Annotated in this window: 37 protein-coding genes (1 of these 37 running past the window's edge); 16 read left to right on the top strand and 21 right to left on the bottom strand. The window is 47.3% G+C overall.

Going from position 1 to position 53,005, the window contains the following annotated elements:
• Positions 1-1,100: 1,100 nt before the first annotated feature.
• From NC796_RS13515 to NC796_RS13450, 14 genes are all read right to left on the bottom strand, one after another.
• Positions 1,101-1,811: a DNA-binding domain-containing protein gene (locus tag NC796_RS13515; RefSeq protein ID WP_310685112.1), complete on the bottom strand. Its 711-nt coding sequence runs from the start codon at positions 1,809-1,811 to the stop codon at positions 1,101-1,103.
• Positions 1,812-2,603: 792 nt separating this feature from the next.
• Positions 2,604-3,869: an amidohydrolase/deacetylase family metallohydrolase gene (locus tag NC796_RS13510; protein ID WP_310685111.1), complete on the bottom strand. Its 1,266-nt coding sequence runs from the start codon at positions 3,867-3,869 to the stop codon at positions 2,604-2,606.
• A 99-nt stretch (positions 3,870-3,968) separates the two neighbouring features.
• Positions 3,969-5,297: an amidohydrolase/deacetylase family metallohydrolase gene (locus tag NC796_RS13505; protein ID WP_310685110.1), complete on the bottom strand. Its 1,329-nt coding sequence runs from the start codon at positions 5,295-5,297 to the stop codon at positions 3,969-3,971.
• A gap of 64 nt (positions 5,298-5,361) precedes the next feature.
• Positions 5,362-6,996 (bottom strand): DegT/DnrJ/EryC1/StrS family aminotransferase, encoded by a 1,635-nt coding sequence (locus tag NC796_RS13500; RefSeq protein WP_310685108.1) that lies wholly within the window; start codon positions 6,994-6,996, stop codon positions 5,362-5,364.
• A 150-nt stretch (positions 6,997-7,146) separates the two neighbouring features.
• Complete coding sequence (locus NC796_RS13495) at positions 7,147-7,641, bottom strand: RidA family protein (protein WP_310685107.1); 495 nt, start codon at positions 7,639-7,641, stop codon at positions 7,147-7,149.
• Between the two features lie 92 nt (positions 7,642-7,733).
• A complete protein-coding gene (locus NC796_RS13490) occupies positions 7,734-8,702 on the bottom strand; it encodes an SMP-30/gluconolactonase/LRE family protein (RefSeq protein ID WP_310685106.1) in 969 nt (322 codons plus the stop codon).
• A gap of 91 nt (positions 8,703-8,793) precedes the next feature.
• A complete protein-coding gene (locus NC796_RS13485; protein WP_310685105.1) occupies positions 8,794-10,029 on the bottom strand; it encodes an aminotransferase class V-fold PLP-dependent enzyme in 1,236 nt (411 codons plus the stop codon).
• Positions 10,030-10,058: 29 nt separating this feature from the next.
• Positions 10,059-11,795: a c-type cytochrome gene (locus NC796_RS13480; protein WP_310685104.1), complete on the bottom strand. Its 1,737-nt coding sequence runs from the start codon at positions 11,793-11,795 to the stop codon at positions 10,059-10,061.
• A gap of 116 nt (positions 11,796-11,911) precedes the next feature.
• Positions 11,912-12,466, bottom strand: coding sequence for a RidA family protein (locus NC796_RS13475; protein ID WP_310685103.1), 555 nt, complete (start codon positions 12,464-12,466; stop codon positions 11,912-11,914).
• A 155-nt stretch (positions 12,467-12,621) separates the two neighbouring features.
• Positions 12,622-14,169, bottom strand: a complete 1,548-nt coding sequence (locus NC796_RS13470) for a SusD/RagB family nutrient-binding outer membrane lipoprotein (protein ID WP_310685102.1) — start codon at positions 14,167-14,169, stop codon at positions 12,622-12,624.
• A gap of 69 nt (positions 14,170-14,238) precedes the next feature.
• Positions 14,239-17,331: a SusC/RagA family TonB-linked outer membrane protein gene (locus tag NC796_RS13465; protein ID WP_310685100.1), complete on the bottom strand. Its 3,093-nt coding sequence runs from the start codon at positions 17,329-17,331 to the stop codon at positions 14,239-14,241.
• Between the two features lie 656 nt (positions 17,332-17,987).
• A complete protein-coding gene (locus NC796_RS13460) occupies positions 17,988-19,811 on the bottom strand; it encodes a sodium:solute symporter family protein (protein ID WP_310685098.1) in 1,824 nt (607 codons plus the stop codon).
• Between the two features lie 123 nt (positions 19,812-19,934).
• Positions 19,935-20,939: an amidohydrolase family protein gene (locus NC796_RS13455; RefSeq protein WP_310685096.1), complete on the bottom strand. Its 1,005-nt coding sequence runs from the start codon at positions 20,937-20,939 to the stop codon at positions 19,935-19,937.
• Between the two features lie 50 nt (positions 20,940-20,989).
• Positions 20,990-22,150, bottom strand: a complete 1,161-nt coding sequence (locus NC796_RS13450; protein ID WP_310685094.1) for an SIS domain-containing protein — start codon at positions 22,148-22,150, stop codon at positions 20,990-20,992.
• Between the two features lie 227 nt (positions 22,151-22,377).
• Here NC796_RS13450 and NC796_RS13445 point away from each other — a divergent pair, with 227 nt between their 5' ends.
• The 8 genes from NC796_RS13445 to NC796_RS13410 all read left to right on the top strand — a co-directional run bounded on the left by NC796_RS13445 (position 22,378) and on the right by NC796_RS13410 (position 35,879).
• Positions 22,378-23,724: a Gfo/Idh/MocA family oxidoreductase gene (locus tag NC796_RS13445; protein ID WP_310685092.1), complete on the top strand. Its 1,347-nt coding sequence runs from the start codon at positions 22,378-22,380 to the stop codon at positions 23,722-23,724.
• A gap of 103 nt (positions 23,725-23,827) precedes the next feature.
• Positions 23,828-24,826 (top strand): amidohydrolase family protein, encoded by a 999-nt coding sequence (locus NC796_RS13440; protein WP_310685090.1) that lies wholly within the window; start codon positions 23,828-23,830, stop codon positions 24,824-24,826.
• Positions 24,827-25,095: 269 nt separating this feature from the next.
• On the top strand, positions 25,096-26,364 hold the full coding sequence (locus NC796_RS13435) for a Gfo/Idh/MocA family oxidoreductase (protein ID WP_310685089.1): 1,269 nt from the start codon (positions 25,096-25,098) through the stop codon (positions 26,362-26,364).
• Positions 26,365-26,422: 58 nt separating this feature from the next.
• Positions 26,423-30,412 (top strand): family 16 glycoside hydrolase, encoded by a 3,990-nt coding sequence (locus NC796_RS13430; protein ID WP_310685087.1) that lies wholly within the window; start codon positions 26,423-26,425, stop codon positions 30,410-30,412.
• Positions 30,413-30,549: 137 nt separating this feature from the next.
• Positions 30,550-31,500, top strand: coding sequence for a DUF1080 domain-containing protein (locus NC796_RS13425; RefSeq protein ID WP_310685085.1), 951 nt, complete (start codon positions 30,550-30,552; stop codon positions 31,498-31,500).
• Positions 31,501-31,664: 164 nt separating this feature from the next.
• A complete protein-coding gene (locus NC796_RS13420) occupies positions 31,665-33,086 on the top strand; it encodes an alpha-L-fucosidase (protein ID WP_310685083.1) in 1,422 nt (473 codons plus the stop codon).
• A gap of 115 nt (positions 33,087-33,201) precedes the next feature.
• On the top strand, positions 33,202-34,872 hold the full coding sequence (locus tag NC796_RS13415) for a beta-N-acetylhexosaminidase (protein ID WP_310685081.1): 1,671 nt from the start codon (positions 33,202-33,204) through the stop codon (positions 34,870-34,872).
• A 146-nt stretch (positions 34,873-35,018) separates the two neighbouring features.
• A complete protein-coding gene (locus NC796_RS13410; protein ID WP_310685080.1) occupies positions 35,019-35,879 on the top strand; it encodes a lytic murein transglycosylase in 861 nt (286 codons plus the stop codon).
• A 545-nt stretch (positions 35,880-36,424) separates the two neighbouring features.
• On the opposite strand, the gene groL is transcribed toward NC796_RS13410, so the two are convergent.
• The 3 genes from groL to rsmA form a co-directional block, all read right to left on the bottom strand.
• Positions 36,425-38,101: a chaperonin GroEL gene (gene groL, locus NC796_RS13405; RefSeq protein ID WP_310685078.1), complete on the bottom strand. Its 1,677-nt coding sequence runs from the start codon at positions 38,099-38,101 to the stop codon at positions 36,425-36,427.
• A gap of 63 nt (positions 38,102-38,164) precedes the next feature.
• Positions 38,165-38,458 (bottom strand): co-chaperone GroES, encoded by a 294-nt coding sequence (gene groES, locus NC796_RS13400; protein ID WP_310685076.1) that lies wholly within the window; start codon positions 38,456-38,458, stop codon positions 38,165-38,167.
• A 244-nt stretch (positions 38,459-38,702) separates the two neighbouring features.
• A complete protein-coding gene (gene rsmA / locus NC796_RS13395; RefSeq protein WP_310685074.1) occupies positions 38,703-39,479 on the bottom strand; it encodes a 16S rRNA (adenine(1518)-N(6)/adenine(1519)-N(6))-dimethyltransferase RsmA in 777 nt (258 codons plus the stop codon).
• Between the two features lie 216 nt (positions 39,480-39,695).
• Between rsmA and NC796_RS13390 the strand changes: the two genes are divergently transcribed.
• Together NC796_RS13390 and NC796_RS13385 are read left to right on the top strand one after the other, a co-directional pair.
• The gene (locus NC796_RS13390; RefSeq protein ID WP_310685073.1) at positions 39,696-40,910 is read left to right on the top strand and encodes an alanine dehydrogenase; all 1,215 of its coding nucleotides are present in this window, start codon (positions 39,696-39,698) and stop codon (positions 40,908-40,910) included.
• A gap of 74 nt (positions 40,911-40,984) precedes the next feature.
• Positions 40,985-41,353, top strand: coding sequence for a hypothetical protein (locus NC796_RS13385; protein ID WP_310685072.1), 369 nt, complete (start codon positions 40,985-40,987; stop codon positions 41,351-41,353).
• Between the two features lie 225 nt (positions 41,354-41,578).
• Here NC796_RS13385 and acs read toward each other — a convergent pair whose 3' ends face one another.
• From acs to NC796_RS13370, 3 genes are all read right to left on the bottom strand, one after another.
• Positions 41,579-43,477: an acetate--CoA ligase gene (acs, locus tag NC796_RS13380; RefSeq protein ID WP_310685071.1), complete on the bottom strand. Its 1,899-nt coding sequence runs from the start codon at positions 43,475-43,477 to the stop codon at positions 41,579-41,581.
• Positions 43,478-43,700: 223 nt separating this feature from the next.
• A complete protein-coding gene (locus NC796_RS13375) occupies positions 43,701-45,407 on the bottom strand; it encodes a sodium:solute symporter family protein (protein WP_310685070.1) in 1,707 nt (568 codons plus the stop codon).
• Between the two features lie 59 nt (positions 45,408-45,466).
• The gene (locus NC796_RS13370; RefSeq protein ID WP_310685069.1) at positions 45,467-45,727 is read right to left on the bottom strand and encodes a DUF4212 domain-containing protein; all 261 of its coding nucleotides are present in this window, start codon (positions 45,725-45,727) and stop codon (positions 45,467-45,469) included.
• A 214-nt stretch (positions 45,728-45,941) separates the two neighbouring features.
• Here NC796_RS13370 and NC796_RS13365 point away from each other — a divergent pair, with 214 nt between their 5' ends.
• Positions 45,942-48,413, top strand: a complete 2,472-nt coding sequence (locus NC796_RS13365; protein WP_310685068.1) for a ligase-associated DNA damage response DEXH box helicase — start codon at positions 45,942-45,944, stop codon at positions 48,411-48,413.
• Positions 48,410-49,087 (top strand): ligase-associated DNA damage response endonuclease PdeM, encoded by a 678-nt coding sequence (gene pdeM / locus NC796_RS13360; protein WP_310685067.1) that lies wholly within the window; start codon positions 48,410-48,412, stop codon positions 49,085-49,087. Before NC796_RS13365 ends, pdeM begins: the two co-directional genes overlap by 4 nt.
• A 31-nt stretch (positions 49,088-49,118) precedes the next feature.
• Here the strand turns inward: pdeM and NC796_RS13355 are convergent, their stop codons facing one another.
• Entirely contained in the window at positions 49,119-49,685 is a 567-nt protein-coding gene (locus NC796_RS13355; protein WP_310685066.1) for a sigma-70 family RNA polymerase sigma factor, read from the bottom strand.
• Positions 49,686-50,167: 482 nt separating this feature from the next.
• Between NC796_RS13355 and NC796_RS13350 the strand changes: the two genes are divergently transcribed.
• The 4 genes from NC796_RS13350 to NC796_RS13335 form a co-directional block, all read left to right on the top strand.
• Complete coding sequence (locus NC796_RS13350; protein ID WP_310685065.1) at positions 50,168-50,371, top strand: hypothetical protein; 204 nt, start codon at positions 50,168-50,170, stop codon at positions 50,369-50,371.
• 56 nt (positions 50,372-50,427) lie between these two features.
• A complete protein-coding gene (locus tag NC796_RS13345) occupies positions 50,428-50,631 on the top strand; it encodes a hypothetical protein (protein WP_310685064.1) in 204 nt (67 codons plus the stop codon).
• A 56-nt stretch (positions 50,632-50,687) separates the two neighbouring features.
• Positions 50,688-50,891: a hypothetical protein gene (locus NC796_RS13340; RefSeq protein WP_310685064.1), complete on the top strand. Its 204-nt coding sequence runs from the start codon at positions 50,688-50,690 to the stop codon at positions 50,889-50,891.
• Positions 50,892-51,046: 155 nt separating this feature from the next.
• Positions 51,047-53,005 carry the 5' portion of a CHAT domain-containing protein gene (locus tag NC796_RS13335; RefSeq protein ID WP_310685063.1) on the top strand. The gene runs 1,284 nt beyond the window's last position, so 1,959 of the gene's 3,243 nt are visible here — the first part of the coding sequence; the start codon lies at positions 51,047-51,049; its stop codon lies off the right edge, out of view.

Here is a 53,005-nt window from a genome sequence, read left to right as displayed (position 1 = left end):
AATCAAGTTTCGTAGATTGCAGGCGAGACATGAGGACCTCCTCTGATTTGTTAAACAGGATTACAGGAAAGAATGTAAGACGAATCCAGGGGATGGTCCCCTTTTTTTAACATAAAGCCTGAACTTGATTCAGTATCTCTTTCAGGATCTCGTAGAGCCTGTATCTTTGATATCAGCTCTCAACAGATCAGCGTTTAGTCCCACCATGAGATCTCCTGAGCTGTCAGAGTTCGTATTCATTTTTTGAACGATCAAAATCCGCCGGTGGGCGGACTAGCGAACTGTTCACGAAAAAAAATCGCCGGCAGATGTAATTTTTGTTGCTTCCCTTCCCGACAGCCGTCGGGATAAAACCATTTAAACTCGATCCGCTGGCATGCACGGATCTCAAACAAAAATGGTTTCTACACGCACAGACTACGGTTACTCGATCAACTAAAATTACGAAGGGCGGAGAGGAGATGGATTCAAACACTGACTTTTTGAGTAAGCCCTATTTATGTAACGTCAGTTCGATATAAGAATTCTTATTTATAACCCCACGCTTGGTCCCTATGCTCTGCGTTGGGACCTGTTGGGACGCTCCGCGTCCAGTAGCGTCAGAGGGGCTTCCGCCGCAGAGCGGACGGAAGCGAGCAATGGGTGGAATACTAGTAGTCGGGCTACCCGGAATGCTACTACATGCCGGTCATCGACCGGTTTTTGGGCAGCCGGAAGGGTAGTGATTCAAAAGCAAATCGTAACGACCGTTTATACTCACGTTAATGTAACGTCAGTTCGAGATAAATAACTGTCATTATGAGGAATTCCACGACAATCGGGATCCCGACAGTTGTCTGGAGGCAATCTCCCGATGGCTGAACAAAAAACGGACAGGGAGATCGCCACGTCAGAAAAGCCTACTTGTGATAACGGCGATGTTTTTAAATAGTTCTTGTATCAAAACAGACACTGTATCCCACCATCGGATACACTGGATCCGACGACAGGATACACTGGATCCTGCACAAGGATACGTTGGATCCCGGAGCGGGATATATATACTAAATCCCCTCTCCCAGGTTGGGAAAGGGGATGAGTGTTATAAGGAAGACCACCAGTTATCCAGACCCAGTCACGGTCAACTCCCCAGGTAAGAAACCGGAACGTACTTCGCTGGTATGCTTCGGTGCAGCACGTATTTCGAGCCTGTATGTACCCGGATCGAGCCGTGGATTGGTAAAGATCAGTTCGCTCGGCTTGTTTTTCAACATATGGGCCTCTACGCGGGTGGCACTGTTAGTAGCCGTATTAATGAAGAAAATGCCCTGATCCGGGTCCTCCTTGTTAAACTTTAGCAACGATCCTGTAATACGAGCCCCACTTCTCGATGTGACCAGCTCATCCTGGGTCCCCGACGAGCTGTCAAAGTAGTGAAGCGGGGCTGGCCGACGTTTGCGAGTGGATATCTTTTCGATGTCAACGTCTTTGGCTGTTGCATGGAGTCGCTTCCCTGCGGTCACGTTTATGCTGACCCGGTGGCGGTCGGGGTCAAACTGGTCGTCTTCCCCGTCAAAAACACCATTGATGCCTGGACTGATATTTACAAGTGGAGTATTTACGGCATGGCCCTGCTGCACAAGGTTAATAATTCCCTGTGTCACCTCTTCGAAACCGGCCAGCGCTTCGGCTTTGGTAATAGTGGAGCCTTCGCGTGTCATATGATCGAAAACATCCTCAATGGAATAGCTTTCCGGGTTAATACTGACGGCCATATAGTCATCGGGGGTAGATGTAATATTGTTGGGAATAAGATAGTATTGTAGTGACATAATAAATTAAGTTTGTTGATTTTGATGAATGACAACGGTCGTTTCGGCTGTGATGAAAAGCAGAACTACCGTTTTTGAGCTTTGTCTATAAGTATGATCACTTTGAAGGGAAATCCTTACAAAATTTTTTAACGTAAACTCGGTTTAAGCAATAACCAAGGTTTACACACCGAAGCTTTATGCAAAGGAGTGCTACGTAGCACAAGCGGAGTAAATTATTGCTGCGCTCTTTCTCCAACGAAATTTACGTCAGACCGGATGGTGGAATGCTAAATTGTTAAAGTTAATGAGGAATAGTTTTAAATTATTTCCAGTCAATCCGGCCTTTCCAACGTTTGGACATCTTTATAACAACAGGCGAAAAACCGGTAGCATTTCTGTCTGACGAGGGACTGGCAAGGATCTAACCAACTATCAACAGGTCATCAGCACCGAGAAGTTAAATACTTCTTGGATTTTTGGTTCGTATGAGGCGTCTCCGACTACCGAGGATCAAGCCAAAATGGGCACCTCTTTTAGAGGATAGGCTCGACTACGACAATTTGGGGTTTTACTCCCATTGCATTGTTCATTTTTTCGATGAGGAAAAAACGAACCAAAAAACTCACCGGGGTATCGAAGATATTGGACTGGCTGTAGTTATTCGTCTGCTCCCTGCTTTTAATCGTTATTTGCCTACTCCGAGTCTTTCCCATCGATTCCCCGGACCCCAACGGTTGAAGGTGACAGAACCCAATCCCAAGCATTTCTGTCTGACAAGGTGATGGCAAGGGATCAACCAACGTTCAACAGTTACTCATTCCACATCGGGGCGGCCAGGCCGTTAAGGTCATATACCACTTCACCGGCCCGGATAGTTAGTTCGGTTTCCAGCTTTTGGGTTCCCGGGCGCAAGTGTTCACGCGAATCCAGGAATCCGAACTCCCCCTCCATGGAATCAAAGACCGTAATATCCGCCACTGCACCCTCGCTGAGGTGCCCCAAATCTTCGCGCTGGATGACCTGTGCCGGCTTCCAGGTAGAAGCTTCGATAACCTCTTGCAGCGACATCCCCATATTCAGCATCTTGGATACCAGGTTCATCATATCTTTCATGCCGCCGTTCATACTCCCGGTATGCAGGTCTGTGCTTATGGTGTTGGGCTTTAACCCCTGTTCAAAAGCGGGAACGGCTATCGGGTAGAAAAAGCTTCCGCCGCCGTGTCCCACATCGAATATAATCCCCCGCTCCTGTGCTTTAAGCATGCCCCCGCGAAGTTTTTTGTTCTCATCAATCACCGCCTGCCGCACGCCATCCGGGGATGTATCGCCCCCATACATATGGGTATAGATATCGCCCGGCCGCAGGACCTCAAGCAATAGTGTCTCCAGCGAAAGAGGAGGTGTTGCACTACCAAAATCCACCATCACCGGTACGTCCGCCTTTTCCCCGGCTTCAACTGCCAGATGATACGGTTCCCACTCGTGCCCGTTGTAATGGGCTATCTTTACCCCCACAATTTCGGGATTGTTCTGTGCCACCAGTGCGGTCATCTTTGGATTCATATCCTCGTTATTCTGCTCAATCACTCCCCCCTTCATTCCACCCCCGATGATATTCAGGAAAGCCAGCACACGGGTCTTGGCACGATCAATCACCTGCTCCTTGAATATCGGGAAGTTTCTCCACCCGGCGTCTCCCACATCCACCACGGTTGTTACGCCCGCCCGGAATGTGAACCCATCTGGCGGGAGGCTCGAGAAGCTGTTGGAGAGATACGCATCCGGGATGGTACCGTGGAACACGTGGGTATGCATGTCGATAAATCCGGGACTCACGTATAGACCCGATGCATCCACCACTTTGCTGGCATCTGATGCGGGTATACTCGATGCAACCCGCGCCACCTGGCCATCCTTGACCGCAAGGTCCATTACCCTGTCTATGTTATTTTTCGGATCGATAAGGTGACCGTTATCGATAAGCAAATCGTAAGACTGGGCGTGAGTTAATAATGGAAGCAACAGCAACAAACCTCCCGCTAACAGGTACCTGGCATATACATTCTTTTTTAGCATAGTCATTCAGTTTTTATTGAATATGAGTACGATAATGGTAACGAACTTTAAAAGATCACAAAACAGGTTGTGTTTAGTATTCATCTCCATACTCCGGTTTTAATATCGCAGAGGCTCTTCATCCCATATAGGGAATGCCCGTCCGTTCAGGTCCCACGCCACCTCTCCGGCCCGTATCGTAAGCTCTGCCTCCAGCTTCCGGTTTCCCTTCATGGTACGTCCACGTGCATCAACAAATCCAAACTCACCCTCCCGCAGATTAAAGACCGCCAGATCGGCCACCGCTCCAACGCTGAGGTGTCCCAGGTCCTCCCGGTTGATATAGCGCGCCGGGTTCCATGTTGAGCGTAGTATGACCTCCTTCAGCGGCATATCCATATTGATAAACTTTGACAAAAGGTTCGTCATATTCTTCATTCCACCGTTCATACTTTGTGTATGCAGGTCCGTGCTGATGACATCCGGGTAGAAGCCCTGCTTCATCGATGGTATAACCTGGTGCCATATCAGGCTTCCACCGCCGTGACCCACATCAAAAATAATCCCGCGTTGCTGAGCCTTGAATATGTAGGGTTTGACGTTAAAATTTTCATCCACTACCGCTTCCCAGCCCCTGGTATAGGAATAGGTGTGGGTAAACATATCGCCCGGACGAAGCTTGTTCAAAAGCAGTGTTTCAAGCGACAATGGTGGCTCGTGCTCCCCGAAATCAACCATCACGGGCAGATCAGCCATATTTCCGGCTTCAACTGCCTTGTCCACCTGTGTGAAATCACCCCAATAGTGAGCTGCCTTTATGCCAACAATTATTTCCGGAAACAGCTTTTTTGCCATTAATGTAGTCATAACCGGGTTCATGTCCTCCGGGTTCTGTTCCTCATAACGCCCTTCCATGCCAACCCCTACAATATTCAAAAAAGCCAATACCCGCGTTTGGGCCCGGTCTATCGTCTGTTTCTTGAAAAGACGGAAGTTCTTCCAGCCGGACGACCCCGCATCTACCACGGTGGTCACTCCTGCCCGGAAAGTGAAGCCGTCGGTCGGGACGCTCACATAACTGTCTGCTATATAGGAGTCGCCATCTGTACCGTGAAATACATGCACATGCATGTCGATAAGGCCGGGTGTTACATAGAGTCCACTTATATCGATTACCCTTTTGGCTTCCCCGGGAGCAATGTCCAAAGCCACTCTTGAGATACTGTCCTCTGTGATCGCTACATCCATGCGTTCGTCGATGCCATTCTTAGGGTCAATCAGATGTCCGCCTTTAAGCAGAATATCGATATCCTGTGCCACAGCAACTGTCCAGCCCTGTAATACCATCCACAGGGCCAGTACACAAATGATACTCATCTCCCGGCATACGTTACGTACCCACCCGCGTGCCGATAAAGTCCGTATTTTATCCCCCGGTTTTTGAAACATATATCTTAGCTCATTTTACTTTCAACGTTCACGTGAGAACCCACTCCCACCGGCAGCGTGAAAATCAGGTCGCTAGAGGTGGTCCACCGGGTACTCGTACCGGCTCCCGATCTTCGGGATAACTGTGCCGGGTGGCTTTAAACCTGGCAGTCAGGTATTCTCCCAGGTAGACCTCTCCCGAGATGGAATTGCCATCTCTCGAAAGAGTACCCGTAAAAATGTTGGTGATCCGATCGGCGGGATGCCGGTCGGTACTCAGCAGTTTAACCTGGTCTCCCTCTACTGTCCCGGCGATGTCACGCACAGAAAAATCACCCTTGTGAGAACCTTCAATCCAGTTACCATCCTGCTTTTCTATATAGAAGGTATGTTGGCTTTCGCTGCTGAAAAACTCGACATTGACAATCCAACGACCCGTCACAGGAGAACTTGGCTCCTCTTTTTTATTCTCCTTTGGCCTTCGTTTTTGAGTAAGCAGATTGTAAATCCGGTCGGCCACGATCTCATCCTCCCCGGGCTTCATCATCCAGGCCGTAATATTGATGGAGGTGGTGCCAGGGTCCGGTCCATCTCCGCTCCCAACGACAATCCTGGGCTTCGTTCGGCCCAACGTCTCCGCCAGTTCGTCGCCCGCAATATGCAGATTGTCGACCTTCCAGTAAATATGTAGTACGGGACTGTGGTTGGAAAGCCGATCCGGTTCCTCAATCTCGGTCTCCACACCTTTAATATCGGAAACACGGTCTGATATATGCTCCAGCCATGAGAGCCACATCTCCCATTCGGTCTCGTGATCCACTTTTACCCACGCCTCGACTGCTGCTAGCATGCCCATCATTTCCTCCCGGCCCACCTTGTTATCGCGTCCAGGGCCATGATGTGGCGAACTTGCCTGCCACGCCGACATCAACAGGTCTCTGGGTCCCAACAGCATGCCTGCACACTGGGGACCGCGCAAGGCTTTACCACCGCTGTAGCATACCATCGTTGCACCGTCCTGCAGGTGTACGTTTGGGATGGTAAGATCCTCGGCCGCCGCATCCATGAGAATGGGTACTTGCCATTGTTTGGCAATTCGGGCAACCGTTTTTGTGCCCAGGGGTTCCGGCTGCCAGGAAGCCATGTAAATCATAGCTGTACGGGGATTAAGGGCGGCCTCCAGCTCTTCCGGCGTTTCCACGTTGATTACTTTCACCCCGATATTCCTGACGGCATGGTCATAAGCGTTGCGCGATTCCCGTGGTATAATAACTTCCGTCTTCTCAAAACCGGTCAAGTCGGGAATGCGAATAAGTTTTTCGGGGTTTCCTCCTGTTACACACGCAGCGGTAGCATGCTTCATAGCCGCTGCACACCCAGCCGTTACGATTCCCCACTCGGCACCCGTAAGTTCGGCAAGGCGCCGCCCGATCCCTTCCGCCAGTTCATCATACTGAATATAGCTTTGAGAAGCGGCGTCCATCGCTTCCCTGACCGCCGGCCGCTCGATAGAGCCGCCGATAATCGTAAAAGTACCCCGGCAATTTATTACCGGTTCAACCCCAATAGACCGAAAAATCTCCGGTCCCATCACTGCTGTTGTTTTTGCATTGTCAGACAGTATCGGACCTGCATGTCCACTTCCGAAAGCGCTGTTGGCTGCTGCCACGCCAAGCGGGAAGGTCGATAAAATCTTCAATACCTCTTTTCTACTAGGCATCCCTGTCACCTTGTGTTTTCTTGTATTTTAATTATCCTCGTACATGTTTAGCGGTTGGATTCATTATTAAAATCCATAAAACGTCTCTCGGTCATCCCGGACCTCCGACGGCTGTCGGAGATCTCGCGTGATATCATAGCGTTGGGTTCCTTATTCATTCAGGGCCGCTATGCAGTCGATCTCAACGAGTGACTCTCCCGGTATTCCTCCATAACATGCCACGGTGGTCCGCACTGGTGGATTTTCGCCAAAACGTCCCCTGTACGCTTCATTCATTTTGGAGTAATCGTTCAGATCTGCCAAGTACACATTGACCTTGAGCACCCGGTCCATTGAGGATCCCGCCTTTTCCAGTTCCGCTTCCAGGGCATCCAGGACCTCTGTAGTATGTTTGGTGATATCTCCCTCTTCGTGGTATCCCTTCCCGGCAAGGTAGACCAGCCCGTCATGGACAACCACACTTGAAAAGAGGGGGACTTCGTCCTGCGAACCTTCCCCAGGAGGTATCCGGGTAATACTATTGTCTTTTATCCCGCTGCCACTGGCTTCCTTGTATCCAAAAAATCCTGCCACACCTGCCAGCAGGGAACCGAATATTGCTTTAATCATGGACTTTCGCGATCGCTTTTCATCAATAATATTCATCTGTTTTCCATTTTTTTGATTTAAGATTATATCTAGGCTTGAATAAGCTTAATGTGCATTTCCGGTAACGCTTTCACCATTGTCATGTGCGTTCAATTCATATCGTTAAGCAGTTTCCAGCTCCTCCCCGGGGTATCGGTTCTAAATCTCTGGACATTTCCAACATCAGCCACTGTCACATAAACAGTTCGGCCGTCTGGTCCGCCGAATGCCAGGTTACTTGGATTTTTCCCAGCAGCTATTGTTACTTCCCTGGAGATCTCACCTTTTGGCGTGACTACCGCCACTGTCCCCTTTCCATAGCGGGTAATATATAGATTGCCCGCCGTATCACACCGCATCCCGTCCAACCCGTGGTCGGGAAATTCAATCAGCAGGCGCTTATTACTTATTTTGCCAGCGCGTGACAGGTCATAGGCCCACACCTTTCGCTGAACCGATTCCCCTACATACAGTGTTTTTTCATCGATTCCCACTTCTATGCCATTTGTAGTACCCATATCCCTTTCAAGGAGCGTGGTCTGCCCATCGGTATCGATACGCCATAATTGCCCGGTTGACTTGCTCCAGTTCGGGTCGCTGGCATACACCTTGTCATCAGCCCCAATGGCGATATCATTGGGTTGGTTCATCTTGGGTTGATGGGCATATACGCTCACCTCGCGGGTTTCCATTTCGACCTTCAGAACGTTATGATTGGTGTAATCAGCGATTAACATATTTCCATTGCTGCTAAAACGTATGCCGTTGCCAATACTGCCCTTTTCCAGCTCGACGAACACACTTGCCCTCCCGTCAGGCGTCACTTTACCAATTGTGTGCTGCCGAGCGTAGTTGACTGCGTACAGGTTACCTGAAGTGTCAACAGCGGGCCCTTCCACACCGGAAGTGAAGCTCCCCCGCTCGGTAAAATTTTGACATACAAACAGATCCTCGCTGGACCTGTTTTCTTTGGTCACTGATTTGGACTGGCTGCAGCCTACCCCTCCAACAGTAGCAACTCCACCACAGGCAATAAGCTTCAGAAAAGATTTTCTGCTAATATTAAGCGGTTTTTCCATTTTCCAGTCTTGCCATATACCTTATAAGTTCAAATCACAACGTATCAAAGAGAAGACACAGAGTTGCTCAAAAAGGATAAATAAGCGATCACTAAACTGCCTGCTCGAGTACCTCTTTCACGCGCCGGCCCACGATATCAACATGCTCCGGTTTCATCGTAACTACCGTAATATTCAGTTTCTCCTCGTCCCCGGAGATTTCTATTGACGGACTCCCGTTTCTTAATTGCTCCACCACTTCCTCCGGCGTAATCTTTACCCTGCTTTGGTCCCACCGGATATAGAGATTTGGGAAATGGTTTGCCGGACCCGGATCAACGTAGGGCTCACCTTTAACGGTTGGAACCGCCTCAGCCTGTTCAGCGATACGCTCTGTCCAGTCCACCCACTCCTGCCATTGTTTCTTATGATCGGTCTTCAGGTAGGAGTCCAAGGCCACGTACATCGCAAACATCTCTTCCTTGTTGACCTTCATGCCGCGGCCTATTGAATCGGAATTGGGACTGTGATTCAGCTTTGCCGCTTCAATCAAGTCCTCACGCCCAAACAACAAGCCCGTACTCTGGGGACCGCGAATAGCCTTGCCCCCGGAAAATGTGACAAGGTCAAAGCCAATCTCAATATACTTAAACAGATTTTCCACCGGTGGAACGTCGGCTGCCGCATCAATAAATGTGGGGATTCCATACTTTTTCCCGATCCTGACAAACTCTTCCCTGCTGATACTGTACTCCTCCAGACCATACCAGGAAGATGCCGCATTGAAATAAAGACCCATCACCGTATTCTCGTTAATGGCGGCTTCCATCTCACCAGGCCCTTCCACCTCTATCATTTTTATTCCTGTATTTCTGACGGCGTGGTCGTATGAAAAGCGGTGCTCCTTCTGGATAATCACCTCTTTTCGGGGTCCCGGCAGATTGGGTAGCTGCTTTATCATCTCTTCATCTTTCCCCGTAATGGTGGCGGCGGTACCCAGTGTAAGTGCAGAGGCCGCGCCGGCGGTGACCATGGCCGCCTCGCAATTGAGCATTTCTGCAATTTTGGCTCCCACTTTATCCTGTACCTCGTTGAGCCTGGCGAATTCAGAACCCGTAGTCATGAGGGCCTCCCTCACTTCCGGCAGCATAACAGAACCCGAGAGCGTAGTCAGGGTCCCGCGCCCGTTAATCAGCGTTTCGACCCCCAGCTCCTCGAAAAGATCCCTACGGTCGGTGCTCCCTGGTTCCATCTGCCGACCGGTTGTACTTTGGGTGGCTGTACAAGCCATGGTACCCAGCAAAGGAATACCGGCCAGTATTTTCAACATTTTTCGCCTGCTAAACATAAAATCTCCCGTTTTACTTGATTTCAGACTCATTCCGGTTTGTTTAATTGATCTCTGGTTTTCGTTACTTCCTCTTCTGTAATTGCGCTGGCATCATTGCCAAAGCTTTGTCGAATATATGTCAATACTTCGGCTGCTTCCCTGTCAGATAAAAAACTGTGCTGTGGCATGACCGCATTGTAGTTTTCCCCATTTACTTCAATAGGCCCCTCTAACCCTGCCAGTATCAGGTTTATCAGGCGTTCTTTGTCCCCGGTAACCCAGTCGGTGCCAGCAAGTGGGGGATATCGGCCGGGAGCTCCCTTCCCATCCTGCTGATGGCACGAGGCGCAGTAGGTGCTATAAATTTTTTCACCCCCTATCGGCACACCTTTTTGGAGATTATCCCTTTCGGGATGCGGATCTCGAATGTTGCTGGCTGTTTGCTTTTCCTCTACCATCTGTGCTAATGCCTGGCTATCATAATCATCTCTCTCACCAGTATAGGTTATTTTCCAGATTTTTCCTTTCAGATCCTCAGTAACATAAAGAGAGCCGTCCGGTCCCACGGCAAGTCCGGATGGGCGGTGTTTGGCGTCACTGGTATTTACAATAGGATCGACGCCGGCAAACCCGTTGGCGAACACCTCCCACTCTCCCGAGGGTTTCCCGTTTTCAAAAGGAACAAAGGCGATAAAATAACCGGCTTGTGGATATGGATTTCGAATCGTTGATCCATGAAAAGCGATAAAAGCGCCATTTCTGTAATGTTCCGGGAACTGGTCTACCTGGTAAAATAACAGATCGTTTGGAGCAAAATGGCCCGGGAATCCCAAAATCGGATTATCGTACTGGCTACATCTTCCAATCATTTCCCCATCACCGCCGTATTCAGGAGCCAATACTTTTTTTTCTTTGATATGATCATAATAGCAATAAGGCCAACCAAAATTAGCGCCATCGGTCACCCTGAAGAACTCCTCCGAGGGAAGTACTGCATTCTGCCATTGTGAAAATTTGTTTGGGAACAGCCGGTGCAGATCATCACGCCCATGCATCACCAGGTATAGATTTTCATCAACCGGATTCCATGCCATGGCTACGACGCTACGAATTCCTGTTGCGTACTTGTACCCCTCTGCCTGTGTCTGATTTAACGTATCCTCGCTAAACCGCCATATCCCACCGTGATCTTCCAGCGTAGGACAAGGGTCCAGTCCCGGGACTTCAGGAGTGCGCTTCGGTTCCTGGCAGGCGTTGTTTGGGGCTCCATATGGCACATAGATATTCCCCTGGTTATCAAAAGATATCGGCTTGGTGTTATGCTCGTGATCCCCATGGTCATGGCCATCTAGCACCACGGTATCCATTGGAGACTCAGGAACCAGCCTTCCCGGTGTCAACTTATAGCGATACACCGCCAAACTTGAACTGAAATAGAGATACCCGTTATGAATTTTCATACCAGTTTCCGCATAGGTACCGTCATCATTACCAAATTTTCTCTGGATATCCATAACCCCGTCACCGGTGGTATCACGCATTGCCACGATCCCTCCGTTTTGATCTGATGACTTCAGTTTCACATATATATCACCGTTCTCATTTACTGCAAGGTGTCTTCCCTGGCCTATACTATCCACAACAACCTGGACTTCAAACCCTTTGGGTAGCAACAACTGGATTTCATCGGTATCTTGAGAGGTAGATACATTTTCCCTTGAACAATGCATTAAAATGGATAACAGGGATCCAGCCAGGATTAGATGTACGAGCAGCCTTGTCATAATAATTACTTTCTCATAAATAGAACTCTTTTATTCCGGCAATTTTTATACCTCTTTTACCCGACTTATCTTCTAAGAAATCCCTGTAAGTTACACTTCCCATTAACCCGGGGAACTCAGTCTTCTATCTCAACAATCATTTCGATTTCCACAGGTATGTTGCCGGGCAGAGATCCCATCCCCACGGCAGCACGTGCGTGCTTGCCCTTTTCGCCAAATACCTCCACCATCAGGTCCGAGAACCCATTTATAACCTGGGAATGCTCGGTGAAGTCCGGTTCGGCATTTACCATCCCCATTACTTTGACAACTCTCTCCACTTTATTCAAATCCCCAATCTCCTGTTTCAAAGAAGCCAATGCTGATATCGCGGTTAAACGGGCAGCCTCCTGTCCCTCCTCAATCGTTAAATCACTTCCCAGCTTTCCCCGGACCAGCGTGCCATCCGGCTTATCGGGACCATGCCCTGAAAGGAATACCAGGTTGTTGGTGCGAACAGCTTTTACATAATTCGCAATAGGCGGTGATGGCTCACCAAGCTCAATTCCGAGCTCTTTCAATCTTTCTTCTACATCATTGTCCCCCTCCTGCATACCCGAACTGTTTCCCTGACTACCGGTACAGGAAAATAGCATCAGTGAAATAACAAAGACTGCTATCAGCTTTTTCATGACATGTCAATTTGAAGTAATAAATTCCATTAAGGTGGCTAATCCACCAACCCGCAATAATGATGGGCAAACCTCACAAAAACGTGCCGAAAGAGTATGTAAGTGTAAAAGATGAGGGAAATCTATGCCCGACTCCCCTCACCAGTATTAGAAATCTAATTGGGTTTGGCATCCCACCAAAGTTTAGTGGCATTATTATCAGAACCATTTAGCAGGTTCCTGGCTTCTATTGTAGCTGCCTCATTATCCGAATATTCACCATCTACAAAGGAAATTCTACTGAATATATCGTTCTCTGCCAGTTCTGGATTCAGAGACTCGATAATCGGATACAGCTTTGGATATCTCGTTCGCCTGTATTCAGCCCATGCTTCGCGGCTGTTGGGATACAGTGCGATCCATTTTTGGGTAATTATCTGTTCCAGGTTTCGCTCAAGGGATGCACCCGCCTCCCAGGCAACCGGGATATCTGTTAACGGTGGTGAGTTCCATTGATCTCCCGGCGCAGTCGGCGTGTTGGTACTGCTAATGTAGTTGTTAATATCAGCCGTAGAGGCACCAGAATTTTGTTGCAACGACATTCGGATACCCTCTTCATACAGTTCCTGGGCGGTACCACCCATCTCCCACCCGATAAGAGCTCCTTCTGCCCTGAGGAAATATATTTCTGAGGCTTCCATCACTTCCATGGGCGGGTTGGTTCCTCCCCGGTTATCGTTCAGCCAGTTTACTCCCATGTCGGAATAGCGGCTGTTCAGGTTTCCCGGTTTTTCCGTACGTGGAATTCCATTCCGCATTCCTTCCCACGATCGACCGTCACCATCATCATCACCGTCAACGGCAGGACTAAAATATTTATCAATCCTCGGATCTTCATATCCGTCAAGCAGGCTTTCCATGGCAGAACTCATCCTAAACTCACCCCAGTCGGTGATAACAGTATAGGGGTTTCGGGAGTTAGGTGTAGTCAGCACGTAGGCGTTGTCAGCATTTGACATCATAACGCCGTCATTAAAGGCCTTCTCGGCTTCACTCTTTGCCAGGTCGGATTCGACGTACCGAATCCGCATTGCCAGGCGTAGCCTCAGAGAATTGGCAAACCGTAGCCATTTGTCTACGCTCCCACCGAATACAATGTCGTTACTTCCAAAAGCATTACCCCCGGCATTGTTCTTCAAGACTTCCACTGCCTCATCAAGCGTAGTAAAAAAGTCTTTATATACAGATTCCTGGGAATCATATGGGACGCTGGTTTCCCCATTTCCAAATTCTGAGTAGATGATGGGTCCCCAATAGTCTGTAACTCTGTGGTAAAGCTGTACTTTCCATACCTCGGCAATCGCATTTTGAAGTGTCAACCCCTCCCGTTCGGTGAAATCCAGCACAAAATCGAGCTGAGGAGCTGCATCTCCGTAGAAAGTCGACCACGCCAAGTCACTCCATCGACCAACCTCAATATATTGATCAGAATCAAAGTTGGCGGCAGTTGTTGCAAAATACTGGGCATAAAGGTCAGCAAACAGTGCCTCGGTAATCTGAAACTGCCAGTCCAGTCCTTTCATACCACGGTATTGCGACTGGGCAAATGCCTGTCCCAGCAACGAAGCGTCCACATTCGAAGCAACAATCTCATCTGAAGGCGTATTCAACTCATCGAAATCATCTGTACAGGAAGAAATGAGCCCTAGTGTTACAAAAAGCATTACCAACAAACATATACGAGAAAAGTATTTATTGCTATACATGAGAAATCCTCTCAACAAATTTTTTAATTATTTAAAATCGATCTGCAGGTTAGCACCAAATGTCCTGGTGGGTGGAGCCGTAAAGGACTCAAATCCTTCCGCTGCTGCGTTGGTCCCAACCATCTGATCCGGATCCAGGTTGTCAGATTTCTTGTAGATGAAGAGCAGGTTACGTCCAACCAGTGATATTTTAACGTTGGCAAAAGGCAATCCCGAGATAACCGACTGGGGTAACGTATATCCAAGGGTAACTTCACGCAATCGGGTATTGGTTGCGGATTCCGTGAACACCTCTCCTACCGGGGCGTTTCTACCTCCAACTCCCCGCCAGAACGTTTCAGCATCGATCGGAATATCGTTGGGAGAGCCATCCTCTTTAACAGCCTCTTCTTCCGGCATAAAGTTATCACCAAAGATGAGTCCTCCATCTCTGCCCTGCAGTGTTTGCTTGGTAAGTCCGTCAGCAAATAGCACAGCGGTGGTAAGGGATGCAATGCTGCCACCCTGACGGTGCTCTATGAGAAAACTCAGGCTATAATTTTTATAGAAGAAACTGTTTCGGATGCCCCCCTGCCAGTCGGGATTAAAATTGGCAACTGCAACGTTAAGCCCGTCCGTAATAAGCGGCATGCCGTTACTGCCTACAATTACCCGCCCCTGGTCGTCACGCTGATATCCGCGTGAATAAACCTGTCCAAACGGTTCACCCTCCTCAATGCGAAACTCCCTGAGAAAATCTTGTGCGATAGTGAGGCTCGGGCGCTCATCGGAAATAGATTCGACCATATTCTCATTGGTAGACCAGTTTGTATTAAAGTCCCAGCTAAAATCGGGCGTTTGTACCGGGGTGGTCTTCAACAATACCTCAATCCCCTTGTTTGACACATTACCTCCATTGGTAAAGAACTGGGAAGCTCCCGATCCAACAGGAAGGGCAACGGTAAAGAGCTGGTTCCTTGTATTGGTTTTATATCCCGTCACATCAAGGCCCAGACGCCCTTCGAAGAAACGTACGTCCACTCCCAATTCGATCGACTCTGTCTCCTCGGGTTTCAGTTCCTCATTTGGAAGCGTGGTACTCAACTGAAGGAAACCGTTGTTTCCTCCTGAAGTAATACTTGCCGTACGCTGTAGTTGAAATGGAGGTGCGCTGTTTCCCACTCTGGCCCACGACGCACGTACCTGGGCATAACTGAAAACATCAGGAAATTCTGGTATCAAGTCTGATAACACCGCAGATAGTCCCACTGATGGATAGAAATAGGAACGACTGTCGGCTGGAAGTGTTGAACTCCAGTCGTTACGACCGGTAATATCCAAAAATACTGAATTTTTCCACCCTATCTGTCCAAAAGCATAAAGTGATTGAACATCACGCGGCGAACCAACACTTTGGGTTGAGACGACATTTTGGGTATTTGATATGGTAAAGAAGTTCGGCACGGTCAGCGCATTTCCGGTGTTCGAAAACAGCCCGGTATTTCGCTCCTTTTTTATGTTTGCACCAACATTGGCCTCTACATACCAGTCCTCGGTAAGATCCCGGTTGTAGGACAACAAGAAATCGCCGTTCCATTCATAGGCATTTGTTTTGCTAAGACTGTACTGCCCGTTGTCTGCAATGATATAGCTGTCATTATACCATTTTGTCTCGCTTTGACCGGCTTCCCCGTCATACGAGGCCCGAACCATCAAACTTAAATTGTCATTGAAGTCATAGGTCAACGAGCTCATGGCAATCACTCGCTCCCGCTGGTTCTCATTAACATTCCGGTTTATAGTCCAATAAGGATTGGCGCCACCATTTGACCCGGGATTCCAGAAATTCTGTCTGTTTAATCCCTGTGAATTGGTATATTCAAAATTTTCAGCTTCTGAGGTGTTGATATTCCTGGGCATCCGGTAAGCATGTCGACTCGGATTGGCAAAATTTTCACCTGTTGGCAGCTGATTATCAATGTTCTGCCGCATATAGGAGACCTTGGCATCAAGGTCCAAATTGTCAGTTAGCTGACTTGTTACCCTTATGCTAAGATTGTGACGCTGCAGTTCGTTATTGGGTACGATCCCAGCAGCATCGGTATAGGTATAGGAAAATACGGTCTGCGTGTTCTGTCCACCTACACTTGCAGAGATGTTGGAAGAAGAGTTGTAGCCTCGCTGAAAAACATCCTCTACATTATCAGGCTGTGGAAGGAGTGCATATTGCTCTCCTGCACGCTCCGGGTCTGGTGACCAAAAATCAACCATGCGTCCATCTAGTGGTGGTCCCCAGTTGAATTCGGAACTTGGATCATAAACTCCTCCACTGCCCTGACCATACTGGTTTTGATAATCGTAGAGCACCATCGGGTCGCGGAACATAAAATTTGAGCTCATACTGACATTTATATCCCCGACTTCTCCCTTTTTGGTAGTAATGACAATAGCCCCGTTCTGGGCTTCCGCACCATAAAGTGCTGCTGCGTTTGGTCCTTTCAACACATTAATATTCTCGATATCATCAGGGTTCAGGTCACTGACCTCTCCCCGGATAGGAACCCCATCAACCACATACAGAGGCTGGCTATTCCCTGTAATCGAGCGGTTTCCACGAAGTATAACACGTGAAGACCCACCAACCCCCGTTGAAGCCTGGTTGATCTGAATACCGGCCACCTGCCCGGAAAGAGAATTCACAACATTAAGTTCACGGGCTTCGGTTAGCTGGTCGTTACCAACTCCTTCGGTACTATACGTTAGGGACTTTTGCTCCCGCTCCAACCCAAAAGCCGTCACAACCAGTTCATCACCGGTAAAAGTCTGGGCTATCATCTCTACATTTACGACGGAACGCCCGTTAACCGGAATCTGCTGAGTCTCAAACCCGATGAATGAAAAGACAAGGGTGTCGCTCAGCGAGGGAACAGTTATCTGGTAATTACCCTCGTTACCTGTAGTCGTTCCGATACTTGTCCCCTTCACTAAAATATTTACTCCCGGAAGTGGAGAACTATCTTCTGCCGATGTAACCGTCCCGGAAACCTCATTTTGGGCCTGCGCATTTACCGAGAAGCTCAAAGGAAGGATCATTGCTATTATAAACATGCTAAGTTTACGTAACTGTTGCTCTCTGCTCATAATATTCACCGTATTTGAAGATTAGACAAAATAAGTGAAGTTTCTTTCACTCTCTTTCTCTCGACTCTTCACTTCGTTATTTTATTTAACAAAATAATTTATTTTCTCAAAAAATATTTTACTAATTAAGGCATAAGAGAGAATAAGGGCTATTTATTTATATATAAATTGTATTTTTATATAGAAAAATATCCTTGTATCTAGCTTTGGCCTAAATAATTTTAGACCCAATCCAAAACCTTCAACCCCTAACAAATTAATTTTAACACCTAGAGAGGAAAGAGAGAGAATAATAAGAATTGATCATCTCGCGTAACCGATAACTGATAACCACAAGAAAGAAAAGAATTATTGAGCTACCATATCCCACCAATTGAACTGATTCAACTCATACTCTTAAGCTGATTGAAGATGAACTTAATATTCATAACCTTTTTCCATCCCCTCCCGTGTTTATAAAAAGTCAATTGCCTTTATTTCCCTTTCGCAAATTTAAACTTAACAAATATTTACTAATAAAGGTACAAATCTAGAAAAGAAGGTCCTGCCTTGTTAATTTCTGTTATCTTCAAAAAGAACTCAATCATGAGCAATTAAATATAAACGAGCAGGAGGAAATTTCAGGCTCTTATGACATTGACCAAACTATAATCCTGTTATTCTTCATACAGAGCCTCATCCTCAGGCCGAATTTCAATCAGTTTTCGCCATGCCTGGAATAAAAATATACTGGAGGCGACGGCAACAATGGTGATCACACTGGCCAGAAGCCACTTACCATAGATCCAGTAGCCGGTGGCAAATAGCGCACCATATACGGCGACACAGCCCAAAACCATGCAAAGCAGTCCTTGCGGCACGCGCCACGCCTCATCCTCAAGCGGTTCCACATCCTTGCCTTCTGCTTTGGCTTGATTGACCACTCGCTTCCAGCCGGGTCCGCCGGGCCGTGCTATCTTGCAAAATTCGACCAGCGTATCCTCATCTGTAGGTCGCGTCATAAATGTAACGGATACCCATCCGATCGTTGTGATAATGACACCTGCAATTAGTTCCTGCCAGCTTGTAAGCTCCGGAAGGCCAGTGTGGGCATGGGCAAACTGGAAATACATGGCTACAGCAAACGAAATGAACATGGCAGCAATTTCGCTTCCAGCATTAATTCGCCACCAGAACCAGCGCATGATAAACAGTAGACCGGTTCCCGCGCCAATCTGTAGAATAATCTGGAAACTGTCGAGTGCGTCCCGAAGGAGGAGGGCCAGTGCTCCAGCAACAATCATCAGAATCACCGTTGATATACGTCCTACGTTTACGAGCTCTTTTTCCGAACTTGCCGGGCGGACAAACCGCTGGTAGAAATCGTTTACCAGGTATGAGGACCCCCAGTTAAGGTGCGTAGAAATTGTAGACATGTAGGCTGCCGTCAGGGAGGCCACGACCAATCCCAGCCACCCGGTGGGAATGAAAGTCAGCATGGCAGGATAGCCCATGTCGTCACCCGCAACGCTGGATGCATTGGGAAACGCCTCTTTTAAGGAAGCGATATCCGGGTATACGATAATAGAACACAAACCGACAATAATCCAAGGCCAGGGACGAAGGGCATAATGAGCAGCGTTAAAAAAGAAGACGGCTGCTATAGAGTTATTTTCATCCTTTGCTGCAAACATCCGCTGGGCGATGTAGCCGCCCCCGCCCGGCTCGGCCCCCGGGTAATAGACGCTCCACCACTGGACTAACAGTGGAATGATAAAAATACCGATCGCCTGGGAAGGATCGGAGAAATCAGGCAAAATATTGAGCTGAGTCACCACCTCTGAATGGGAAAGAAGCCCGTTCAGTCCCCCAACCTGGGGATGCTGGAGGGCCACATAAGCAGCGATCAGGCTACCCCCAATGGCCAGGAAAAATTGGAAGAAGTCGGTAAGCAGCACCCCTTTGAGGCCACCAAGTGAACTGTAGGCCACGGTCACCACGCCCGCAATGACCACGGTCTGCACCGGAGTAAGCCCCATCAAAACCCCGCTTATTTTTATGGCTGCCAACGATACCGTTGCCATGATGATCACATTAAAAATAAATCCCAGGTAAACCGAGCGGAACCCCCGCAAGAAGGCAGCCATTTTACCACTATATCTAAGCTCATAGAATTCAACGTCCGTGAGCACACCCGACCGCTTCCACAGGTTGGCATATACAAAAACCGTCAGCATGCCGGTAAGCAGGAACGCCCACCACACCCAGTTGCCCGAAACGCCATCTGTGCGAACAATATTGGCAACTAAGTTAGGGGTGTCCGTTGAGAAAGTGGTGGCCACCATGGAAACACCGAGCAGCCACCATGGCATGTTTTTACCGGCAGCAAAAAATTCGGTGGAGTTTTTACCGGCTTGCTTGGCTACATACAGACCGATAGCCAGCGAAAACACCATGTAGAGCGCGATGATGACCCAATCAATAGTTTCTAGAAATACCATCTAATCCCTTTTTATTAGAATATTGTTGGAAAGAACTGCCTGCTTTATTGTTCAGCTTTCTGACTCTTCCACTTCGAATCTCAAATTATGTACTAATTCAGATAAGTAAACCCAGGGAAGAAATCAATCCCGATCAAGCCGGGGATACCATTTAAGCGCATTCTTTCGAAATATTTTTTTCATCACCGGCTCATCCATTCCCAGCCCACGAAACGAATTTTCTACTTTGGGAACTGACATGGTATCACGATCCGAAAAAAATTTCCAGTGCATGTGCCATTTCTCTTTTATCTTCTTCTTTATTTCTTCTGGTGGATTGCCCCGGTCATCAATAATATCCGTGCCATAAATAATTCGGTCTTGGTAGGCTACCAAAAAATTATGCACTTTTTCCCAATTACGAACTGCCTGATATTGCAGGTGGCAAACCCGTTCTGCAAGATCCACGGCTGCATTGGGAAACCGATCTAGCCAATCTGCGATCCTGTCTACGCTCCACTCCAGGCTGGCCAGGTGCGCCCCCACAAACCGCAGTTTTGGGTGTTTTTCCAGCCGCCTGTCCCTCGCTTCAATCTGCTCCTCATACGAAGGGTACTCAGGATGGCGATACATGTGGTATTCCGGGTGCTGGGCAAAATATTCCCGATCCCCGTTTACGGTCATCTCTTCGACCGGCAACCAGCAATTTTTGGGCTCACCAAGATGACCAAGGACCGGAACCTGCTTATCTTCACAGTATTCAAAAAGCGGATCAAAAGAAGGGTCGTCAATCATCACAAAATCCCCGTTTTCGTCCCGTAACTCCATCCCGATATTTTTCCAAAACTTGACGCCCACCGCCCCCTTCTCCATTCCATTTTTTATTTGAGCGAGTGCTTTCTCCTGCCAATCCTCCGTCCCCCACTTATCGGTAGAAAAAGTAGTGATGTAGTCGATACTTTTCTGCTCATCTCGCTCCCGATCCAGAATAAAATCCTCCTGCTCTTTGAGCAACGGGAAAAACGGGACCTCCGTGTTGATACTCAACAGCCGAAACCCTTCTGATCGGGCCTGTTCCAATAAAGCCGGCCTTGCACAGTTGTAGTGCATATGAGCATCAATTTTTGGAAGCGAGTCGTAAAGATCCATACAATCATTTGTCATTACTTCGTTGAATCCGCTTGGGAGTCTCTACTTTTTCAGTAGATCGTAACCCCTTCTACAACTCTTGAAATAGCACCGCTGGCTGAAGGAGAATCCGGTTTAAGCCCATATTTCAATGCTAAAAAGAACCCGAGTATCTGCGCCGGCAGAACCGAGACCACAGGCCACAACGAAGAATCAGAAGTACCACCTGCCCCAAGGGCAATATTAAAATCTGTTCCGATCTCCTTGGTTTCCTTCTGTCCCACACCGAGCGATGCCAGGCCCAACCCCTTCTCATTAACACTCTTTACCAGGTCCTTTTCATAGGGAAGTACCCCGGGATCCTGGGAAAAAAGGTACACGAGCAGTGTTTGCTCATCAATTACAGCTTTTGGTCCGTGCCGGAACCCGAGAAATGAATCATATTTACAGATTACATTACCATCTGTCAGCTCCTGCACTTTCAAGTGTGATTCCCGTGCAGTGCCGAGCCGCGGCCCTGAACCAAGAAATACCGCCCGCTTAAAGTCCAACTGGGCAATATCCTGAATTTTATCCAACTCCTGATCTATCACTAATTGCCCGCTCTCCGAAAGCTGTTGCACCTCCTTTTCGAACGACTGAACCTCCTCAACCTGGGCTATCAACAAAATAGCCAACAGCATCGCAGTAAAACTCCCGGTCATGGCCAAGGACTGATCTTCCGCCTCAGGAGGCAGAAAAAATGTATAGCTGTTACCAGATGACGGTGTCTGGGCCAGCTCGCCTTCAGGATTGCACGTAATTAGCAGGTGAAAAACTTCTTTCTGGCACAACTCTTCCGCCAGCTGTACTGTCCGCAGACTTTCCGGGCTATTGCCTGAACGTGCAAAAGAGACTAGCAGGAGTGGCTTTTGGGGATCTATGTAGTGTTCAAAATGTGTTACCAGAGTTGTGGTCGGTAACGCCCTGACCGGGGGCGACCAGCAACCTCGCATGATCGGTTCAGCAGTTTCCCCGATATAGGCCGACGTGCCGGCACCAGTCAAAACGACCTCCAGCTGATCAATATTTAATACGCGATCAAGAAAATTTTTGAGATCATCTCTTTCCCTGGAAACCTTTTCCCAAGTCCTGATCCAAAGGGCGGGTTGACCGGATATTTCTCTAGCGGTGTGGTCTGCACCATTTTCCTGTAAATTTTTAACTGTCTGACCTAAAAACTTCTGGCTCATAAAAACTCGATAAATCTTTAAATATGTTGTTCAAGCAAATACTGATCATGTTAAAACAGAAAACCATTCCATATCGAATTATCAGAATAATAAAAATAAATGGAAGATTATATTTTCAAAAAGAAATTAAACGAAAGGTTTTCATTTATTTTTATTTTCAATTTATTAACTATTCAGGAATAGTGATGCCAGGGACAAATAATTAATATTAACAAATGGTGCAAAACATGGGAGATAAGTCCAACCGCAGAGATTTCATCAAAAAGATAACGGCAGCAGGAGTCGGTCTATCCGTAGCTCCCTTTAACATTCTTCACGCACGTGATGACAACCATACGGCACAAATCGGGGTAATCGGGATGGGGGCGCGTGGTTCAGGACATCTCCGCGGATTGCTAAGTAGATCAGATGTAGAAGTACCAGCTATTTGCGATGTTGACCCCAAAAATGCAGAGCGGGGCGTTCAAATTGCAAAAGAAGTTGGACGCGAGGCACCGGAACTTTATACCAAAGGGGAAACAGATTACAAACGGCTGATTGCCCGCGATGACCTCGACGGCGTCATCATTGCCACCCCATGGCTCTGGCATGTGCCTATGGCGGTGGATGCAATGAAAGCTGAGAAATATGTTGGGCTGGAGGTACCCGCCGCCGTTTCAATCGATGGCTGCTGGGACCTGGTAAACACCTCCGAAGAAACCGGGATACCATGCATGCTCCTTGAAAATGTCTGCTACCGCCGCGATGTGATGGCAATCCTGAATATGGTTCGTCAGGGCCTGTTTGGGGAATTGATCCACGCTCGTTGTGGCTACCAACACAATCTTATCCCCTACCTTTTTGATAAAGATGCGAATTTTGGACCCGGAACGGGTAGCGTTTCCAGCTGGCGAACCGAGCATTATGTGAACCGGAATGGTGACCTTTATCCTACCCACGGCATCGGTCCCGTAGCCCACTGGATGGATATCAACCGGGGCAACCGCTTTGTGAATTTAACTGCAACTGCCACCAAGGCGCGCGGCCTGCATGAGCATATCGTAGACACCGGTGGGAAAGATCACCCCAAAGCGGATGTAGAATTTACCCAGGGTGATATTGTGACCTCCACCATTACGACCGCCAACGGTGAATCGATTATCGTTACGCACGATACCAGTCTGCCGCGGCCCTACTCCCTAGGATTCCGCTGCCAGGGGACGAACGGGATCTGGAGTGTAGAAAATAATTCGATCTACCTCGATGGTATCAGCCCGGAATTCGACGAGTGGGAGTCGTTCGACAAATACCAGGATAAATACGACTCTTCATTGTGGAAAAAGCAGGAAAAAGAAGCTGCTGAATCCGGTCATGGTGGCATCGATTATTTTGTGAGGAATGCGTTTGTGGAATCGATCAAGAGAGGTGTCAATACCCCGATCGATGTGTATGATGCAGCCGCATGGAGCGTAATCAGTCCGCTTTCTGAGATGTCGGTTGCCCAGGGAGGACACCCGGTGGACTTCCCAGACTTTACTGACGGACAATGGATGACGAATGAACAGATCTTCAAACCGGAAGAGATGGGTTATTAATCACATCATGAAATCAACATTATTGACAATTCTGCTTGGCCTTTGCTGCATATTTACAAGCTGCACTTCCGAAAAAGAAGAAACGGATCCGAACAGACTCCTTTTGAAAGATTATAGGCCAGAATCACTGTATAAAGCAGCCGGTTCGGAGGTTGACAAGGCACGTTATCCAGTCATTGATATGCATTCCCATAACCAGTATGCAGAATCACCTGAAGAGATCCGGGAATGGATACAAACAATGGACGAGGTCGGGATTGAAAAAGCCATTTTGCTAACAAAGGCAACCGGGGCACAATTCGACTCACTGCATGCCGTCTTTTCGCAATGGGAAGATCGCTTCGAGCTTTGGTGCGGCATAGACTATACCGGGTATGAGACCGACGAGAACTTCACTGAGAATGCCATCGAAGAACTGGAACGTCTTCATGATATGGGGGCCGGTGGAATCGGGGAACTCGGTGATAAAGGAGAAGGCCTTTTCTATTCTACCCCGACCCAGGCATTTGGCATGCACATCGACGATCCTCGAATGAGTCCCATCCTGGATAAGGCAGGCCAATTAAATATGCCGATTCATGTTCACATGGCCGAACCGATCTGGATGTACCAAGAGATGGATTCTACCAATGACGGCCTCATGAATGCCTACGAGTGGCGGCTGGATAACAAAGCTGGGATCAAAAGCCACGACCAGATGATGCAAATATTGGAAAATGCTGTACGTGACCATCCGAATACCACATTTATTGCAGCCCACATGGCCAATTCAGCATATGATCTGTCGAACCTGGATCGGATGCTGGATACGTATCCCAACTTATATTCGGAGATCGGGGCCCGATATAGCGAGTTGTCACAAACCCCACGCCATGTTGCGGCTTTTATCAACAAACACCAAGACAGGATTTTTTATGGCACCGATATGGGGCGGAGTCCAGAGATGTACAAAACAACTTTTAAAATATTAGAAACTGAAGATGAGCATTTTTATCGACATGATCTGTTTGGTTACCACTGGAGTTTGAACGGCTTTGGCCTGGAGGACAATGTCCTTCAAAAAGTTTACCGTAATAACGCTCTAAAACTCTTGAACCAATAATCAGATTCTAACTATAATGCTGAAATTGTGTTTTTTCGTGATCACTCACAGCGCTATTTAATGTAATCCTTGAAAACTGGACTCCTCGCTTTATATTGGTTTTCATATCAATGGGAAGAGTGGATTTTAATAAGAAAACCTTTTTATCACAGGTAAGCTTCACCGGGATTGCAAAATAAACTTACCAGATAAGGTTATAGGATTACACGCAATACTCTTTTTAATGGGATGGATTTTAAACCAAATTTTAAATCAAAAAAATCCGATCTATGTCTGAGCAGAATATGAGTAGAAAAAACTTTCTCAAGGGAGTCTTGGGTACTATGGGACTTTTTACCATTGTTCCTCGGCGTGTGCTGGGAGGCACTGGTTATACCGCTCCGAGCGATGAACTAACCAAAGCTGTGATCGGTGTCGGGATGATGGGGAAAGGCCACTTGACCTATCCGGGAGCACGCCTGGTTGCCATATGTGACATTGACCAAAGCCATCTGCAAGAATCACTAAACCTGGTCAGTGACGATGTCAATGGCTACACCGACTACAGGGAACTACTGGCACAGGACGATATCGACATTGTACATATTGCCACACCGCCCCACTGGCACGCCAAAATGGCTGTCGATGCTGCCGAAGCCGGGAAAGATATCTGGTGTGAAAAACCGATGACACGGACCATCGGGGAAGGTAAAAAAGTGGTAGATGCTGTTCAGCGTAATGGCCGTATCTTCCGACTAAATACCTGGTTCCGTTTCCGAGATATCTTTTACGGCATGGGTACTCCTGTAAAACCGATCAAGAAGCTGGTAGCCAATGATGTCTTTGGATGGCCGCTGAAAGTGACCATAAATGAAAGCACAGGGTTCAACTGGAAATTCAACTGGACCGGCCTGACCAACCTGCAACCGGAATGGATACCGGAACCCCTGAACTACGATATGTGGCTGGGTCCTGCACCCTACAAACCGTACAACCAACACCGGACGCACGTTACGTTCCGGGGCTACTGGGATTATGACGGAGGCGGATTGGGAGATATGGGCCAGCACTACCTGGATCCCGTTCAATATATCCTCGATAAAGATCACACGAGCCCGACAAAGATTACGGCTGATTCCGAGCAGCAGCATCCTGATGCCGTCGGTTCGTGGCGGCGAATTGAGATGACCTATGATGACGGGTGCCAGATCATCCTGGATGGAGAAAATAAAGACACCGACGCCGCATTTATTGAAGGACCGAAAGGGAAACTTTTCCGCGGTTTTCAATCTGACATCCCCAATATACGCAAGCTGGCCGCCTCGCTGCCCGACTCGGTACCGCAGGTCACCGACTTCAGTAAAGCGGTGAAAAATCGACAGGCATTTGCTTTAAACGAATCCAATGGACACCGCTCCTGTAACTTGGTAAATCTGGGCAAAATTGCTGTGCGGCTGGGACGAGACCTGGAATTCGATCCTGAAAAACAGCGCTTTATCGGTGATGAGGCCGCCAACCGCCTGATCAATCAGCCGATGCGTTCACCCTGGAAACTATAAACCTGATTAATAGCCTGATCATCATATGATGTCAAATAAATTAGACCTGGGATTTATAATGAAGCGATTCAAAGCTCTAAGCGTATTTTTTCTTACAGTTCTATTAGTCTCCTGCAGTTCTTCAAATGAAATCCTGCGTTCGGGTTCCGATATCGGAATCACCGAGAGCCAGTTTGACGAAATCACGGAAATTGTAGCACTAATGCCGGCAGATGATAAAGCAGAACGGGATTGGCTGAACGAAAGACTGCTCGAAATGGGATCCCCGGCCCTGCATGCCCTTTTCGGGATGCTTAAATCCCCGGGTACGGGTAGCGACACCAATGCTCGATATGCAGTCAATGGGCTGACCAAATATGTTTCCAGGCCGGGTGCCGAACCAGAGCATTCGATGTATGAAGAGGTTCTTATCAGCGAATTGCGGAGTAGCCATGCCCCATCGGTAAAAATTTTCTTAATGGAACAACTGGAGTTGGTCGGGAGTGATGAGGCCGTGCCTGTTTTGCGATCGTTTGTCGGAGACGATGCCCTTAACGAGTCAGCCGCCCACGCTTTGCGAAGTATCAACATCTCCAGCGCTGAGAATGCTCTTTTACAGGGAATCGGAAGTACTCAGGATGAACATCGCATCGTGTTAATAAAGGCGTTGGGTGATATGGAGGCTTCCTCCCAGGATGTTGTATCCCGGCTTCAACCACTTGCAGCACAAAATGACCCGGCGACGAAAGAAGCTGTATTATATGCACTCGCAAGCAGTGGCAATCCCAGTGCCTCAGGAGTCGTAACAACCTCCGGCACCGTACAGCAACAATTGCGTTTTGCCCGGCGACTTGCGGAAGAGGGGCATCCCCAACAAAGCGCCGAAGTTGCCCGGGGAATTTACGAAGGCTATCATGCTGTAAATTCGCGCATTGAAGCACTCCACATCCTTGTAAAGGCCGAGAGCGAAACGCCACTTGAACTGCTTTTGGAAGGCTCTCAAAGTACAGAACCAGAACTGCGATCAGCAGCACTGAAGATTGCCCAGGATCTCCAGCAGCCAGATGTTACAAACGAATTTACTGGGCTACTGGAACAGAATGAACCGGCTGTGCAGGCCAATATTATTGCTATGCTGGGACGTCGCGGTGATTCTTCTGCGTGGTCAGCCATTCAACCGTATTTGGAAGATCGAAACCCAGAAGTTCGCCTGGCGGCTGTCTCTTCATCAGTTTCACTGGCTGGAACAGAGGCTCTTCCCAGCCTCCTCACTGCACTAAACCGCGCCCGATTGCCTCAAGAGATCGATGCGATTAAACAAGCGTTGCTTCAGCTCCCTTCTGATCCGATGTTCGAAGCCGCTTCAGAACGTTGGGAGAACACATCAAACCACGCAAAAGTGGCACTGTTGGAGGTACTGGCCGAACGCCAGGAAAGTGAATATTTGGATGAAGTGCTGGGACAGCTAAGCAGCTCAAGTTCTGAGGTCCGCCGCGCCATGCTCCTTGCACTGGACGATTTGGCCGGGCCCGAAGACCTGCCACAAATTATAAACTTGTTGAACAGCAGCCGTACAGAAGAGGAAATTGAAATCATCCAAAAGGCCATCGCCTCAATTGCCGATCGAAACCCTGATGCCAAAAACCGGGCTGCACCGATAGTAAATGCTTTGAACCAAACTTCCAGTAAAAAGGCTGTCATACTGCTCGAAATCCTGCCCGAAGTTGGTGGTAACCAAGCCGTGGAAGCAGTTATCCCCTTCACCAACCATTCGCAACCAGCCGTACGGTCAACTGCAATTTCTGCGCTTGCGAATTGGTCGGACAGTTACGCCATCCAGCCACTTCTTTCTGTAATTGGGGAGACTTCTTCCTCACAAAAAATGGAATTGATCCGGGGTTTGACGAGGCTGGTTCGGGAGTCGAAATATTCAGATCAAGAAAAAGTGGCGTATCTGAGTCAGGCTATGAGTTCTGCCACGACTGACGAGCAAAAAACAGCATTAATATCTGCTCTTTCTAACTTTCAATCCCCGGCAAGTTTGCGAACCGTTTCCAAATATTTTGGGAATGCCAATCAAAGTATAAGGGAAAGTGCAATGCGGGCTGCGGCTGAAATCCTGGCTCCCTCCTATGATTTTTCGGAGGAATTTGACGGGACAGATAAAGCACTTTCGGTGCTCGAAGCGACCACCGATTCAACCACAAAAAATAAAATTGAAGGTTATATCAGTGAAATTCAGACCCAACAACAGGCGTCGGAAGGCTTCACTTCGCTTTTTAATGGAGAAGACCTCTCCGGCTGGACCGGTGCCACTGACGCCTATACCGTACAAAATGGGAACCTGATCCATAAAGACGGGCAAAGTGGGAATCTGTTTACGGAGCAAGAGTACAGTGACTTTATCCTTCGCTTCCAATTCAAGCTGACGCCGGGTGCCAACAACGGCCTTGCCATTCGGTCTCCGTTACAGGGCGATCCCGCCTACCAGGCGATGGAGTTGCAGATCCTTGATAATACCGCAGAAAAATACGCGGAGCTGGAACCCTACCAATATCATGGTTCAGTATACGGCGTTGCAGCGGCCGAGCGCGGTCACCTCAAACCCGCTGGCGAATGGAACACGCAGGAAGTAGTGGCCAACGGTTCACAGATTACAGTAAAACTCAACGGGGTGACGATCCTCGATACAGATATAGAAGAAGCGGGTTCGCCGGAGGCAATGGACGGAAGAGAGCATCCGGGACTGCTTCGCCCCAGTGGGCACATTGGATTTCTCGGGCATGGTGATGAAGTAGCTTTCCGAAACATTCAGATCCGTGATCTAAATGTATTTTACCCGGATTATTCGATGGGTACTGAAAATGGTGGCGGCATGAACCATCCCCCCGAAGGATTTAAGGCCTTGTTCAACGGACAGAACCTGGAAGGCTGGGAAGGCCTGTTCGGAAACCCCGAGACACGCGCTGAGATGAGCCCGGAGGAGCGAGCAAAAGCCCAAAAAGAGGCCAATATCGAGATGCAGCAGCACTGGTCAGTCCGCGATGAGATACTCTACTTTGACGGAAATGGAAAGAGCCTGGTGACAAAAAAAGATTACAAAGATTTCGAAATGCTGCTTGACTGGAAGATAGAACCCGGAGGAGACAGCGGGGTTTACCTCCGCGGAACGCCCCAGGTTCAGATCTGGGATATCACCGAAAACCCGGTGGGTTCTGGAGGACTATATAACAACCAGAAAAACCTGAGCGAGCCACTGATTCCGGCCGACAATGCCATCGGGGAATGGAACCGGATGCGGATAAAGATGATCGGGGAGCGTGTGACGGTTCACCTGAATGGACAACTCGTGGTCCCGAATGTGGTGCTTGAAAACTACTGGGACCGGGATAAGCCGATCTACTCGAAAGGGCAAATTGAGCTTCAGGCTCACAACACTCCGCTCTACTTTAAGAATGTATTTATCCGCGATATTTTCGGCTCCGAACCGCTGTTTAACGGTAAAGATCTATCCGGTTGGCAACGAGTCGGTGGAAATGCGGGGAGCTGGAACGCTTCCGATGGATTGCTCTATACCGAAGGCGATGGCCAAGAATGGGAAAAAGGCTCTGGTGGCGGCTGGCTCTCAACCGATAAGATGTATGACAACTTTAAGCTCGTGCTCGAGTACCGGTTACCGGAGGGCGGCAACAGCGGCGTATTTCTACGCGCCCCTCACAAGGGAGATCCCGCTTTCCAGGGTATCGAAATTCAGCTGTTGGACGATTACGCAGAGCAGTATGGCGGCCTGGAACCCTGGCAGTACACCGGCAGCATTTATGATGTCAAAGCCCCGTCCAAACATGTGAGTAAACAGGCAGGCGAATGGCAAAAAATGGAGATTGTTGCCAATGGACCTAAAATAAAGGTAGCGCTAAATGGACAACTCGTTATCAGCACGAACTTGATTAATCACATGAAAAAGGTGGGAGAACATCCCGGCCTGAAACAGAGAAAAGGCTATATCGGCCTTCAGAATCATAACTCCAGGGTGGAATTTCGGAATATTGAGATTACTGAGATCAAATAAAATAACATTTACTTCCCGTTTACAAATTTCGAATAAGCCACAGATTTCGCAGATATAACAAGCTTTGGCCTAAGTTCTTATTAGTTAGTAAAAGAGTTCTTATAAAATTAAAATACACTACCACACAATTTGACCATATGACAGTATCAAAGACACTTCTATCGCTTTTTATTGTCCTCCTGTTATCCCTGAACACAGCGTTTGCCCAATCGGGTATCATGGGAGCTGAGGCGGCAGGCAAATGGGATATCACCCTGCAAACACCCAACGGGGAGCTTCCATCCTGGCTGGAGATTGAGACCTCCGGCAACCAGGCATTGATCGGACAATTTGTGGGTCCGGCCGGCAGTGCACGTCCTATCTCTGAAATCAACTTTTCCAACGGTACCTACAGCTTCACCATCCCGCCACAATGGACGCCGTATGACGAAGATCCCCATTTTGAATTTGAACTCAACGGCGACAAGCTGGAAGGGTGGACAACAGGACCAAATGGTAACAAGCTGGAATGGACTGCCGTGCGTGCGCCTTCGCTCGATCGGGAAGAGGAGCCGGTATGGGGCGAACCGATAAACTTGCTGGATGAAAATCTTTCTAAGTGGGAGCTCGCCGAGAACAACCAGTTTCAGATGAAGGATAGAATCCTTGTAAACCAGAAGTCGGGTGGCAACCTTGTGACCAAGCAGAAGTTCAGCGATTTCAAACTGCACGTTGAGTTCCGTTATCCAGAGGGCAGTAACAGTGGTGTCTACCTGCGCGGTCGTTATGAAGCCCAGATTGCAGACAACTACGGCGAAGAGCCGGAAAGCCACTATATCGGCGGAATCTATGGCTTTATTGACCCGACTGTAAATGCTGCTAAAAAAGCAGGTGAATGGCAGAGCTATGACATCACCCTGACCGGCCGCATGGTAACGGTGGTACTTAACGGCACGGAAGTAATTTGCAATCGACCGATCCCCGGCATCACCGGTGGTGCACTTGACAGCAACGAAGGCGAACCCGGACCGATCATGCTTCAGGGAGATCATGGACCGATTGAATTCAGGAATATTACGATAACACCTGCTACGAATGTTTCGATGTGATCTAGCTTCAGCAATAAGACTATTACACAGAGTAACACAAAGTATGCACAGAGTACCTCAAGATTTGTGGAGTCTCAGGGTGACTTCGTGCCTTCTTTGTGTAACTTAGTGTTAAATTGTGGAGATAATGGTGGACTCGAAAACTTAATTTTAAATAAAAGCCCTTGAAGAATCTATACTTTGACTACATAATCATACTTGCATTCTCATTGTTTTTATCAACGGAGTTACATGCACAGCAGGCGATGGCCCCGGCGGGAATACAACGCGATGCTACGCACCCGACACCCGAACAGGTAGAATACCAGCGACAGGAGAAGATCGCTTTTGTCCATTTTGGGGTTAACACCTATACGAACCGCGAATGGGGAACGGGTGATGAGAGCCCTTCCATCTTTAATCCCAAAAAGTTTGATGCCGATCAGTGGGCACGGGTGCTCAGTGAAAACGGATTCCAAACACTGGTATTGACGGCCAAGCATCACGATGGGTTTGCCTTATGGCCCAGTGATTATACAGAGCACGACGTAGGCAGCTCACCATGGAAAAACGGGAATGGAGACATTGTCAAGGAGGTCGCTGAAGCTTGTGAAAAATATGGGATCAAATTCGGGGTCTACCTTTCCCCGTGGGATATGCATGAATCGAGCTACGGCACCCCGGAGTACAACGATTTTTATTTGAATCAGCTTGAGGAGCTACTGACGAATTACGGACCGATTGCTGAAATCTGGTTTGACGGTGCCAAGGGCGAGGGAGCAAAGGATATGGAATATGACTTCGATGCCTGGTGGAACATGGTTCGCAAGCTACAGCCCAACGCGGTCATCTTTTCGGATGAGGGCCCCGATGTGCGCTGGATCGGTAATGAGCACGGGTATGCCGGGGAAACGAACTGGTCCACCATCAATCGCGATTCGGTTAGCATTGGAAAACCTGGACAGGGCCAGTACCTCAACAGGGGGGAACCCCAGGGCCCAGATTGGGTGCCGGGTGAGTGCAATACCTCCATCCGGCCGGGCTGGTTCTATCACCAGGAAGAAGACGACCAGGTTAAACCGATCTCTGATCTGATGGAGATATACTATAAGTCGATCGGGCGAAACTGTACCATGATGATCAATATCCCACCCACCCCCGGCGGACGTTTTCACGCCAATGATGTGGAGCGGTTGAATGAGTTTACTGAACGAGTCGAGGCAATATTTGATGACAACCTGGCAGCCGGGCGGAGTGTAACCGGAAGTGGTTCCGATCATTCAGCACTCACTGACGGAGAATGGGATACGTTCTGGGTGGCTGACCGCGGGGCGAGGAGTTCAACACTAACATTGACCCTGGCACAGCCCACCAGGTTCAATCATATTGTCCTGCAGGAATATATCCCCTTGGGACAACGTATAGCAGAATTTAAGGTCTTGGCAAAAGAAGAAAACCAGTGGACCCAGATAACCGAAGGCACCACGATCGGGCACAAACGCATTTTAAAGGTTGAGCCCGTAATGACGGACCAGGTTCGCATTGTGATAGAGAAATCATACGGGCAAGCTGCACTCAATGAAATTGGAATATATAACGGAGAGTAATTAATAAATATGGGATGTACCGATATTAGCTAAAATGCAGCCCACCATCGAGGTGGACCGCACCTTTTCATCGTCTACTGAACTCATAATCACACTACAAAAAACAGGGATAGGAATGATGGGTAAACGAATACTGGCAACACTTTTCATTACAATATTTTTAGCGGGATGTGACCTACCAGACCTGGAGCGTCATCGATTGAATATTATTCCGGAACCGGTGGTAACCGAAGTTCAGGATGGACAATTCACCATCACGCCCGAGACTTCGATCCTGATAGATCAAGGCGATGCTGAACTACAACAGCTTGGTGAAACACTGGCTGAGCTCATAAATTCGGCTACATGGTATGACCTGCAGGTAGCCACCAGCGGAGATACGGGAAATAGCATCCGGCTCACTATTGATGAAAATGCCACCTTATACGAGAATGAGGAGGCTTATGCCCTGAACTCAAATGAAAATGGCGTCACTATTCAAGCGCCCTCACACCAGGGTGTTTTCTATGGAATACAGACACTGCGCCAGCTTCTTCCCCCAGAAATTGAACACACCGATCCCTCGATGACGCCGCAAAATGTGGAGTGGACGATACCGGCAGTTGAGATTGAGGATTATCCCCGCTTCCCCTATCGCGGCATGCACCTGGATGTAGCGCGCCACTTCTTCCCGGTAGAATTTGTAAAGAAGTATATCGACATCCTGGCGATGTACAAGATGAACCGGTTTCACTGGCACCTGACCGAAGACCAGGGCTGGCGAATCGAGATAGAAAAGTATCCGCGGCTTACGGAAGTGGGAGCCTGGCGAGATTCTACGCTGGTCGGCCATTATGGGTCGGGCGTCTATGACGGGGAGCGTTACGGCGGCTATTACACCCAGGAAGAGATTCGTGAAGTGGTGGAATATGCCCAGGATCGCTTTGTAACGATTATCCCGGAAATCGAGATGCCCGGGCACTCCAGTGCCGCTCTGGCCGCCTATCCCCAGTTCGGTTGTAAAGAAAATGGGGATTACCAAGTGCAGACCTCCTGGGGCGTGTTTGAAGACATATACTGCCCTAAAGAGGAAACATTCCAGTTCCTTGAAGATGTGTTGACCGAGACGATGCAGCTGTTTCCCAGCGAATATATCCATATTGGAGGTGACGAGGCCCCCAAAGCCCAGTGGGAGGAGAGCGATGTGGCTCAACAAGTCATTGAGCGTGAAGGCCTTGAAGATGAGCACGAACTGCAGAGCTACTTTATCACCCGGATGGAAAAATTCCTGAATGCCAACGGGCGACAGATTATAGGCTGGGATGAAATTCTTGAAGGGGGGCTGGCTCCCAACGCCACGGTAATGAGCTGGCGTGGCATTGAGGGAGGCATTGCAGCGGCAAAGCAGGGTCATGATGTGGTGATGACACCAACTTCCCACGTGTATCTCGACTATTACCAAGCGGACTCCGAAACAGAACCACTTGCCATTGGTGGATTTACCCCGCTTGAAAAGACTTATTCTTTTGAACCGGTACCGGATGAACTGACGGAGGAGGAAGCTAAATACATCCTGGGAGCGCAGGGCAATGTGTGGACCGAGTATATCAAATCTGCCGAGAAGGCCGAGTACATGGCCTATCCCCGTGCCATGGCGATTGCCGAGCTGGACTGGACACCCAAATCCAAGAAGAATTTCACCCTATTTTGGAGGCGCCTGCAACACCATTTCGAGCGATTTGACATCATGGATATCAATGCCGCTGAGCATTACAGGGGCGTGATGCCTGCCCTCAGCGATCAATAACGCCATGCCCAGGGGGCGCCGTTATACCAAGTCAATAAAAAAATGTTCCGATCGTTGTATAAAAAATCGTAAAGATCATTGCTAAATTTCCGGGATCTTCTATCTTAATAAAAAAGCAGGGCGGTTAACACAAGTTGGAGTGATCTATGACTACTTATCTACAGTTTCTTTACAGGAGATGCAGTTCATTTTTACTGATGTTGCTGGTTGGGACCTTTAGCATCGGTCAAACACAACCTTTGGCCACGCAAGCGGTGGTTACTGTTGATGAAAAAAGCCCCAATTCTGATTCATTGACGCTGGAAAAATACGATGAAGCGTTGCAGGCATTGGCCGATTATTTCAAAAAAGAGGGATTTAATATTGAACCACTGCTACAAGATCAGCGGTTTGAAATTTATGATAAAATCGGGGATCGCTTCAAAAACTCGGCAGAAAAAAAATCGCTCGACCTGGAGACTTACAAAAGAATACTCGGGTTTGAACACAAACAGCGCAACATCGTGGAGTTCGTCAATACCCACGAAGATCAACTCAACAAAGCCGAAAACAGGTACGGGATATCCAAGTATGTGATCTCGGCCATTATCGGTATTGAGTCAGATTTCGGTAAAAACTTTGGCAGTTACAACCCCTTCAACTCCTATGTCTCGATGTATGTAGTTAACTATCGTGCAGATTTTGCCCGCGCCCAGCTAAAAGAGCTCCTGGACTTTACTCAACGAAATGAAATCGATGTTTTTGAGTTGAAATCCAGCTACGCCGGGGCGATGTCATATGGACAGTTCATCCCCTACTCTATCAACAAGTGGTTTGTGGGAAGTGACATTTTTGATGTGGATAACAATATTTTGTCCATTGCCAACTACCTCTCTTACTTCAAGGAGCGCACCGGAAACATCGAGACGGCAGTTCTTCGGTACAATCCCAGCAGCCTTTATCGGGATGCCGTGCTAAGCCTGGCCGATGAAGCTAAAAACATGCACGCTGGTTCTACCGGAAGATAACAGTCGTTTTTTCTTTATTTTCAGACCTGTCAGGTTTCCAAATCCTGGCAGGTTTTTTTAAGGAATATCTCCCTCCTCTCAGTACAATGCTGGATAACCTCGAATCCGAAAAAAGGCAATAGTTTTCCAAATGCTGCGCATCAGTTAGAGAAAACATACCCAACATTAATCGAAACGTTGCACAGGATTTAATCAAAAGTTGCGCAACTCTTACCTCGACGCTGCGCAACATTTTTAAAACGGTGCGCAGCGTTTTCCAATCCACAAGCCTGACTAATTTTATAAGCCCGGCAGGCCTTTTTAATAAAATAGATACCCCTTCTCAAAACCATACTGCCCTAACTTTTTGTTGGATAAAGATCGAAACAGAGTAAATCCCTGGATTGCCAGGTTGAATGTACGGGCACGGTGCAACGTGCCCCAACGATATAAGCTCTATAAAACTGTTCGGAACGGTAATAAAAAAAGCCCCACTCCCGAAAAGGAAGTGAGGCTTTAATTTATTCAGACGCTAGTTGGTCTGAGTGGTCAATGGAAAGGCGATCTTACATCATGCCGCCCATGCCACCCATTCCTCCCATGCCGCCCATTCCGCCAGGCATACCGCCGCCGGCAGGTCCGTCGTCATCGTCATCGTCGCCTTTGCCAGGCTTGTCAGACACAATGGCTTCGGTCGTCAGCATGAGGCCGGCAACAGAAGCAGAGTTTTCGAGAGCAGTTCGAGCTACTTTCGTAGGATCGATAACGCCAGCTTTGATCAGGTCTTCATACACTTCGGTACGTGCGTTGTAACCGAATGCATCCTTACCTTCACGCACTTTTTGTACAACGATAGAGCCTTCGGCACCAGCGTTGTTGGCGATAGTTCGGAGCGGAGCTTCAAGAGCTCGTCGGATGATATCGAAACCAACTTCCTGATCCGGGTTTTCACCTTCCAGACCTTCAAGTGCTTTCTGAGCACGGATGAAAGCGACGCCTCCACCGGGCACGATGCCTTCTTCAACAGCAGCACGGGTTGCGTGCAGGGCATCTTCAACGCGGGCTTTTTTCTCTTTCATCTCTACTTCGGAAGCAGCACCAATGTTCAGCACTGCAACACCACCGCTCAGCTTGGCAAGACGCTCTTGCAGCTTCTCACGGTCGTAGTCAGAAGACGTGGTTTCGATCTGGCCTTTGATCTGGTTGATGCGGGCCTTGATATCTTTGTCGTTACCCTGGCCACCAACGATAGTGGTATTATCCTTGTCTACGTTGATGCGGTCAGCAGTACCGAGATAATCGAGCGTAGCATTTTCGAGTTTGTAGCCGCGCTCTTCAGAAATCACGGTACCACCGGTAAGGATAGCGATATCTTCCAGCATCTGCTTGCGTCGGTCACCAAAGCCTGGTGCTTTAACAGCGGCAATCTTCAGGGAACCACGCAGCTTGTTAACAACCAGTGTAGCCAGCGCTTCGCCTTCGATATCTTCAGCGATAATCAGCAGGGGCTTGCTGGTTTGAATTACCTTTTCCAAGATAGGAAGCAGATCCTTCATGTTTGAGATCTTACTGTCGAAGATCAGGATATGAGGCTCTTCCATCTCGGCGGTCATCGTTTCAGAATTTGTCACAAAGTATGGTGACAGGTAACCGCGGTCGAACTGCATACCTTCGACCGTCTCGAGATAGGTTTCGGTACCTTTGGCTTCTTCAACGGTGATCACGCCATCTTTGCCCACTTTTTCCATCGCGTCAGCAATCAGGTTGCCGATCGCTTCGTCGTTGTTGGCAGAAATGGTTCCAACCTGGGCAATCTCGCTGCGGTCGCTGATCTCTTTGCTTTGCTCTCGCAGATTAGCAATGACAGCGTTAACGGCCTGTTCAATGCCCCGTTTCAGTTCCATCGGATTCGCACCGGCAGTAACGTTTTTCAGACCGGTTTGAATAATGGATTGTGCAAGCACAGTAGCGGTTGTCGTACCGTCACCGGCATTGTCACTGGTTTTGGAAGCAACTTCCTTCACCATCTGAGCTCCCATATTCTCTCGCTTGTTGGAAAGCTCGATCTCTTTTGCAACCGTCACACCGTCTTTGGTTACGGTAGGTGCACCAAATGATTTTTCAATTACAACGTTGCGTCCACGTGGGCCCAACGTAACCTTGACAGCGTTCGCCAGCTTGTCAACGCCGCGCTTTAGCGCATCGCGGGCTTCCATATCGTAGTGAACTAATTTTGCAGACATAGTTCTCCTATTAGTTTATTAACTTTTGATTTAATTTTTTGGGGATAAAATCCATGAAAAGAATTAGGAAACAATTCCTAAGATGTCAGCTTCTCGCATAATCAGGTACTCTTCACCATCCAATGTAATTTCGGTACCTGAATATTTTCCATACAGAACCTTGTCGCCTTCAGCAACCGACATATCAATTTTGGTTCCGTTTTCCACTTTGCCCGGACCGGCAGCTACCACAGTTCCCTTTTGGGGTTTTTCTTTAGCTGTATCCGGGATAATGATACCCGAACTTGTTTTTTCTTCGGCAGGTTCAGGCTGAACCAAAACACGATCACTTAAGGGTTTAATTTTTGTTTTAGCCATATGTATGACTCCCTAATTTAGGTTAATAGTTGAAGTTGAAATTCTGTTTACTCAAAAATCTTTTCAAACTTGAACTGTAAGAACACTTCAAAGTATTTCAGGTAGATATATGAGCAAGTACCGTACCAAACAGCACTGAAATGCTAAAATGAACCTCAAAAAACCTAAAAAAGGAAGATAACTGCTCAATATACCCCTCCTATAGCGTATTGATGAATGTCAACTAATTTTAGTAGCCGAAATTTCAGGTCAAAATGCCATCTTCTTCAAGACGTGCTGTCAACTTTTCATAAATAGATGGCTCCCAGGCTTCTGCCCTCTTGTCAAAATTAAATCCCTCTGGAAGATTCTTTTTATCGATGATGGGCTTAAGCGCATTACTTAATTTTTTTCGGCGCTGGTTAAATGCTGTTCGGACGACCGTTTTCAGATGCTCGTCACTACACTCCAGCGGACCTTTATCAAAGGTAAGGCGGATGATGGCGCTGTCAACATTGGGCTGAGGACTAAAAACCTGCCGTGGAACATCGAACAATATCTCCGGGCTGCTCATCAGCTGGGTTTGTACGCTGAGAATCCCATAGTCTTTGGTCCGGATATCTGCAACAATGCGTTCCGCCACCTCTTTTTGCATCATCAGTAAGGCATCCCCCAGCAGCGCTCTGTTTTCAAGAAGTAAAAACAATATTTGGCTGGTGATGTAATACGGAAGATTCCCGATTATGTGCGTTTGTTCCTTTTCTGCTACCAGTTCATTAAAATCGGCCTCCAGTATATCCTTGTGGATTACCTTGAGCCCTGGAAATTTATCCTCCAACATCTCCACGGCCCGCTGGTCAAGCTCTACCGCAATCAGATCCTCAAATCGTTCGAGTAGTGCCTCAGTCAATGTGCCCGTGCCCGGACCGATCTCAATAACCCGATCTCCAGGTGCAGCTGTAATCGCACCGGCGATCTTTTCAATCATATTTTTGTCTTTTAAAAAATGCTGTCCTAGACTCTTTTTGGGACGGATGCTCATTCTTGGTTATTCGTTATTAGTTATTGGTTATTTGAGTTGCTGGTAGCGAGCTCACCTACTCTTCGTGAGTGAAATACCATTTATCACATTGAAAGCAAGAATCCTCATCCAATCTCTGCTGTCTCACTCTCACAAAAACCCTTTTTGCTTCAAGAGTAAGTTTAAATTAATTTGTTCAAAATATTCACTCAACGCTGGGCAAACAAATCCTTATTTATGGACATAAACCCTCTTGAAACAGAACAGATTGGTATTAAAACGCTTGAAAAGCGGTTAATGAAATCCAACTCTGAAATCTCCCTTAAAATTGGGCTGCCCAAAGAGGTGAACAATGACGAACGTCGCCTGTCTTTAACGCCCGGTGGTGTCTCCGTTTTGACGGCCAACGGTCACGAAGTATTTATTGAAAAGGGAGCCGGGGAAGAAGCCAACTTTGAGGATTCTGAATTTGCCGACGCGGGTGCCGAGATTACATTCAGCGTCGATGAACTTTATAAAAAATCGGAGATGATCGTAAAGGTGGCGCCTCCCAGCGAAGAGGAATATGAACTTTTGGAGCCGGACCAGACTCTGATTTCGGCCCTCCACCTGGGCAATGCCACCGAAGAATTTATGGATATCCTCATCAAAAAAAATATTACTGCCATTGGTTACGAGTTTATCCAGGGCGAGGACAAGGAGTTCCCCATTGTGCGGATGATGCACGAAATTACCGGTTCAATGGCCGTGCAGATCGCCGCACATTACCTTGAAAAAAACGACGGCGGGCAGGGCATTATGCTGGGTGGTATCTCCGGTATCCCTCCTGCCACGGTGGTAATTTTGGGGGCAGGAATCACAGCCGAGTATGCTGCACGGACGGCCCTGGGATATGGCTCCCAGGTTTTTGTCATGGATAACGACCTGACCCGTCTCCGACACCTCGAAAATGCCTTGGACCGGCGGATTATTACTGCTACAGCCAACTACCAGTATCTCTCTTCTGCCCTCCAGTATGCTGATGTTGTAATCGGGGCGGCTATGTCGGAAGGAGAACGCGCACCAGTGCTGGTCACAGAAACGATGGTGGCCAATATGAAGCCCGGCAGCGTCATCGTGGATACCGTCATAGACCAGGGCGGCTGCATCGCCACCAGCAGGGCCACTGTGCACTCCGATCCTATTTACAAAAAGCATGATGTAATTCACTACTGCGTGCCCAATATTCCATCAAATGTAGCTCGCACGGCGACCTATGCGTTGAACAATGTTATTGCTCCCTACCTGTTGTCCATAGGTGATGCCGGCGGAATCAAGCAGTGCCTGTGGTCGAATACAGCCCTGCGCAACGGTACATATGTCTACAAAAAGCATCTCACAAAAAAATCACTGGCTGAAATTTTTGATATGCCGTACCGTGAAATTGAGATGCTGATTGCCAGCCAAATTTAATTTTGAGTGTTGAATGTTAAATCTTGGATTATTTGAAATTCAACATCCATAACTCAAAATTCACAATTGCCCTTATGCCTCATTCCGAGTTAAGTGAATACAACTTTAAACGAATCAGCCTGATCAACTGGGGGCTGTGCTTCCCATTGATCCTGCTGTTTGGGTGGCCATTTCTTTTTCTCTGCAGCTATTTCAAGATTGAACAGGTCTTTGCTTTTCCAGGAGCCTTCCTCTTTTCTTTACCCTTCCTTTTCACCATTCTTCACGGTCATGTCACTATGGCGCTTGGGGCTTCCCACCGCCATCACTACTACGAGTGGCTGACGGAAAATCCTTACTCCTACGGCATTCTTTTTCACAACCTGTTTACTAAAACCCGGTTTCGGTTGGCATTGCTGGCGGCCAGTGTCATTTTGTTTGCCTGGGGATATTTCTCTGTTTAGAACAAGCGGAATGCTCCACTTCCCAAGTGGGCTACACCTTTTTTGCTAAAACTCTTTTTAAAAATACATCCCACCGTTGAGGTGGAATTGGAGATGCTCGTTTCTATAAAATCCACTGGCTAAAAGATCAGCCAAACTCTTAAGTGAATCACTTCCCAATAAAAAACCTCCAAGGTTGAGAAACCCTGGAGGTTTATGATTTCTTAAGACTTGCTATTTACTTGTCTAGTACGACTTTCCGCCTTTGATATCTTCAACGACGCTTGGGTCGAGCAGTGTTGACGTATCGCCCAGGTCGTCGGCTTCACCCGCGGCAACCTTTCGGAGAATACGCCGCATAATTTTACCGGAGCGGGTCTTCGGTAATCCACTCACGATCTGGATTTTATCCGGCTTGGCAATGGGACTAATGATCTTACTCACAAGATCGTGAATCTCCTTCTTGAAATCCTCGGGACTGGAGACGCCATTTTCGGTAATCATAAAGGCAAAAACACCCTCACCTTTGATGTCGTGTGGATATCCTACCACGGCCGACTCTACCACTTTGGGATGCTCGTCAATGGCATTCTCGATCTCGGCTGTACCCAAGCGGTGACCGCTCACATTGAGCACGTCATCCACGCGACCGGTAATACGATAGTAGCCATCCTCGTCGCGTTTACAACCATCCCCGGTAAAGTAATATCCTTTATAGGGATTAAAGTAGGTATCCATGTACCGCTCGTGCTCACCCCAGATGCCACGCGTCATGCCAGGCCACGGTTTTTTAATCACAAGATTGCCCTGCACGCCGTTGCCTCTGATCTCCTCTCCATTTTCATCGACCAGCGCAGGCTGAATTCCCGGCAGTGGCAGCGTTGCGTAACCCGGTTTTGTGGGTGTAATGCCCGCAAGTGGTGAAATCATGATGCCCCCGGTCTCGGTCTGCCACCAGGTGTCGACAATGGGACATTCTCCGTTTCCAATTTTATCGTGATACCAGTGCCAGGCTTCTTCGTTAATCGGCTCTCCGACCGTACCGAGCACTTTCAGCGAGCTAAGATCATATTTGTTTACATATTCAATGTCTTCTTTCATTAGGGCCCGGATGGCGGTCGGTGCCGTGTAGAAGTGCGTAACTTTATACTTTTCGACAACCTCCCATAAGCGACCGGGATCGGGATACGTAGGCGTACCTTCAAAAATGATGCTGGTATTGCCATTAAGCAACGGCCCGTATGTCACGTAAGAGTGACCGGTAATCCAGCCCGCATCGGCCGTACACCAGTAGACATCATTTTCTTCCACCTGGAACACATTCCGCATTGTGTAACTTACATACACCATATAGCCGCCACAGGTATGCACCTGGCCTTTGGGCTTGCCGGTTGAGCCGGAGGTGTAGAGAATAAACAGCGGATCCTCGGCATCCATCTCTACGGCTTCATGCTCTTTGGATGCGTTGCGAATCAGCATATGCCACCACTGGTCGCGTCCTTCTTTCCAGTCGATATCACGGTTGGTGCGCTGGCAGACGATGACGTTTTCAACGGAGGGGCAATCTTCGAGTGCCTCGTCGGAAATATCCTTCAACGGCACGTGCTTGTCGCCGCGGCGCAGACCATCGTTGGTGATCAGCATTTTGGCATCGCAGTCCTGGATACGCTCGGCCAGCGATTGTGCGGAAAAGCCGGCAAAAACGATCGAGTGAACGGCACCAATACGAGCACAGGCCAATGCAGCAATTGCCAGCTCAGGAGTCATAGCCATATAGATGGCTACCCGGTCTCCTTTTTTAATCCCTTGTTCCTCCAGCACATTCGCGAACCGACAGACATCCTCGTGAAGCTGACGATAGGTGATTGTCCTGCGGAAGGAGTCGGGATGGTTGGGTTCAAAAATAAAGGCGGGTTTATTCCCGATGGTATTCAGGTGGCGATCGAGGCAGTTCTCAGTAATATTCATTTTACCACCTTCGAACCACTTTACGTTACCTTCTTCAAAACTACCGCTGTGTGTTTTATCCCATCGCTTGCGCCAGTAAAAGGTCCCCGCTTCGTGCTCCCAAAACGCCTCTGGATCTTTCACGCTTTCATCATATACCTTCTTGTATTCTTCAAATGACTTGATGTTTAACCACATAGGTTCATCCCTTCTTACAAAATTGAAATTACTTTATTCGGTTCAGGTATGTTAAATAATTTGAGATCAGAATCAAGTATTTAATAACAGTTTCTGATCAAGTAAAATTTAATTCACTATTGATTTCGTTCTACTAATAACCGGTTATAAATAAGTTTTTGCTTTGGCGGTTCACACAATTTTTCTCACACCTATTGCAAAGATTCTCTAGACGCCTGACAAGCTACTCTGATACTTTCTTCTCATCGAAACCTTTTACCACTTGGGCAGGATACCGGATCTCTTCCACCATCTCCTGTACATCTTCCGGTGGCTCCTGGGTGTACCGGGAGATGGTAAAAGCCACGACGAGATTCACCAAACCCGCAATTGTACCAAACCCTTCCGGCGATATGCCAAACCACCAGTCGGCTTCCGTTCCACCGCCGAAGCCACCGAGCTTGTATTTAATCATGTAAAACAGCATCAATACGATGCCCACAATCATACCTGTAATGGCGCCCTGTCGGTTCATTCGTTTATCAAAGATACCCAGCAGAATGGCTGGGAAGAAAGAGGCCGCAGCCAGGCCAAATGCCAGTGCCACGGTCGCTGCCACAAACCCCGGCGGATTAATACCAAAATATCCAGCTACCATAACTGCAAATCCGGCCGCAATTCTGGCCCATACCAATTCCATTTTTTCGGAGATCGATGGATAAATCTGTTTCTTAATTAAATCATGAGAAATACTGGTTGAAATCACCAACAGCAATCCCGCAGCTGTGGACAACGCAGCGGCCAAACCGCCTGCAGCCACCAAGCCCACCACCCAGCTGGGAAGATTTGCAATCTCGGGATTTGCCAGCACCATAATATCACGGTCAACCGTCAACTCATTTGCACTTTCATCAGCTACATACTGTATTCTGCCATCCTCGTTTTTATCATCGAAAGAGATAAGCCCCGTTTGCTCCCACTTGCTGAACCATGTCGGCACTTCAGAATACTCTGTGTTGGATACGGTCTGGATCATATTTACGCGGGCAAAAGCGGCAATGGCCGGGGCTGTCGTGTATAGAATTGCAATGAAAAGCAGTGCATATCCCACGGATTTGCGGGCATCACGTACTTTGGGTACGGTGAAAAAGCGGACGATGACATGTGGGAGTCCCGCGGTCCCCACCATAAGAGCAAGGGTAATCGCAAGAACGTCAATCGTTGGGCGACTACCCGATGTATATTCAGCAAAACCCAGGTCGGTATTCAACTGGTTGAGTTTTTCCAGCAGATAGGTTGAACTGTCGGCCAGGGTGCTTCCGAAGCCGATCTGGGGAATAAAGACGCCGGTCAGTTGAAAAGAGATGAAAAACGCCGGAACCATAAAGGCAAAAATAAGGATGCAGTACTGGGCTACCTGCGTGTAGGTAATGCCCTTCATCCCGCCCAACACTGCATAGGAAAAGACAATCAACATGCCAATATAGACCCCGATGTTAACAGGTACTTCCAAAAAGCGGGCAAACACCACTCCTACTCCACGCATCTGTCCAGCGACGTAAGTAAAAGAAACGATGACCGCACAGATCACCGCAACGGTCCGGGCAACGTTTGAATAGTAGCGATCACCAATGAAGTCGGGCACTGTAAACTTTCCAAACTTGCGTAGATAAGGTGCCAGCAATAGAGCCAAAAGCACATAACCGCCAGTCCACCCCATCAGGTAGACGGCCCCGTCATAGCCCATAAACGAAATAAGACCCGCCATGGAGATAAAAGAAGCGGCCGACATCCAGTCTGCAGCAGTTGCCATTCCATTGGCCAGCGGGGAAACCCCTGTACCAGCTATATAAAAATCACTTGTAGAAGCAGCACGCGCCCATATGGCGATGCCGATATAGATCGCAAAGGTCAATCCTACTAATAAATATGTCCATCCCTGTATGCCCATAAATATCTAATCCTGTTACTTTAATAAATCACTGAGGTAATTAAGAATTGGTGACTCTTCTAATCTTCATGCAGATCAAACTTTTTGTCGAGGCGGTTCATCAGCCAGACATAGACGAAAATGAGAATCACAAAAACATAGATTGAACCCTGCTGTGCGAACCAAAATCCCAATTTGAATCCCCCAAACTGGATCGTATTTAGCGGTTCCACGAGTATTATTCCGAACCCAAAAGATACGATAAACCAGATCGTCAGCAGGATACCAACATATTTTAGATTTTCACGCCAATACCCTTCCAAATGTTCTTTCTTTTCCATCCCGTAAACCTTGAAGTTTCTTCAAGTGAACTAACTGTGTGTCCGTATTTACACAAACACTTAAATAATTGTGTTGGAGGATTAAGTCAAATACAAAATTTGGCTCAAAATCAGATTTGGATCCGACGCTCTACTAAATCTGCAATCGATAAATTATATTACTGCGGACTGCGTTAAACATTTCTTGTATGGAAAAAATTGAGCTTTCTCAAGCATGAATCATACCCCTGGATTAGCAGAAGTTGAAAAGTGGTTTAAAAACCGTGGTTGGCAGCCGTTTGACTACCAGCGTGAAGTGTGGGAAGCCGTTTTATCCGGCAAAAATGGCCTGCTGAATGCACCTACAGGAAGTGGAAAAACCTATGCTTTATGGATTCCACTGCTGATTAACTGGATGAATGAGCATCCCAAAACGTACAAAGAACTGGCCGATAACGGACTACAACTTCTATGGATCACACCACTGCGCGCACTGGCAAAGGACCTGGAGCAAGCCCTGCAAACCGTGGTTGATGACCTAGAAATTCCCTGGGAGGTAGCTCGGCGAACCGGGGATGTCTCGGCATATCAGAAAAAAAAGATGCAGGAGCAAATGCCGGAAGTGCTTATCACCACACCGGAAAGTCTCCACATTTTGCTGGCCCAAAAGGGTTATCCCGACTACTTCGAAAATCTTCAGATGGTAGTCATGGACGAGTGGCACGAATTGTTGGGTTCCAAACGGGGCACGCAGGCCGAACTTGGGCTTTCGCGACTAAAACACTTGCGGGAAGAATTACAGATCTGGGGAATTTCAGCCACTATCGGCAACCTCGAGGAAGCTCTGGATGTGCTGTTGGGGACCGATCGCCAATCTAATAGCCCAGTAATTATCAAAGCTGATATTGAGAAAAAAATGGAAGTCCAATCGGTTCTACCTGACGATGTCGAAAAGTTTCCATGGTCCGGGCACCTGGGTACCCGGCTCTTGCCCAAAGTACTGCCGATTATCAATGAAAGCCAGTCAACCCTCATCTTTTGCAATACGCGATCACAATCGGAGGTCTGGTTTCAACAACTGCTGGACGCCCAACCCGAATTGGCGGGCTCAATTGCCCTGCACCACGGCTCACTCGATCCCAAAATACGGTCCTGGGTGGAAGTATCGCTGCACGAAGGGTCTCTCAAGGCAGTGGTATGCACTTCTAGTCTTGATCTCGGTGTCGACTTCACACCCGTTGAAACTGTGATCCAGGTGGGAAGCCCCAAGGGTGTGGCTCGGTTCCTGCAACGCGCCGGTCGCAGCGGTCACCAACCCGGGGCTACCAGCCGAATTTACTTTGTGCCTACCAATGCTCTCGAGCTGATTGAAGCTGCCGCACTAAAAACAGCGGCAGAAACGAAGAATGCCCTGGAAAGCCGGGATCCCATCCTCAAGCCTTATGACGTACTCGTGCAATATTTGGTGACATTAGGGGTATCAGATGGATTTCAGCCTGACCTGCTTTTTAATGAGCTCAGGACGACCTTTGCCTACCAGGCGCTGACGGAGAAAGAATGGAACTGGCTGCTGAACTTCCTCACCACGGGTGGGAAATCACTGACCCGGTATGACAAATATTCGAAGCTGGTGGCCGAAGATGGTGTTTACAGGGTAACTGACCGAAAGATTGCACGCCGCCACCGGATGTCGATCGGCACCATCGCCAGCGATACAATGATGAAGGTAAAATATATGAAGGGTGCAACGCTGGGAAATATCGAGGAGTGGTTTATCACGAAATTAAAACCGGGTGATACGTTCTGGTTTGCAGGCCGCGCGCTAGAGCTAATCCGTACCAAAGACATGACGGCCTATGTACGCCGATCGAACGCATCCAAAGCGATTGTACCAAGCTGGATGGGCGGGCGGATGTCACTTTCCTCCGATATGTCGAAAATACTGCGCCATAAAATGCACGAGGCTATCGAGGGGGATACGGATGATATTGAGCTTCAAACCATCCAACCGATTCTTGATGTACAGAACAACTGGTCGATACTGCCCGATGAGAATGAACTGGTGATAGAGAAAACGTTCTCAAAAGAGGGCTGCCATCTCTTTTTCTTCCCTTTTGAGGGCCGTTATGTGCATGAAGGGATGTCCGCCCTGGTAGCCTATCGCATCTCACAAATAATGCCGATCACCTTTTCCATTGCAATGAATGATTATGGATTTGAGCTGCTTTCTGACAAAGAAATCCCCATTGAACAGGCCCTGGAACAGGATCTTTTTTCGGATGAGAATCTTGTCGAAGATATCTTTTCCAGCCTTAATGACACAGAGATGGCCAGGCACCGCTTCAGGGGTATCTGCCAGATTTCAGGCCTTATCTTTCCGGGATATCCCGGCCAAAAGAAAACCGGGCGCCATCTCCAGATGTCATCCGGACTCTTTTTCGATGTATTCTCCGAGTATGAACCTGATAACCTCCTCTTGCAGCAAGCCTATGATGAAGTGCTCTCGTATCAGCTCGATGAAGTGAGGCTTCGCAAAGCCCTCAAACGTATTCAATCCCAAAAAATAACCTTGAAGAACACGAAAAAATTTACTCCTTTTGCCTTCCCGATTATGGTTGATCGGCTGCGCGAGCGGCTAACTTCCGAAAAGCTGATTGACCAAGTGAAGAAGATGCAGGTTGAACTGGAGAAACAAGTGGCAATATGAGAAGCATACCAAATGCAAAACGACTGCACCTGAAGAAACAACGGCTTTGGCTGCTCCCTCAAAAAGCGCTTTTTTGGGAAAAGAAAAAGATACTGATGATTGCCGATCCACACCTTGGGAAGGCAGAGCATTTTCGTCGGAATGGGATCCCCGTTCCGGGAAGTGTAAATACAACAAATCTTGAACTGCTCGATAGGCTACTGAAAGCTGTTGAAGTCGAACATCTCATAACGCTGGGTGATCTTTTCCACAGCAGGCATAACCGGGAATGGGATCATTTTTTTGAATGGCGAGCAAAGCACCGTGCACTGGAAGTAACGCTTGTTATCGGTAATCATGATATTCTGGAGCGCGACACCTACCATTCCTCCCGTATTAACCTTTTCCACAAGTTACGTATTGGTCCATTTCTGCTGGTTCATGATCTTTCAAAAGTACAATTCGATCCCCAAAAACCCGGCTACCTGTTGAGTGGACATGTTCATCCCGCAATACAACTAAGAGGAAAAGGACGGCAGTCAATGAAACTTCCCTGCTTCTATTTTGGAAACAATCAGGGAATTTTACCAGCATTTGGAGAATTTACCGGCACCCATGTAATTAAACCTAAACCGGAAGATAAGGTCTTTGCCGTTGTAGATGGGCATCTCATACCGATTCAGGAACTGACGTAATAGAATAGCTTTTTATTAAACTGGAAGTCTGCTATTGATTGGACTTTCGTTTTACACAATGGTGCAGACGACTTAAGATCCGGGACTTCTTTGTTCTCACATTTGCACCGGAAATATTGAAATGATCGCTGGCCTGCTTGGTCGTCGCCTGTGGTTTATCTATAAAGTACTCAATAAAACGGCGCGATTTGGCACGCAACTCTTTTAAGCATTCTTTAAGAATCTCCTGGCGCTCTTCTTCCAATAGGTTTTCATACTGTTCAGCAGGATCTATCATATGCTGTTCATGGTCTTCAATGGGATGGTTAAACTTATTCTTATCCTTGGCATATCGATAATACTCGTGTCGGCAGGCCCGAATCATATACATAAAAATGTACTTTTCTTTACGGATATTATCCTTATTGATCTGTTCAAGCACATTCAAGACGGCCTGCTGGACACACTCTTCTGCATCCTGCTCATCTGCTCCCATGGTTACCTTGAGGTAATCGATTAACCGGGGAAGCAATTCTTCAAGTAAGTCGTTTGCCTTACCCTTTCTATTTTCCTGTAAAGCGACAACTAGTTCTGAATAATCAACTCTGGAAGAACTCAATGGGATGGATCTGTACTGTTATTATTTTATCTATTTAAAAACCCCGGAGTAAATCTAACATAGGGAATTTACCTACCAGCATTCGTAACTGAATTTAATCCAACAATTATAATTAAACTACTCTTTACGCAATACCTAAGCTATTATACCTAGATGTTTTTAAAATATTAAATATTAGACCAACACTAGATTCCAACTAAAATTTAATTTATAATATTAACTGTAACAAATAAATATGATTATATATTATATTTACAAATAGTTTTATATCAAACTTATAATTTAGATTAGGCTACAAAATCGTCACAGATTATTTTTCCCAGATAAAAATGTCTCAACGGGATTTTTTTTGTAACAAAAACCCAATAAGTCACTCTTGTTCTCATGGGATAATATACATTTGACCAGGTGCAATTTGAGTTTTGTCTTACAAAAGGCACCAAAAAATAAAAATTCAATCACAACTAATAAGGACAATTACCATGAACGCACTCAAAACTTTCTCTGTCAAAACACTCGCTTTCTCCATGATCATCGCCCTGGCCGCCGGCTGTGCCTCGGTCACCGACGCCACCTTCGAGGCCCCCGAGCAGCCGACCACCATCGACCAGCCGGCCCAGCCCACACCGGAAACCTTCGGCGGCAATGACGATGACGTCCAGCCGATTTACGAAAAACCCGAATAATTCAACTTCAACCAGCAGAAACCCAACTATTTTTAAACACTAAAATCTATTCGACCATGAACGCACTCAAAACTTTCTCTGTCAAAACACTCGCTTTCTCCATGATCATCGCCCTGGCTGCCGGTTGCGCCTCCGTCACCGACGCCACCTTCGAGGCCCCCGACCAGCCGACCACCATCGACCAGCCGGCCCAGCCCACACCGGAAACCTTCGGCGGCAATGACGATGACGTCCAGCCGATTTACGAAAAACCCGAATAATTCAACTTCAACCAGCAGAAACCCAACTATTTTTAAACACTAAAATCTATTCGACCATGAACGCACTCAAAACTTTCTCTGTCAAAACACTCGCTTTCTCCATGATCATCGCCCTGGCTGCCGGTTGCGCCTCCGTCACCGACGCCACCTTCGAGGCCCCCGACCAGCCGACCACCATCGACCAGCCGGCCCAGCCCACACCGGAAACCTTCGGCGGCAATGACGATGACGTCCAGCCGATTTACGAAAAACCCGAATAAATATTTTGAATCCCCGTTCAGTATCTGAACAGTCATTACCTTTTTTTCAACAGGCGGCTTAACATCAAATGTATTAAAAACAATTCGCTGGCTTTACAGTTGTTTTATGGAATCGATCTTGGTAGCTTGTCAGGCTAAACTAATTAATAGTCTCTATGGTCCTACAAATCTTACTTCTTTTTGTGGTGGGATTATTGCCTCAAAATACTTCTACGGATCAATTGAAAAATCAGGCAAGAAACCAGACAACGCATTATCTGAATCAAATAGAAAAGGAGAAAAATGTAGACATTAATCTTTGGGCCCTTACTGCGCTATGTGAAAATAAGCAACACGAAGAGTTGTTGAATTTTATTCACTCCCAGACTCCTAAGCATGAAGTTTTAAAAGAGTTAAAGTACCCATTTTGTAACTATAACTCTAAGTCAAAACATCTAGAAAAGCTAGGGTACATTACCAGCTCTCCACGTTTGATTCTATCCGCTGTGCTCGAAGAAAGTAATCACGAGATACAAGCTGCTATATACAAAAAATTTGAGAGTAACACGGGACAGTTCAATAATTTAAATGTTGACTATGTTTCAATCATTAAAAATGTCATAGCTGAAGATTCAATAGGTACCGATCTTCTTTCAACTGACTTTAGCTTTGCACATTTTCAACTTCTCTTCAAAAGCAAATTACTGAGAAAATCTTTCCTTACAAAGATTGCTGATACCTGGCACGAAGGCTCTACAAATCTCAAAACTGATTCACTCGAAAAATCACTATTTTTGGTCTCACTGATAAGAGTGTTGTTTTTGACAGACGACTATACCAAAATACATAATTTACATTCCATTATAGCGAATGAAAAACTTGTCCCTTTGTCCAATATAAAAACAAAAGTTTACCGCTATTGGGACTACACTATGTATCTCCTTGGCTTGTACGATAAAGGCCTTAACATTTTAAGAAATTACTCAATTCCTCTTTCAAAATTTTTAAAAGATAAAGAAGAAGAGCTAAATCTACTCCAGACAACAGGAATTTATCTATACCAGATAGGTAAAATTCAAAGTGCAAAGCAAATTTATCAGGAAGTGCTCAGTAGGGCACAAAATCAAAATTTACGTGTCAGTAAGTCAAGTCTCTATAATAATTTAAGTATTACTCACCTTAAAAGTGGAGATTTTGATAGATATCTTCAATTTCAGTTTAGATCATTAGACATAGCTGAAAAGAAAGAAAGATATGATAACCAACTTGAAATATTACGCAATTTGCATGTCTTTTATCGAAGAAATGGAGACATTAATTCCTCCCTCAGATATATCAATAAAGCTTTAAACTTATCTAAAAAATACGGTAATACTCGAGATCTTGGGTCTATTTATACCTCATTAGGTGTTTTTTATCGAGACCTTAATTCTAATCCTGATTCCGCCTCTTACTATTTTGACAAAGCAAAATCAGTACTTAACCAAAATCAAAACTTCAACCACTATGTAATTCTACTTCGAGAAAATGCCAGGTTATATGAAAACAATAATGAGTATATGAAAGCCATAGGTATATACAGGGATATTAAGGATTTTGTCAAAACACAAACACAATCCCCTACTTATTTAGATGCCCTGATTGATGAAGCTCGGATTCTACTAAAACTGGGGAAACTTGTACAAGTAGAAGATATTCTAGTTGAAATTGAAAATTCTGACTTGTCCCTTCTCGACTTTTCTGAAATTATTAAAGCAAAAGCACTGCGGGCCGGTTATCTAATAGAAACGGAGCAAAAACGACAAGCCTATGAAATTATGAAGCCTGCTATTGAACAAATAGTTGAATGGGCAAAGAATAGTACCGATCTACAATCTGGCTTCTGGAATGTTGAACAAGAGTACATTAATGCGTTTAAGCTCTGGGTAGAACTACTTATTGATACCAATCGGCCGGGGGAAGCTGTACTGGCTCTGGACCAGCTTAAAACTATTAATGATGCTGGCTTTTACCAGGATCCCATGGTGAAGTCCAGCCAACTGAATGAGTCGGAACTCACCCAATACCGTAACTTGACTCAGGAATTAGACCGTTTGCGTAAACAACAACTAAGCTCTGACAATAATCAACAACTT

This window comes from Aliifodinibius sp. S!AR15-10 (assembly GCF_031569985.1).
GTDB lineage: Bacteria > Bacteroidota > Rhodothermia > Balneolales > Balneolaceae > JAMQKA01.
Note: the sequence above shows the minus strand (reverse complement) of the source record. Positions and strands in the feature narration are given on the sequence as shown.

Bases quoted from the DNA above. Each gene is read 5' to 3' on its own strand.
- NC796_RS13375 (WP_310685070.1), bottom strand. From the start codon at position 45,407: ATGGGCATACAGGGATGGACATATTTATTAGTAGGATTGACCTTTGCG.
- NC796_RS13475 (WP_310685103.1), bottom strand. From the start codon at position 12,466: ATGAAAAAGCTGATAGCAGTCTTTGTTATTTCACTGATGCTATTTTCC.
- groL (WP_310685078.1), bottom strand. From the start codon at position 38,101: ATGTCTGCAAAATTAGTTCACTACGATATGGAAGCCCGCGATGCGCTA.
- NC796_RS13460 (WP_310685098.1), bottom strand. From the start codon at position 19,811: ATGGTATTTCTAGAAACTATTGATTGGGTCATCATCGCGCTCTACATG.
- NC796_RS13365 (WP_310685068.1), top strand. From the start codon at position 45,942: ATGAATCATACCCCTGGATTAGCAGAAGTTGAAAAGTGGTTTAAAAAC.
- rsmA (WP_310685074.1), bottom strand. From the start codon at position 39,479: ATGAGCATCCGTCCCAAAAAGAGTCTAGGACAGCATTTTTTAAAAGAC.
- NC796_RS13485 (WP_310685105.1), bottom strand. From the start codon at position 10,029: ATGTTTAGCAGGCGAAAAATGTTGAAAATACTGGCCGGTATTCCTTTG.
- NC796_RS13495 (WP_310685107.1), bottom strand. From the start codon at position 7,641: ATGAATATTATTGATGAAAAGCGATCGCGAAAGTCCATGATTAAAGCA.
- acs (WP_310685071.1), bottom strand. From the start codon at position 43,477: ATGTGGTTAAACATCAAGTCATTTGAAGAATACAAGAAGGTATATGAT.
- groES (WP_310685076.1), bottom strand. From the start codon at position 38,458: ATGGCTAAAACAAAAATTAAACCCTTAAGTGATCGTGTTTTGGTTCAG.
- NC796_RS13515 (WP_310685112.1), bottom strand. From the start codon at position 1,811: ATGTCACTACAATACTATCTTATTCCCAACAATATTACATCTACCCCC.
- NC796_RS13410 (WP_310685080.1), top strand. From the start codon at position 35,019: ATGACTACTTATCTACAGTTTCTTTACAGGAGATGCAGTTCATTTTTA.
- NC796_RS13340 (WP_310685064.1), top strand. From the start codon at position 50,688: ATGAACGCACTCAAAACTTTCTCTGTCAAAACACTCGCTTTCTCCATG.
- NC796_RS13505 (WP_310685110.1), bottom strand. From the start codon at position 5,297: ATGTTTCAAAAACCGGGGGATAAAATACGGACTTTATCGGCACGCGGG.
- NC796_RS13450 (WP_310685094.1), bottom strand. From the start codon at position 22,150: ATGAGCCAGAAGTTTTTAGGTCAGACAGTTAAAAATTTACAGGAAAAT.
- NC796_RS13445 (WP_310685092.1), top strand. From the start codon at position 22,378: ATGGGAGATAAGTCCAACCGCAGAGATTTCATCAAAAAGATAACGGCA.
- pdeM (WP_310685067.1), top strand. From the start codon at position 48,410: ATGAGAAGCATACCAAATGCAAAACGACTGCACCTGAAGAAACAACGG.
- NC796_RS13390 (WP_310685073.1), top strand. From the start codon at position 39,696: ATGGACATAAACCCTCTTGAAACAGAACAGATTGGTATTAAAACGCTT.
- NC796_RS13465 (WP_310685100.1), bottom strand. From the start codon at position 17,331: ATGAGCAGAGAGCAACAGTTACGTAAACTTAGCATGTTTATAATAGCA.
- NC796_RS13370 (WP_310685069.1), bottom strand. From the start codon at position 45,727: ATGGAAAAGAAAGAACATTTGGAAGGGTATTGGCGTGAAAATCTAAAA.
- NC796_RS13470 (WP_310685102.1), bottom strand. From the start codon at position 14,169: ATGCTTTTTGTAACACTAGGGCTCATTTCTTCCTGTACAGATGATTTC.
- NC796_RS13350 (WP_310685065.1), top strand. From the start codon at position 50,168: ATGAACGCACTCAAAACTTTCTCTGTCAAAACACTCGCTTTCTCCATG.
- NC796_RS13415 (WP_310685081.1), top strand. From the start codon at position 33,202: ATGATGGGTAAACGAATACTGGCAACACTTTTCATTACAATATTTTTA.
- NC796_RS13385 (WP_310685072.1), top strand. From the start codon at position 40,985: ATGCCTCATTCCGAGTTAAGTGAATACAACTTTAAACGAATCAGCCTG.
- NC796_RS13430 (WP_310685087.1), top strand. From the start codon at position 26,423: ATGAAGCGATTCAAAGCTCTAAGCGTATTTTTTCTTACAGTTCTATTA.
- NC796_RS13435 (WP_310685089.1), top strand. From the start codon at position 25,096: ATGTCTGAGCAGAATATGAGTAGAAAAAACTTTCTCAAGGGAGTCTTG.
- NC796_RS13490 (WP_310685106.1), bottom strand. From the start codon at position 8,702: ATGGAAAAACCGCTTAATATTAGCAGAAAATCTTTTCTGAAGCTTATT.
- NC796_RS13510 (WP_310685111.1), bottom strand. From the start codon at position 3,869: ATGCTAAAAAAGAATGTATATGCCAGGTACCTGTTAGCGGGAGGTTTG.
- NC796_RS13455 (WP_310685096.1), bottom strand. From the start codon at position 20,939: ATGGATCTTTACGACTCGCTTCCAAAAATTGATGCTCATATGCACTAC.
- NC796_RS13425 (WP_310685085.1), top strand. From the start codon at position 30,550: ATGACAGTATCAAAGACACTTCTATCGCTTTTTATTGTCCTCCTGTTA.
- NC796_RS13500 (WP_310685108.1), bottom strand. From the start codon at position 6,996: ATGCCTAGTAGAAAAGAGGTATTGAAGATTTTATCGACCTTCCCGCTT.
- NC796_RS13345 (WP_310685064.1), top strand. From the start codon at position 50,428: ATGAACGCACTCAAAACTTTCTCTGTCAAAACACTCGCTTTCTCCATG.
- NC796_RS13480 (WP_310685104.1), bottom strand. From the start codon at position 11,795: ATGACAAGGCTGCTCGTACATCTAATCCTGGCTGGATCCCTGTTATCC.